This window comes from Ruegeria sp. N11, assembly GCF_056531525.1.
The window spans coordinates 1-56,272 of record NZ_JBQFLX010000013.1 but is presented as its reverse complement, the minus strand read 5'-3'; the positions used below and the strand labels follow the sequence as shown (position 1 = coordinate 56,272).

The following is a 56,272-nucleotide window of genomic DNA, read 5'->3' as shown; positions in this document are numbered from 1 at the left end:
TCGACCCCAAGGCGGACGCCAACTGGTCGTTTGCCCCGCTTGAGGGGACCACCGTCCTGTTCGAAACCGGGCCCAAGGCTCGTGATTATATGAACGATGTCAAAGGTGTAAGCATTGAAGACGCCGGCGACGGTGCCGACGGTTTCGCAGCGTTCCGTATCAAGCTTTGATGCGCAAAAGTTCAATCTCAAGGGCGGCCGATGGGTCGCCCTTTGTTTAATCTCGAAGCCTGCTCCGTCTCCTCGGTAACAGCTGCCTGCGTGAGGTCGTGCCTTGACTTCTCTCTACCTACTGATAGGTAGTTGCTTGTTGATTGATCCGCCCAAAGGGACATGCCTCATGAAATTCTATGACGTTGAAGGTTTCCCAAATCCTGCCTGTGCCTGTATCGCGCTTGCTGATAAACGGGCCAAGGACAGGGTTGAATTCGTCCCCGTGGATATGATGGGCGGCGAGCATTACACGAAGGCGTTCAAGGCCAGGAACCCCGAGGCCGTGGTACCCTGCCCGGAACTGGCGGGTGGCACATACATCTCGCAATGCCATGCGATCACCGAATTTATCGGCGCGGCCTTGGCCGATTTTGCAAAGGTTGACATTTCCGAAAGATTGAAAACCTGCAGTCTTGGCGCGCCAAACTTTCGAACTGCCCACCTGTAGCGGGTTAATCCCCGGGTCGTCGGCATCACACATCGCAGAAGGAATCGGACCAATGGAAATAAACTCGGACTTCTCAGATCGCGTTGTAGTTCACTCCGACCAGCTTGCGTGGCAAGCCTCGCCCATGAAGGGTGTAGAGCGCAGGATGCTGGACCGGATCGGAGACGAGGTGGCACGCGCCACCACAATCGTGCGCTATGCGCCGGGCAGTCATTTTTCCGCCCACACTCATACAGGGGGCGAGGAGTTCATCGTTCTTGATGGCGTGTTTCAGGACGAACACGGCGACTTTCCCGAAGGCACCTACGTTCGCAACCCCCCGACCACGCAACATACGCCGGGGTCGGAGCCCGGGTGCACCATCTTTGTCAAACTCTGGCAATTCGACATGGAGGACCGCAACCAGTTCCGCAAGACAATGGCGGATGAGCTGGCCGCGCCGGAAAACGGCGTCGCCACGGCGGTCCTGCACAAAGACAAGCGCGAGGTTGTCACTTATAGCCATCTGGATTCGGGCGCGACGCTGACCTCGGATGCCACAGGAGGCATCGAGGTTCTGATCATCGACGGCTCGGTCACAGAAAGCGGGGATGAACTGGTCAGGAACGACTGGCTGCGCCTGCCCGAAGGTCAAAGCCTGTCAGCCGTTGCAGGGCCTAGTGGTGCCAAAATCTGGATGAAGACCGGTCATCTGCCGTTTGCCCGGCCACCAGCGGTGTAACCGATGACCCGGCAAAAACCCTTGGCACTTGTCGCCGGAGCGGGAGCTGGCCTTGGCCAATCTCTGGTGTCGCGTTTTCAGGCCGAAGGCATGGAGGCGGTTGGTCTTGGCCGTAGCCGTCCGGAAAACCCCGTCGGCGCGTTTCACGAGGTCGATCTGTCCGACCCGGACCTGACCGCACCAATCATTGCAGACCTGATCGCGGAACACGGGCCGCCAAAGATTGTCGTGCACAACACCGCAGAGCTTGTAGTCGCGCCTTTCACAGAAACGTCTCTGGATGACTTTCAGCGCACATGGACCTCGATGGTACAAACCCTGGTCGTGGTGGCGCAATCGGTGATGCAGCCGATGGTCCGTGGTGGCGGCGGTGCCCTGATCGTATCGGGGGCAACCGCCTCGCGGCGCGGCGGGGCCCGTTTTTCGGCCTTTGCCTCGGCCAAGTTTGCCCTGCGCGGACTGACACAATCGCTGGCGCGCGAATACCAGCCGGCGGGTGTTCACGTCGCGCATGTCCTTCTGGACGGCATCATTGATACAGCCCGGTCGCGCGATCGCCACAGTCTGGATCCTACCAAGATGATGAAGCCTGAAGACATCGCGCAGGCCTATTGGCAACTGGCGCAGCAGCCGCGTTCGACCTGGACCCATGAGCTGGACCTGCGCCCCTTGAGTGAGGCGTTCTGAGGCATGCGCACGGATACGCTTATCATTGGTGCAGGGCTTTCGGGTCTCAGCCTGGCGACGCAACTGATGGATCAGGGGCAGGACGTTCTGGTGGCCGAGGCACGCGCCCGTCTGGGCGGGCGCATCCTGACCGAAGCGCAGGGCGACGGTTATTTCGACCTGGGCCCGTCCTGGTTCTGGCCGGGTCAGCCCCGGATTGCCGCGCTGATCGACCAGCTTGGATTGGATCGGTTCGAACAGTTCAGCACCGGCGCGCTGAGTTTCGAGGATGAGCACGGCCGTGTCGAGCGCGGCCGGGGATTTTCATCGATGGAAGGGTCATTTCGCCTGAAAGGCGGCCTTGCCGCCTTGATCGATGCACTGGCAGCCCGAGTGCCTGCCGGACTGATCCACCTGTCCACCCGGATCACCGCGCTGACGCAAACCGAAAACGGAGTGCTGGCCACCACGCAATCGGGTCAGCAGATCAGCGCACAGCGTGCGGTTCTTGCGTTGCCCCCGCGCGTCGCGGTTGAGCTGACTTATTATCCACCTTTACCCAAGCAAACTCGCTCCGCCATGCGCGAGGTCGCGACCTGGATGGCTGGACAGGCAAAGGCGATTGCCGTGCACGACACACCCTTTTGGCGCGAGGCGGGACTGTCGGGCGACGCCATGAGCAGGCGCGGGCCGATGGTGGAAATCCACGACGCTTCGCCCGCCGGAGGCCGTATTTATGCGCTGTTTGGTTTTATTGGCGTTCCACCACACATGCGCGCGGATGAACAGACGTTGCGCCAGCAGGTTCTTGCACAACTGGTGCGCCTGTTTGGCTCAACGGCGGCAAATCCAAATGCGCTTTACATCAAAGATTGGGCATTCGACCCCTTCACCTCTACCGACCTGGACTTGCAACCTCTGTACACGCATCCGCGATACGGATTGCCGCAAGCCATGCGGGGCGTCTGGAGGGATCGAATCATTTTCAGCGGCACGGAAACAGCCGCGCAATTCGGGGGATATCTTGAAGGCGCGCTGGAAGCGGCAGAAACCGCAGCGGCTTTGGTGCGTAGGGAAAGGGTTTAGACGCCATGGAATCAGATACAAAGACGGCTCTGCTGAATTCTGCCGAGCGTGCCGCCCGCAGCAAAGGGTTTGACGGGTTCAGCTACGCTGACCTTGCCAAAGAGGTGGGCATCCGCAAAGCCTCGGTCCATTACCATTTCCCTACCAAAGACGCGCTGACGATTTCGTTGATGGTCCGCTACCACAGCGACCTGTCCGGCCGCTGTGCCGAGATTGAACGGCTGTATGACACGGCGGGCGAGCGGATAAGCGCGTTGATCGCGCTCTATCGCACAGCATTGAATGGCGGAAAAACCCTGTGCCTGTGTGTCTCGTTGATCAGCAGCCGGGAAAGCCTTTCACATGAAGTCACTGATAAAATTCGTGAATTCCGCATCATGATGGTTTCGTGGATCGAAGGGGTCTTTACGTTGGGCAAGGCAGATGGGTCGATCTCGGGCGTTGGTGAACCAGGGGCGGAAGCGCGTGCCGCATTGGCCTTGCTGGAAGGCGCCCATCTGGCCGCGCGGGCCGAGGAAAGCCTGCAAACCTTTGATGACGCAGTGGCAATACTACAGTCGAGATGCTGACACGGGCCTGGTCCTGATCGCACGGGCGCGGCAACGCTTCAATCAAACCATCCAGATGCGGTCGTCCACTGCCGGTGATCCAAACTAGAAACGACGGATTGTTTGGCCCGCGGGCCAAACTAACGCTTGAAACTCAGTCACCATCCGCGACCCCTTCGGCCCGGGCACGCGCGCGGCGGCGGCGGAAGCTAGGCAGCAACACCAGAAGCACGGCAAGAACCAGAAGACCCAAAGTCATCGGCCGCTGCCAGATAAAACTCATGCCATCATAAAGTTGCATCGCGCGCGAAAAGTTGTTCTCAAGCAAGGGTCCAAGAATGAACCCGATCAACAGAGGTGCCAGAGGATAATCGGCAAAGCGCAGGATCGTCGCGCAAACTCCAAAGCCGACCAGGATCAGCAATTCGGTCGCATTGTTCTGCCCGATATATGCCCCCATGAGCGTGAAGAACAAAATGAACGGGATCAGGAAGTTGCGCGGAACGGCCAGTACCTTGGCGATATAAGGGATCAGCGGCAGGTTCAGGATCAGCAGCACCAGATTTCCAAGATACATCGAAATAATGACGGCCCAGAAAATCTGCGGCTCATCGATCATCAGGCGCGGTCCGGGGCTGACATTCAGCGCGATCAGTGCCCCAAGAAGGATCGCTGTGGTACCCGACCCGGGAATGCCCAGCGTCAGAAGCGGTACAAACGACCCGGTACAGGCGGCGTTGTTTGCGCTTTCCGGCGCGGCGATACCCTTGATCTCGCCTTTGCCAAAACGCTCCTGTTCTTCCTTCGGCGCGATGTTGCGTTCCACCGCATAGCCAAGGAAAGAGGCAATCGTCGCCCCCGCCCCCGGGAGAACGCCGATGAAGAACCCTTGAATGGACTGGCGTCCGATGACCGGGGCTATCTTTCTCGCCTCGCTGCGGTCAATTCTCAGGTTCGTGATTTCACCACTATCGCCATCCCCGGTTTTCGACCGGTTGGGGTCCAGAACAAGGTAGATCGCTTCCGGCAAAGCAAACATTGCCATGGCCAGCGTGATGAAACCAAAGCCCGACTGCAGGTCCATGATGCCCATGGTGAAGCGCGGCGCGTTGAACAACACACCTTCGCCCACTGTCGCCATGATCAGACCCAGGAAGGTCATCAACAGCGCTTTGCTGACCTGCCCCGTTCCGGCAAAGGCGGCAATGGCCGAAAGACCGACGACCATCAGCGCGAAATACTCCGAGGAATGAAACAGCAGTGCCACCGAGGCCAGAGCCGGCGCAAAAACCATCAGCAGCACCGCCCCGATCGTGCCCCCGGCAAAGGACGAGATTGCGGCCACGGTCAGCGCCTTGCCAGCCTGCCCTGAACGGGCCAGCGGGTAGCCGTCGAAACTGGTTGCAACTGTCGAGGCCACCCCTGGCGCGTTGATCAGGATCGATGATGTCGATCCTCCGAAGACAGCACCGTAGTAGACGCCAGCCAGCAGGATCAATGCGGCCGACGGGTCGCCGATGGTAATCGCGATCGGGATCATGATCGCAATGATCGACATCGGCCCCAGACCCGGCAGCATGCCAATGAAGGTACCGATCAGACAACCGCCGATCACCATAAGAATGTTTGTGAACGTAAAGGCCGTCGCGAGGCCCATCATGAGTCCTTCAAGCATGTCAGCCTCCGTTTGCCATCGCGTTCAGAAATCCGGGAAACGGGCTGAGGAAAATGCCAAGTATCACTTCCACCAGATACCAGACCACCCCGGCGGCAATGGCACTGACAATGACCATCAGCACGTACCGGCGCTCGCCGAGACTGAAGCTTCCCACCGTGAGAAAGAGGAAGGTCGAGACCAGAAATCCAAGCGGACGCAGCAGCAGCGCATAACCGACCATCAAGGCCACCAGCAGCAACGCCTGACCCAACTTGTATTCATGCAGCTTCGCCAGATTGATGTCCGCCGCATCTTGTTTCTCAGGTGCTTTTTCCAACCCCAGAATAATGGACACCGACATCAGAATAGCACCTATGGCCAACACCTTGGGAAAGCTCGACGGCCAGATTGGGCTGCGCCGCATGATTGGCGGCAACAGGTCGTCCATGGTGAAATAGGCGGTATAGCCATAGGCCAGACAGATCAGAAGAATGACAAGTGCAATCCAGCGATCCAGTGCCATTTCCATCCCCTCCCCTTTTTTTGTTTGAGGTGTCCGGCACACAGCCGGGCACCCGTTTTTCAGGATATCGCAGACCGCGTCAGAGGAAGCCCAGCTTCTTCATCAGGTCGCCGATTTCCTGTTCCTGCTGCTCCAGGAACGTACGGAAATCATCACCGTTGTTGTGGATATCGACCCAACCGTTACGATCTCGGACTTCCACCCATTCCGGCGTGTCGTACATTTTGGTCAACGCATCCTGATACATCGCCAGCTTGTCTTCCGGCAGTCCGGGTGCGGCAAAGAACCCGCGCCAGTTGACGAACGTGGTGTCATTGCCCTGCTCTTTCATGGTCGGAGCATCGGGATAAGCGTCCACACGCTCGTCAGAGGTCACGCCGATTATGCGCACCTCACCGGCCTTGGCCAACTCCACCGCTTCCGAGAAGCCCGTCGAAACGGCCTGTACCTCACCCGACAGCAAACCGGCCATGGTTGCACCGCCGCCGTCATAGGGGACGTATTTCATGGCCACTGGGTCAGCACCGGCCGCCTGAAAAACCATGGCGGCGACCAGATGATCCATACCGCCAGGTACCGAACCACCACCCACGGCAACGCCGTTCGGGTCGGCGTTGAAGGCCTCGATCAACCCGTTCAGGTCCTGAATCGGGCCATCTGCCGCGACCACAAGCGCCGCGTAATCCCCGATGGTCCCGGCCACAAGGGTCAGATCGCGGAAGTTCTGCGGGAAGATGCCCGTTAACGACCGAATCACGATTGGGGTCGAGTTGACCATAAGCGTGCCGTGGTTGCTGTCGGCGTTTTCGATCAGATAACCGATGGCCTTGCCACCGCCGCCGCCTGACATGTTCTCGTAGCTGGCCGATCCGACCAGCCCAGATTCCGTCAGTGCCTCGCCAGTACCACGCGCGGTGCCATCCCAACCGCCGCCGGCACCGCCGGGGATCAGAAAGTGGATACTTTCAACGACTTGTTCCGCGTGCGCCAGCGTTGGCGCGCCAAGTGAAACCGCCGCCACGGCGGCAGCCGCAAATGTCCTGCGGGTTAGATTGAATTTTGCCATGATTTCCTCCCATTGGCTGGCATTTCCTTGTTTTGTTTAAAGTGGTTCCTTCGCAATCAGGATACCGTCTTCATCGCAGTAGATGTAACTTCCGGGCTCGAAGAGCACGCTGCCAAAGGCAACCGGAACGTCTATTGCGCCGATCCCTGTCTTGGCGGACCGAACCGGAGTTACGCCCAGCGCTTTGATGCCAAGGTCGAGCTGCGCCAGACGCTTGCTGTCTCGGACAGCACCATTGATGACGATCCCGGCCCACCCGTTGGCGATCAACCTCTCCGCCATCATGTCCCCCAACATAGCTGTTCGGAGTGACCCACCGCCATCAACTACGATGACACCGCCATTTCCCTGTAAAGTAAAGAGTTTCTCTTGAATCAGACGGGTATCTTCCGCTGTCACAGCAGTATGAATACGCCCCGAAAAGCTGCGTTTTGCACCGTAATCGTTGAACCGTTGCAGTACAGGGCGCACCTTGTCCGGATGGGCATCACTCAGATCCGTCGTAGGTCGGCTGGTCTGGAAACTGGTCAATGCGCTTCCTCCATCAATTCGGATGGGTAAAGGACGGCCCCTTCCATAATTCGCCTCTGCGTGCGGAAAGTACCGGCCGATATTGCCTCGGGTCCCGACGGGCCTGGCCGGACATCCGCGATGGTTGGCAAGTCACCCGATGGGTTTCCAATGCGTAATTCCTGACCCTCAGGTTGCGCGATCCTTTGCACCAGGCTGCCCGGTATCTGGGCTGCAACGGCGGTGCACATGGCCCCCGTCAGAGTAATCGCGCGATGAAAGTTGCCCATCGACACGAGCCGAACATTGATGTCATGGCTGTCCTTTTTGTGCAGGCTGCCATCCAGCGCCGTGAACTCAGCGGGCGCACCGAGCATCGCCACTTTAGGGCTGGATCGTTTTACGCCCTTGCGCGACGGAGCCATTCCCATTGCAACAGCACCAGCAACGCGAATTTCTTCGACCAGAGCCATAAAGTCCGGATCACCATCCAGATCCTGGGGGCGTTCGGTGGCGGTTTTTTGCAGATCAGCAGCGCGGAAAAACACCACCGGATTGGCCGCGTCGATCAGTGAGACCTCCAGCGCTCCGACCCCACGGATCTGTAGCGTATCCAGCGCATTGCCCGTCGGCAGCAGCTTGCCGGTTCCGGCCCCACCGGGTGCAAGGAAATCTATCGTCACTTTCGCCCCGGTTCCCGCCACACCGGGAATTTCAAGCGTGCCCTGTTCGACGGGCTGACCGTCCCGCACCGGAAAGCGCGCGTGATAAACGCCATTGGTATTGGTGCTGAATATGCGGACCAGCGCCTCACTTTGATCCGCTGCAACCTGCACCATGCCTTCCTCAACCGCGAAAGGGCCGACGCAGGAGGACATGTTTCCGCAGGCCGAGCCGTAATCGGCGACCGGTTCGTCCACGGCGATCTGCACGAAGGTATAATCCACGTCCGCATCGTCACGATCCGAAGGCTGGACGATGACCACCTTGGACAAGGACGACAACCCGCCGCCCATCCCGTTCAGCTGGCGCCCGTTGGGGTCGGGGCTTCCCAGGACATGCAGGAAAATGCGATCGCGCGCGGCCCGGTCCCTGGGCAGATCTGCACCGTTGAACACTACAGCCTTGGATGTACCGCCGCGATAAAACGCGGCCCGTAAACGTTCCGCCATCACGCCGCCCCCGCCAGAAATCCGCGGAACGCACGCGGCAGCAGACCGCCCTCGGCAAAGGTCGCACGCTCACCGTCATTGTACAGACGCAAATCCAGCGGCGTGGTATCCGTGCGACCATCCTTTCTGTGGATGGTCAGCTTGGCCTCGGTCAGATCATCGCTGAAGTCGATGTCAAAAGTCTCGGACCCGTCAAGTTGCAGCGTCCTGCGGTTCACGCCCTCCGGGAAACACAGCGGCGCAATCCCCATGTTTACAAGATTCGAGCGGTGGATCCGCTCAAAGCTCTCACAGATCACGGCGCGTATTCCGGCAAGCCAGGGGGCCTTTGCCGCCGTGTCCCGGGAAGAACCGCAGCCATATTCTTTGCCGCCGATCACCACCAGTTTCTGATCCCGGTCCAGATAGGTCTCAATCGCCTTGAAGACCGATGTAACCTCACCTTCAGGCTCGATCCGGGTCCACGAGCCTTCTTTGTCCGGGGTCATCTCGTTGCGCAGACGGTAATTTGCAAAGGTCGAACGAATAACCACATCCGAACATCCCCGGCGGGTCCCGAACGAGTTGAAGTCGCGTTGGGTGACACCCTTTGCCTGAAGGAACTGCCCGGCCTCAGAATCGGTGGTGATGATACCAGACGGCGATATATGGTCGGTCGTGACACTGTCGCCCAGAATGGCCAGCGGACGCAGGCCGCGCAGCGGTTCGATCCCGGCGTTCTCGGGGCGAATGCCTTTCACAAAGGGTGGAAATGAGACATAGGTCGAAGGCACCCATTCATATGTTCCGGTGCCAACCTCCATCGCGTTCCACTGGTAATTCACATCTCCGATTGCAGCGTAGTTGTCGCGAAACTCGTCAGGTGTGACATAAGTCTCGACAATCCGCGCCACCTCATCCGCCGAGGGCCACAGATCATTCAGCATCACCGGCTTGCCGTCCCGGTCCACCCCCAGGGGCTCGGTCGTAATGTCCTTATGGATCGTACCCATCAGCGCATAGGCCACGACCAGCGGCGGCGAGGCAATCATGTTGCGCGAAGCCAGCGGGTGAATGCGCCCGGCAAAGTTCCGGTTCCCGGAAAGGACCGCGATCCCTTTGACATCATTGTCCTTGATCGCCTTTTCGTGATCTGGATGCAGAGGTCCCGACATGCCGTTGCAGGTCGAACAGGAAAATGCCGCAACTTCGAACCCGAGGGCGTCCAAGGGCGCCTGCAGGCCGCTTTCCGCCAGGTATTTAGCCACGACCCGCGAACCCGGAGCCAGCGAAGTTTTGACATGTGGCTTGACAGTCAGGCCGCGCGCCACGGCGTTTCGGGCCACCAGCCCGGCTAGAACCATGTTGCGCGGGTTGGCGGTGTTGGTGCAGCTGGTGATCGCAGCGATGATCACATCGCCGTCACCGATGTCGTGATCGGCATTCGGGACCGGAACCCGACGGTCCGTTTCGCCCTCAAAAGTCAGACGCTCAGCAGCGGCGGACAGGTCAATCCGCTGTTCCGGCCGGGACGGGCCCGAAACGGACCGGCCAACCTTATCGAGGTTCAATTCAATCACCTGCTCGTATTCAATGGCCGCATCCGTACCATCGACCCACAGGTTTTGCGCCTTGCAGTAGCTCTCGGCCAGTGTGGCACTATCACTGCGGCCGGTCTGGCGCAGATACCCGATGGTGCGCTCGTCAACCGGGCAGAACACCATAGTGGAACCATATTCCGGCGCCATGTTTGCAATGGTGGCGCGGTCGGCGACGCTCAGCGCGGAATAACCGGTGCCAAACAGCTCAACAAAGGTGTCGACCACGCCGATGGCGCGCAGTTTCTCGGCGATGACCAGCGCAATGTCAGTGGCGGTGACATCGTCGGACGGGTTGCCCGTTACCTCAAACCCGATGACGCGGGGCACATTGACCGGGGTGGTCTCACCGAACAGCAGCGCTTCGGCCTCTAGCCCCCCAATGCCCCAGCCCATGATCCCCAACGCGTTGATCATCGGCGTGTGGCTGTCAGTGCCAAGGCTGGAGTCCGGGATCAGAACATCAGGGTTCTCGTTGGACGGCAAAACAGTCTGACCGAGATATTCCAGATTGACCTGATGGCAAATCCCACCCCCCGGCGGAATGACCCGTAGCCGTGGGAACCGTGCTTCACAGGCTTTAAGAAAAGCGAAACGTTCGCGGTTGACCTCAAACTCTCGGTCCATGTTCTTGGCCAGCGCAAACTTGTCCGCCCAATGGTTGATCGACATGGAATGGTCGATCACCAGGTCGACCGGCAGGCTCATATCAACTACGTCCGGATTTCCGCCCACCTCCTCCAGCCGGTTGCGCATGGCCATGATGTCGATCAGCGCCGGAATTCCCAGCATGTCGTGCAACAACAGCCGTGCAGGACGGAACGGCACAGCGTCGCCAGAGCGCCGGAGCACATCCAGCGCCGCCGCGCCTCCTTCGGAATGACGCGCAGCATTTTCCGCCAGAACCCTTAGAGAGTATGGAAGCTTTCGAAATTCGGGGCCCAATAGGGCGCAATAGTCCACGGCCCGCAAAGATGTGTTGGCGATCGGTTTGTAGGTTGCGATTGTCACGGTTGCCTCCTGATTTGCTGACAAGCTAGACACCGGCGCCGGATATCAGCAAGATCGAACCGACTCCATTTCACCTGACAGAATGCTATGCCCGCGAACAGAACCGAAGCCGTCGAACGTGCCATGTCCATCCTCAGTGCCTTTTCGACACAGCGCCCAATCATGTCTCTTGCAGAGTTGGCCGAAGAGACAGGCCTGCACAAAAGCACGATCCTACGGCTGACCAACTCGATGATGATTTATGGCTTCATCCAGCGCGATAGTGACGGTATGTTCAGTGTCGGCCCCAGCGTATGGCGGCTGGGGTTGATATTCCGGCGCGATTTCACCAAGCGCGAACACGTCGCGCCATCGCTAAAAATCCTGGCTGAAGCAACTGGGGAAACCGCCTCGTTCTATGTCCGCTCGGGCAATGAACGTATCTGTTTATACAGGGAAAATTCCCCTAACCTGCTGCGATTCCATGTTGAGGAAGGTATGCGCCTGCAATTGTCCACCGGGGCTTCCGGGCTGGTCTTGAGGCATTTCTCGGGCGAGGATGTCGGTGACCTGGCCAAGTTCAACAAAAACGGCACGGTCAGTTCAGTCGGTCAGACAAATCCCAACATCTCCTCTGTCGCGACCCCTGTTTTTGATGCAAACGGCGATCTCATCGGCGCCCTGACAGTGTCCGGTCTGGCCAACAGGTTCGATGCCGAGGCGCGGGCAAATACGGTCCCGCTGCTGGAGAGTCTTGCGCGCAGTCTGACCACGAGCTGACGGCACTGTTTCGCCTGACAGAACGCAACTCACAGCAACTTGCCTCGTACCGCAGGCTTCGCTAGGCAGGCAGGCAGACCATTGAACCGGAGGGCGCGCCGATGATGAACCATGAGATCAACAAAGCATTCCGTGAACGCCTGAACACGGGCAAAGCCGTTCTGATGCCCGGCGCAGCCAATGCTCTTGCGGCACGCGTGATCGACCAGTTGGGGTTTGAGGCCGTCTATATCTCGGGCGCGGGGCTGACCAACACCTATCTGGGCATGCCCGATCTGGGCTTCATCTCGCTGCCCGAGATCGCCCAGCACACATCGGCCATCCGCAACAGCACCGAACTGCCCATTGTGGTTGATGCGGATACCGGCTTCGGCAATGCCCTGAACGTCCACCATACCGTGCGCACGCTGGAACGCGCCGGCGCCAGCGCCATTCAACTTGAGGATCAGGTTAATCCCAAACGCTGCGGTCACTTCTCCGGCAAGGATGTGGTCGATCTGACAGAGGCGCGCAGCCGTATCAAGGCCGCAGCAGACGCCCGCCACGACCCAAACTTCCTTATTGTCGCGCGCACCGATGCCTGTGCGACCCAAGGGTTCGACGCCGCCATTGAACGCGCGGAAGCCTTCATCGAAGACGGGGCTGACATCACATTTATCGAGGCACCGCGCAGCCTTGACGATATTCGCAGCATTCCCAAGCGGCTTGCAGGCACGCCACAGCTGATCAATCTGGTTGTAGGCGGCAAAACTCCAATCATCGAATTCTCTGATCTGGACGAAATGGGGTTTGGCCTGGTCCTATATGCCAATGTCGCGTTGCAGGGCGCACTGAAGGGCATGAACGACGCGCTGTTGATGCTTCAGGCCAACGGCCGCATGGACGAAAGCGGGCCCGTCGCAAGTTTCGAAATCCGTCAGAACGCAGTTCAGAAAGCACATTACGACGAGATGGAGATGCGCTACTCGGAATAAACCGCAAAAGCGGCGTGCCGTTTCTGATCGGCGTTTTGACCCGGTGCGTTGCCAATCGTGCGAAAGGCTGCATCCGGACAACAATAGTCAAACCAGCACCACCAAGCCCGGCTTTATTCTTCCCAGACGTCTGCGACGAAACCACCATCGGCGCGACCAAAGCGGCTTATCAAATACTCTGACAGTTTTTCCAAACCCTCCCGCAGCACATCGGGGTCATTGGCAAAACCGATACGGACATAACCTTCCATGTCAAAGGCGTCGCCCGGGGTCAGCATCACTCCGGTTGTCTGCACCAAGTCGACACAGAATTCGCGTGAGCTGATCGGTATGTCGAGTTTCAACATCGCGGTTGTCCCGGCGCGGGGTTTGACCCAATCAACGCGCGGCTGCTTGGCAATCCAAGCGTCCAGCACAGCAAGATTCCCCCGCGTGATCCGGTGACTGCGGGCCAGAACCTTATGCTGGTTCTCCAATGCGATGGCAGCAAAATGATCGTTGATCATACCGACCGAGATCGTATCGAAATCACGATGGATCAGGATCTGTTCGGTCACCTCTTTCGGGGCCACCACCCAACCGACGCGCAACCCGGCCAGCGAAAACGCTTTCGATGTACTCGCCGTACTGATCCCCTTTTCGTAGATGTCCACAATTGAAGGCGACATGCCGTCGCCCTCCTGCCCGGTGCCGCGATAGACTTCGTCACACAGGACATATGCGCCGACAGAACGGGCAATCTCGGCGATGCCCTGCAGCATCGGCCGTTCGATCAGCGCACCCGTCGGATTGTTGGGGTTTGTCAGGACAATCAGTCTGGTTTCCGGTGTCACCTGTTCACGTAACCGGTCCAGATCAGGCAGGAACGCGTCTTCCGCGCGCAGTGGCAGAATCTGAACATCGGCTCCGATACTGGCGGGGATCGAATAGTGTTGCTGATAGGTCGGCACAATCGAAACCACCCGGTCCCCGCGCGTAACCACTGCCTTATGCACTAGCATATTGGCCGCAATCGTGCCGTGGGTAATGGTGATATCTTCGACGTTGCGATCGTCATAGAGATTTGAAATAGCCTGACGCAGGCGGATTGACCCTTCGATCGCACCGTAGGTCATTTTCATTGGCAGCAGTTCGGACAAGTCGTTTTGATTAAGTCCGGACAGTTGCAACAGTTGATCGATCGTGATGCTGGCCACGCAGGTTTCGGCAAGATTGTAGGTACAGCGGGTTTCCCACTCATTCATCCAGATTTCGACTTTGAACGGTTCGATGAACATGTGCGCTCTCCTCAGGCTGAAGTCTGGTCAAAAACGGCTTTTGCCACAGCGATGTCCTCCAGCCCCAACCCGACAGAGCGGAAGAAGACCGGAGTTCCTGCAATAGGTCGCTGGCATCTGCCGGTGCAAAGTTCCGCAAGATCGCCAAGGATCGCGGTCTTGCTCCAGTTGTGTCGTTCCACGGCAATCAGCATCTCGCCGGCCGCATCAGGGGTTGTTTCCCGGTAGTCGCAATAGACCTGCGCGGATGCCAAAAAGGCCGGATCAACTTCATGCGCGCGGGCAACATTGGTGCTGATCGATGTCACCAGCGCATCGACCGCTATATCTTCCGTGGAAATGACCGGACTACCCGATGACGTGCACAGCATGACAACATTGGCCTGCGCAATAGCCTGCCTGGAACTCGTGGCCAGCTTAGCGTCAGGGCACAGCGTATTCCATGTCGCCTGAGTATCCGCGTTTTCACCCAAACCCGGCGAGTAGATGCGCACCTCTGCCCAGTCGCGCAGACCGGCCACATGGCGCATGTGCGCCTGTGCGACCTGACCTGTTCCGATGATGGCCAGCGTCAGCGGGCGGCCGGTCGGAGCCAGCTCATCCACCGCCAATGCGGTCGTGGCGGCCGTGCGCTCGGTGGTCAGCACGCCTGCGTCGATCAACGCCAATGGCCGACCATCTTCGATGGACATCAGAACAGTCCAGGCGGTGATGATGGGTCCATTGGCGCGCGGCAGGTAAGGCGACAACTTCGCCCCGAACACACCGGCCCCCTCAAGCGCACCGAGATAGGTTATGAAATCGCCGCCCCCCGGAAACTCGGTCACGGTCTGCGGTGGTTGTACCGCACGGGCTTCACCAAGATCGGTGAACAGCGTGCGCATCGCTTGGACCACATCCAGCTTGCCCAGGTGTTCTGAAACCGTTGTATTATCAAGGACAATCGGCGGGTTCGGCATATTGATACTCCTTTGCGGAGTTCGGTATCAGCAACATTATGGTAAAACCATCGTCCCAAGGGATGAGACAACGGTAGGAAGAAGGCCGGATTTGCAGTTAAAGGAGTTCAGCCAATCCATTTCTGAAGTGATCGACGGGCAGGCAAAAAGCGATGCCCTGATCCGGGCCGTCGAATACCTATTTCCGTGCGAGGCGGCATTTGCAGTGCTCAACCGACCCTCAGGGCCTCCGGTTTATCTGGCGGATAGCTACCCAAATCCAGCGTCCAAGGCCGCGGTTCAGCTGTATGTCTCCAGAACCTACCTGCTCAACCCGGTGCACAATGCGATCCGGGCAGGTATCGCCGCAGGGGTATACCGGATGGCCGATCTCGCACCGGATAACTGGGTCGCGACAACGCCGGATGTCATCTCAGATGAGAGCGAAGAGATCAAATTCAGGACGCCCGGCTGGCCCTTCGGTCTGCAGGAAGTTTCAGTCCTGGTCGACATGCCCCAGAGGATCATGGGTGAGGTAAGCCTGGCCCGCAAAGCCACGCCGGACGGTATCCCTCAACAGGATCTGGAAGTTTTGCGATCCGTCCTGCCATTGATCCGGCTGGCATTTCTACGGCTGTCCAGAGAGCAGACGCAAGCGCCGGGTCGGCCATCACCTTCAACGGAGTCTTTTGGCCGTGACGTTCTGACCGCGCGAGAGGCTGAAGTTGTCCAGATGATCCTGAAAGGCCATTCAAGTCTTTCGATCAGCAAGACACTGAGCATAGCGATGCCGACCGTGAAATCACATCGTCGAAATGCGTATGCAAAGCTTGGGATCAGCACTCAATCTCAACTATTTCACGCCTTCGTCGATGGCTTGAACCTCGGGTTCAACGAATGAAAGCCATTGGCATTCAGGTGCCATCACAGCGTCAGTTATTGCACCGAAAGTTCCGGGTTTGACGCGGACCGCGGTACTGCATGTATTGCGAGACGGATCAAAGGATGATCGACGACTTGAGACACGGTGCAGCCGCTTCCCTTGGCATTCTAAACTTGAACGTGAGGTTCGAATGCTTGCCTTTTGTCACTCAGATTTTGGAACCAGGCCATTTGTGAATAAATTCTCAAAACGAACTTCGACCTGAATGATCTCAGGGTACCCTATTCGGATGGCGCGTCGCGTTTCAGTCACGCCTGACTGGTCAATCAGAGTAATTTAGCCGACACACAAGAAAATACACTGCAGAGTGGTTCAGTTTTCCAACATTCTTTGAAAGGTTGGCTGCATAAGACCACGATCTGTTTTTGCCCGCATTTGGCGAAATACAGGCTTCAGAGAACCGAGTCGAATTGATCTTTAATTAAACAGCCACTCACCCACCGGCGCCTATTCCGTTGACGGCCAACGCATTTCACCAAACCCAATGCGGTGAACTTCTTCGAAGAACGACAAACGCAACCGACCGCTTCATGCCTTATGGTCTGGGCAAGACGGTTTGATTGATAAATCAGTCGCAGGCAGCGGTGACGATCATCTCGACCTTTAGAACATCGCGCGCCAGTTTGGCTTCGCCGCACGCGCGGGCCGGAGCGTGGCCCGCCGGCACCCAGGCATCCCAGACTTCGTTCATCTCGGCAAAGTCTGCCATGTCCGCCAGCCAGATCGTGCATTGTAGAACTCGCGTCTTGTCACTGCCCGCTTTGGCCAGCAGATCCTCGACCTTGGCCAGGATATCGCGGGTCTGATCCGCCACAGTGGCCGCATCCGAAGTCTGCCCACACAGATAGGCAACTCCATTGTGCTTGACGATCTTGCTCATGCGTTGGCCGGTTTCGATACGGGTGATTGTCATGTCGGATCTCTCCATCAAGGGACCTTGCGGTCAAATCGGTCAATGCCGAAGGGCGATAGAATGAAACGACTTGATCCGCCAGTCACCAAATCCGCCAGAACCTGCCCTACGACAGGAGCCATCTGTAATCCATGCGCTGAAATCCCGAAAGCGTGAAAGGCGCGCGGCCGACCCGATGACCGGCAGGTTGTCAAGCATGCAGGTCTCCAGCCCGGCCCATATCCGGTGCATGCCAAATCTCTGTCGACGCTTTCGACAACGGCCACACCTGACATCAGGAGTATCTGTTATTGTCTCCCACGGGCAAGCGCGCTTTTGTTTTCCTTTGATCGCGAAACAGGTCAGGTGATCGCGCCACCGCTGCCCTTCTTTTTCTTCTTGCCACCCCGGCGAGATGTGATGTGAATTTTGACCCCTGCATCCTTCAAAGCCGCAGCAAAAGGTTCGGGCGGTGCAGCATCGGTCACCAGATCGGTGACCTGGTCGAACCGGCAGGCCACATTGGCCGCTCTCTCTCCGAACTTCGTGTGATCCACCGCAACGATCATGCGCCGGGTGTTGTTATGCAACGCGCGCGTCAGTTCAGCCTCCAGCGGGTTTAGCGCAAGAACCCCTCCGGAAAGCGACAGGGCATCCGCGCCACATATTACCGCGTCATAGCTGTACTGGCAGGCAAGCTGCTCGGCGGCACGGCCAAAACTGCCGCGTTCGGATCGAATGACTTCTCCCCCGGCCAGAACCGCGCGCGTTCCGTTGTGATCAGCCAGCGATGCGACAACTGACAGCGAATTGCTGACCACGGTCAAATTTTTCCGGTCGCGCAATTGCTCGGCGACATGCGTCATGGTTGACCCCACAGTAAGGAACAGCACCATGCCGTCCTCAACAATCTGACTGATTTTTTTCGCGATAAGCGTCTTTTCTTCCGCGTTGAGTTCCAGCGCCCCGGAAAACATTGGTGTATCCTGCGCACGCGACAGAAAGGTCCCGCCGTGCACCCTTTCAACCATGTTTTTCTTTGCCAGGCCTTTGACCAGTCGACGAACAGTTTCTTCCGATACGTCCATGACCTGCGCAATCTGTGTATTGCGCGCCGAACCTCCCAGTCGCGCTAGCACATCAAGCAACTCTCGGCCGCGATGGGGGATGTTTTCGCTGTCGTCAGCCATCATCAAATTTCACCATAGTTTCGCCTAAAGTTCCACGTCGCAGGCAATTGTTCTGTGACAGTTTCCGCCTTTTGGGTCGGGCACCCTCATTTACCGACAAATTCGTTCACTGGGCCGGGCTTTGTTCTTTAGCTACAAGTCGAGTGTCAGCATGACCGACCTTTGGTTCGGCTCTGTTTCGCTGTTACGCGCCTATGAATCCGAAACAAAGTGCGGGGTCCGTTTCAGATCACAACGCGGTGTTGAAGAGGTTTGCGAGGTTCTCTTACGTGTGTTCGATGGCGTTTCCGCTGCAGTGGGGGTCGATGAGGGCGCCCTGGCCGAGGTCGGGGATTGCTACTTCGGTGATACCCAGCTCGGAGAGCTTGCGCCGGATGCCGAGGCTGCTGTTGAGATCCTGTAAAAAGGCGCGGAAGCCGCCATCGACCGGTGCCGTCATCCATCGGCCTCTGTGTCCGCATCCTTTTCCATCCGCGGCATTTCTTCGATCAGGCGCGTTTCAAGCAATTGCCCGTTCCGATACAGGATCGGATAAGCCACGGCCGCGATGTGACTGTTGAACTCCCGGAACGCGCGCAATGTCTCCAGATGGATGTCGCTGGTCTCAAAGCTTTCCGTGCTGCCATGCTGCAAACGTCTGAGGTGGCGTTTGCGGCTGTCACGCTCAGCCCGCTTGATCTCGGTTTTTTCAAGGCTCAACAGGCGGGCGCTTTCCAGGTCGTCCGAGATCAACACATTTGAGGCCAATTTCAGATTGGCCAGGATGCCTTCGTGCATTTCGACCAGTTCCGACCATCCCTCTTTCGAGAATGAGGCCCCCTTTTTGCGCATGTCGGCGGCCAGAACAGTCAACCGCTTGGCAACCACATCGCCGGCGGTTTCCAGACGGATTGCGTATTCCATCAGATCCCGGGCCACCTTGGCGTTTTGCCTGCCGAACTCTTCGGCTGAAATGGCGGCCACGTATTTCCGGATACCCGACAGGCAGTCGTTCACGTCTTCATCCACCAGCCGAACAGCACGTATCTGCTCCTTGTCACCGCTGCGGTACAACTCCAGCGACGGCCTGAACATCGACTCGACCAGATCGCTCATCCGCAACAGCTCGCGCTTGAGACTGGAAAGCGCCTGACTGGGGCTGCCGCTATTGCGCATATCCAGCGCGCTGGTCGGACGGCCCGGCTGGACCATTGCCTCGGCTGATTTCGGTTCCGGAAAAAGCCGCTCGAACGGAGCACGCAAACGTCCGCAGAACGGCAAAGCCAACACCAGCAACGAGGCGTTGAACGCCAGATGCGCATTGACCAGCATCTGCCCGCCTTGCAGATCCCCCAAAACACCCGCACGCAAAGCCGCAGTAGCTGCAAACAGGGTGACCACGGCCCAACTGCCACGCAACGCGAGATTGGCGAACGGAATGCGCCTAGCTGGCAATTCCATCCCTCGCGTCAGCCAAACCGGTATGAAGGCCGAGCCGAAATTGGCCCCCAACACCAGCGACAGTCCGGCGGCAAACGGAATTGCGCCAATCTGAACCAGTGTCACACACATCAGGATCGCCGCGACCGATGAATGCATGACAAATGCCAGCGCTCCGCCGACCAAGAATGCGGTTATGTAATCTCGGGCCAGATATTCTGCGACGGCGGGCAGAAAAGCACTGTCCCGGATCGGATCCATCGCCTCGCGCAGAAAGCGCAATGAGATCAGAATGAACGCAACACCCATCAGGATGCGACCCAGTTGCCGGGGCTTTTTGGACTCGGTCTTGACGAAGAGATACCCGCCAATCGCCAGCAGCAGCGGCACCAGCCAGTCCAACTTGAAGGACAGGACCTGGATAATGAGCGCAGACCCAAGATCGGCCCCCAGAACAATCGCGAGACCGGTTGGAAAAACCAGAAAACCACCAGCTGCAAAACCGGATGTCAGCAATGCGACCGCGGCCGAACTTTGCAGGACCACCGCCATTGCGAGACCGACCATTGATGCCTGCACATAACTGCGCTGGCCCGTCATGACCCGCTGGAAAGAGGCTCCGTAGCTGCGCTCGATCCCGGTGCGCACCATTCGCACCGCATAAAGCAGCAACATCGTGGCTCCGGCCAGACTGATGAGGAAGCTTACAATCGCCATGATCCTATCCGTTCACCATTTCCAGCATTTCCGCATGCAGCTCGGGCGTCGCCGCCGAAATCACACAACCATCCGAATTCAGGTCGAGTGGTTTGCCATCCCAGTCCGTCATCACCCCACCTGCGGCCTCGATCACGGCCAGCACCGGCAGAAAATCATAAGGTTGCAGATCATAGTCTATCACTGCGTCCACATGCCCCGCCGCAAGAAGCGCGTGCGGGTAGCAGTCATAGGCAAACCGTCTGGTCTGACCGGACTGCATCAGCTTGGCGAATAACGCCGGATGATCACGATAGATCTTATCCCCTTCATTCACAAACAGGATGGACTGATCCAACCGCGTCTGGTTCGAAGTTGCGATCTCCTTGCCGTTCATTGTCGCGCCCTGACCGGATACACCAATGAAAACCTCATCTATCGCAGGCATGCCGATCACTCCGATATCCGGCTTACCATCGATCAGATGCCCAAGCAGAAAGCCAAAAAGCGGATGCCCCGAAAGGAAAGACCGGGTGCCGTCGATCGGATCGATTATCCAGACTTCGCGGCGGTTCTGCCCTTCAAACCCATGTTCTTCTCCAAAGATGCCGTGATCCGGAAAGTGTTGTTCCAGGTAGGCCCGAACCTGCGCCTCGACACCCTTGTCGGCCTGCGTCACCGGGCTCTCGTCGGACTTGAACTCAACACCAAGTCTGCCGCGAAAGTACCCCCGTGCCGCCTTGTTGGCCAATTCGGCAATCTTCACCGCGTGTGACACCAATTCGGCCGTTTCGAACGTTTGAGAGTTCTTTGGATTCAGCATCCGTTTCTGTCCTGTTTACTTTTGGAGTCTTGGCTCAGTGAAACAACAACTGCGAAAGAACCCGCCGAAGGCCCCATCCCACGCTACTTGGAACGTTTCTCGCTACCGGACCCGCAGTCTTTTCCCGATTGCTGAAAGGGTCCTGTTGTTCGACGCACCATCTTGTGCCACGCACAACGCCAGACCCTTCGAAGAAATCATGGCTTTGCAGTGATCCGGGCAAGCTAACCCTCCGTTCCTGAAGGTTATGACTATAGCCTATTTGCGGCATCAAAATCCCACATTTCGCGATCAATCTCCACAATAAACCCACAAATTCTCTCCAACACAAGAAAAAAGTACTGATTTTGTTTGTTTTCCCGATAACTGTGTGGGTTTTTGGGGATTGCACAGGCCTCTTTCCAACAGGCTGAAACGGCTTGCGTAGAAAATGGGGTGAAAACAACGCCCGCACCGTCGCAAGCTCCACGCGCCTTTGACGCGTAAGATCCGGCGCTCTTTTCACCCGAAGCCGATCCCCATATTAGCCGGGTCGGACAACTCATTACCGAAAGCGAACGGTATGACAACGCTTCACAGGCCGTGACCGCGCAGATTACGTCGAAAGTGCGCCTACGAGCTGGCGCTAGTTTTACTTTTCAGAGCTCGAATTTGCCGATCTTCTGGCGCCCACGCGCCGGCAGCACGATCTGGGAACAGAGTTGGCCGATAGCGGCATGAAACTCGACCACCCGACCTGCATGTCAAACAGACCTTTTGCTGGTCTCTTCATTGATCATTTCGAGGATCTTGTTTCGCTGGATTTTTCCGGATGGCCCCTTTGGCAGGTCCTGCAAAACATGAACTTCATCGGGCGACTTGAAATGGCCCAGTTGAGCATTGCAAAGCCTGGACAATTCCAGTGGCGTCAAAGAGGAGCCTTCGCGAATTTTCACCGCCGCCTCGACAGTCTCACCATAACTGGCACAAGGTCGGGCGAAGGCGGCGGCTTCGACGACATCGGGATGAGAATAAAGCACCTCGTCAATCTCGCGCGGCGCAATGTTTTCGCCCCCTTTGATGATAAGTTCCTTCAGCCTGCCGGTGACATAGACGTAGCCATCCTCATCCATACGGGCGAGGTCTCCGGTCCGCAGCCAGCCATCGGATGTAAATGTGCCTGCGGTTGCGTCAGGGTTCTGGAGATATTCCAGCATGACATTCGGACCGCGTATGACCAGTTCACCCTCCGCTCCGCGTGGAACGGGCCGGAGGTTCTTGTCAAAGATATCCGCCTCATTTCCAAAGGGGATGCCCGGTGATCCGATTTTGCGAATGCCGGGCGGCAACGGATTGGACAGTATCTGCGCGGCGGTTTCCGTAAGCCCCATGGTCTCGACAATCGGGATTTCGAAACGGTTTTCAAACGCACGCTGCACGTCCGGCGCCAAAGCGGAAGATGCAGAACGGCCAAAACGCACACGATGGCGGGTCGGCGCATCCGGTTTTGTATCGGAATGCAGCAGGTGGGAAATGATGGTCGGAACCACCGAAAACCATGTCGCCTCGGCCTTCCCAAGGTTTTCCCAGAACCGGCTGGCGGAAAATCGTTCACACATGGCCAATGATCCGCCAGAGACAAGCGTTCCCATAACCGTCACGCACAGGCCGTTGATGTGGTAGATTGGCAGAACGCAAAACCCGCGATCAGCTTCGGACAGCTCATGTGCAACCACCGTGGTCCAGCCGCCCGCCAACAGGCTGGAATGGGTGTGAACGACGCCTTTTGGGCGCCCTGTTGTTCCGGACGTGTACATCAGAAGCGCGTGATCGCCCGGCGAAAGGTCGTGCAGATCGCCATCGGCATCTTTCGCATCTGAAATTCTCAACGCGGTTATTTTCGCTGGGTCGGCCGTACGTTCAAACAAATCCACCTGTTCGGGGTGCACAAAACCATAGCGCGCACCGCTATGGTCCAGCGCATAGGCCACCGCGCTGTCCCCCGCGACGAGGTTTATCATCGTCGCCCGGAACCCGCCGTAAAGGACGCCGAAAAGGACCTCCAGCGCTTCGCGGCAATTGGGATAAAGGATGGCGACGCTCTCTCCTTTTTCGACACCCAATCCGGTCAACATGACCGCAATTCTTTGCGCTGTTTCGCGCAGCTCGGGCCAGCTCAGGTCGCTCGCGCCATCCGGAAAAACGAAACCGGTTCCGCCCTCGGCTGCCCGTTTGTCCAGCCAGTCACGGACGGTTCCTTTGGGCGGGTCGATCATTGCCCGGCCTCCGACCAGTACTTTCCGAAAATCTCTTCCAGCGCGGGCTCCCGCGGCGGAGTTTCACGCACGACTTTGGTGGTCTGGATGAAATGCCGCCAATGCAGGTTTGTGTCGATGGAGTTTCCCCCCCAGCTGCCACAGCCCATCGACAGGGAAAAAGGCATCCCGTTGGTAAAGCTACCGCCGGTGGCAAAGGTATGCGCCTGGTTTACGATAACACGACAGGTCGGCAGATCCCGGCTCAACCCGATCGCGCGCGCGTCGTCCTTTGTATGAATGCCAACCGAATGCCCTGCCCCCTGATGTGCCAGAATGCGGGCGGTGATTGTCCGGGCCTCTTCGAAATCTGCCGCGCGATAGAGCGCGAGTACCCGGCTAAGCTTTTCTCCGGAAAGGGGATGATCCGGGCCGATCCCGGCAGTCTCAACTGCCAAATATCGGGTTCCCTCGGGCACCTTGCCCGCCATGCCCAGCGCTTCAAGCATCTTGTCCGCGTCCTGCGCGATGACGGAACGGCTGAGATGACCATCGGGCCAGAGCCGGGCGATGATATCACCTGCTTCCGAGGAACGGACCAGGGCACCACCCTCGGCGGCCATCGCCGCAACGAAAGCGTCGTAGACTGCATCCACCACGACCACCGCATTCTCGGAGGAACAGGAGGTCGCGTTGTCGAAACACTTTGAGGCGGTAATTTTTGCCGCTGCGGCCTGCAGATCGGCAGTCTCGTCGACAATCACCGTGACATTGCCAGCCCCAACGGCCACCGCCGGCGTACCGCAGGATTGTGCGCGATGAACGTTGTTTTGGCTTCCGGTGCAGATCACCCGGTCTACAGCCTCCATCAACCGTTGTGTCTTGGCCTTTGACCCGGGCGCAGGCAGCATCTGCACCAGATCGCGATTAAGCCCAAGCTTGTCGAATTCGGCATGTATGTAGCCAAGCAGCAATTCACAGGACGCAACACCTTTGGGGGACGGCGCCACCACGATGGCATTGCCGCCCTTGAGTGCGTTGATGATGTTGTTGGCCGGCGTCGCGGCAGGGTTGGTCGACGGCACAACCGCACCAATCACGCCGATGGCGCGCGCGATCTCGGTGATACCTGTTGCCGGATCATCGCTGATAATCCCGTGCGTATTGGCGTCGGCTATATCGCGCAGCAACCCGAGCGTCTTGCGGTGGTTCTTGGTGATCTTGTCGGGCACGTTACCCAGGCCGGTGGTTTCCACGGCCAGTTCGGCAAGGGCCCGGTTGCGTTCCGGTTCCATGATCGCCCATCCCGCTGCAAGTGCCGCTTTGTCATATAGCGCCTGACTACCACTGGCTTCGAAAGCAGACTGAGCGGCACGCGCCCGTTCGACGATCCGGTCCACTTCGGCAATTTCGGGGGCAATCCCGTCCTGAGCGTTCATCTTGGTCCTCGATAGATTGACCGGGGCGGACCTGTTCCGCCCCATTTTAGAATGTCCGGGTCAGAGACCGGCCAGCAGTTCGTTCAGTGTTTGTTGACGCTGGCCCCACATCTCGATCACCTCGTCACGGGTCATGATGTGCATGGGCGACCCGCCGGCCTCCATCTTCTTGGCGACACGCGAATTGGCAAACATCTCAGGTACTGTCGCGGCCAGCTTTTCAATCACTTCGGGCGGTGTTCCTTTTGGCACCATCACACCCCGGAAATTGACCGACGAGTTGTCCACGTCCAGCCCCTGTTCCATCATCGTTGGAACATCCGACAGAAACGCGTTGCGCTCAAGATCGGCGACACCCAGAATTTTGACATTGCCCGCTTCCTGCGCGCGGAATGCATCGGACAGGTTGTTGATGCCGCCCATGACCTCACCGGCAATCACGGCCTTCATGGCCGCCGCGCCGCCACCCTTGGTCGGGATATAAGCCATCTTGGTTCCGGCTGCCTTGTCGATTTGCAGCGCCGCGATGTGGTGGCCCACAAACAATCCGGCACCGGATACCGTCAGCTTGCCCGGGTTTTCCTTGGCATAGGCAATGACATCCTGCATCGAGTTGAACGGGCTGTCGGCGCCCACGACAAATACCGCCGGATCCGCACCCCAGTTCGCGATAGGTTCGAAACTGTCGGTCGAATACTCCACGCCACCCTTGATCGACTGGGCGATGAAATGCGGAACATTGTAGGCCGCCAGCGTATAGCCGTCTGCATCCGCCTGCGTGGCGAACCAGTTCCAGCCCACGCGGCCACCCGCGCCGGGCTTGTTGATGATGGCGATGGGCATTCCCAGCGCGTCCTCGTTTCCGGCGGTCATGGTCACGATCCGCGCCTGAAAGTCTGTCGCGCCGCCAGCCCCGTAGCTGACCATCATCATGATCGGCCGTTCGGGATAGTCCTCGGCCGCCGCCGCACCCGTCAGGCTCATGAGGGCCAAAGCCGCCCCGGCAATCAATCGTTTCATTTTGCGTTTCCTCCCTGATTTGGTTCTTCCGCTGTTTGCGCGGTCAGAACAGAATTTCCCTTGGCGTGTGGACGTTCAGAAGCATGGAAAAGAGGCCGTACATCACCGCCACGAAGACGCCCGTGATGATCCCGCGCCGGATCCAGCTTTTGACGTCCGAATGCGGCGCCGGGTCATAGATCGACAGCAGGATGAAGAAGGCGATTGTTGTCGCGGTGTAAAAACCCAGCGACTTGGCCGCCCAGAACACATAGATCAGCGTCACGATCAGACCCGGCAGCATGTTGACAAACATCGTGCGCGTGACGCCGTTGCCAACCTTGGACAATCCCATGACTGCCTTGCCAAACGTCCATCCGGCCAGAACCACAAAAACGGTTGCGATCAGACGCGGGAACAGGAACGCCTCGGCCGGTTGCTGGGTGTAGCTGACCCAGGTCACCCAAAGGCCGACCGAAAAGACAAGACCTGATCCGAATACATGCTGCGAACGGTTCATGCCTGTGCCTCCTCTTTGGTGGTGTAGCGACGGTGGCGCAATTCCATCCAAACCGAATAAGCGACCGACGCCAGCACAATGGCGATCAGGAACAGGTTCAAACCGCCACTCAGGAAGTATGCGGCCTTGCCCACGGTGGCGTCAGCAATCATTCCGCCCTGAATGAAGTTGGCTTCGGCGATGGGTCCCAGGATCAGGCCCAAAACCAGTGGCGCCGCCGAAAAACCAAACCGTTCCAGAAAGAACATGCCTATCCCCAGGCAAGCCATGACATAGACGTCACCCATCGAACCCTGAACCGAGTATGCTCCGAAAACGGACAGCGCCAGGACGATTGCAGCCATCACCGATTGCGGCACCTGCGCGACACGGGCTGCAAGACCGGCAACGTAAAGGCCAAAGATGCACATCAGCACCTGCCCGATCAGCATCGAGTTGATGAAGGTCCATGCCACGTCCGGGTGGTTGTCGAACAGGTCCGACCCCGGGAAGATGCCGTGGATCAGCAATCCGCCCAGCAGAACCGCAGCGGTGGGGCTTCCGGGGATCGAAAGGGTCAGCAGCGGCACCAGAGACGGGCCGACCATGGCATTGTTGGCGGATTCCGCGGCAATGACGCCCTCGGAATGACCGGTGCCGAACTTGTCTTTTTCGGATGAGAACTTCTTGGTCTGGTCATAGGCCACAAGGCCCGCGATCTGCCCACCGACACCCGGGATCAGGCCGATGATCGAACCTGTCAGGGTTCCGATGCTTAGGGCCCGCGTGCGGCTGAACAGCTCCCGGAAGGCGGCCATTATCGAGTGGCGCTGCACCTCGATGACCTCGGCTCCGGCATTGTGGCGCCCTTTGGCGAACATCGTCAGAACCTGCGGGATTGCGAAAAGTCCGATCAGGGCGGCAATGATGTTGATGCCGCCACCCAAGGCGGGATGAAAAATGAACCTCTGCGCGCCCATGATGTCGTCGAAGCCGATGGTCGCAAGCCACAGCCCGATGCAACCCGACAGCAACCCTTTGACAACCGACGCGGAATCCAGCGTTCCGATCACCGTGACACCCAGAATGGCCAGCCAGAACAGGTGTGACGGACCAAAGGCCAGCGCCCATTTCGCCAGAACCGGGGTCAGGAAGATCAGAAGCAAAACGCCAAATATCCCGCCCACGGCCGAGGCCAGAAAGGACAATTGCAGCGCCCGCGCACCCTGTCCCTGTTTCGCCATGGTGTGCCCGTCCAGCGTTGTGGCGATATTGGCAGGCGCTCCGGGGATTTTCAGCAAAATGGCGCTGACCGCGCCGCCCGCAACAGTCGAGGTATAGGCAGCGCCCAGCAGGATCAGGCCCTGCGCGGCCTCAAGCTGGAAGGTGAACGGGATCAGCAACGCAACCGCCATCGTGGGTGACAGGCCCGGCGTCGCCCCAAGGATCAACCCGCCTATCGTGCCACCCAAAAGCAACAGGAACGAGAGCGGCGTGAACACATCTCCGAAGTAGTAAATGAATTCCATTCAGGGCCTCCCAACCCGTCGGTTCACACTTTTACTTTTGTTGACAAATCAGGTTAGGCGATGAAAATAGTATTGCAAATGTTTTCATAAAATCGACTGTGAGAGAGGGTTTTATGACTAAATTTAAAAAAGATAAGGTGGATATCGTGGCCGTTGCAAAGGCCGCAAAAGTTTCACCCTCGACCGTTTCCCGCACCTTCAACCACCCCAGTCTGGTCAACCCTGCGACTCGGAAAAAGATCAACCGGGCCGTTCAGCGATTGGGCTACATCCGCAACCGCGCGGCTCAGACGATGCATGGAAAACGGTCGGGCACGATCGGCCTGGTGGTGCCAACAATCAACCACGCCATTTTTGCCGAAGTCATTCAGGCTTTTTCGGATTCAATCGACAAGGCCGGCTTCAGTCTCTTGCTGGCGTCGCACGGGTATGACCTGGATCGGGAATACGCCATGGTTCGCAAGCTGCTGGAACATCGCGTCGACGGCGTGGCACTGGTTGGGTTGGAACATTCCGATGCCACCGCCCGACTGATCGAACAGCAGAAAATCCCGGCGCTTGCGATCTGGAACTATTCCGAGGATTCCGCCCTTCCCTGTGTTGGGGCAGACAATCGACTGGCAGGACGTCTTGCGACCGAGCACCTGCTGGCCTTGGGGCACCGGGACATTGGATTGATCTTCCCCAAAACGACCGGCAATGACCGTGCGCAAAACCGGCTGTCCGCCGTGCATGATGCACTTGAGGAAATGGGCGTATCCATCCCGAGCGAGCATGAGTCGGAAGCTCCGTACAGTGTGTCTCAGGCCAAACAGGCCGCCCTGACGCTTTTGACGGAACATTCTCGTCCCACGGCCCTGCTTTGCGGAAATGACGTCATCGCGCAGGGCGCTTTGTTTGCGGCCCAGAGCCTAGGTTTGAAGGTTCCTGATGACCTCTCGATCATCGGTATCGGGGATTTCAAGGGATCCGCAGATGTCGAACCGGGGCTCACCACCATTCGAATCCCCGCCGAAACCATCGGCAAGCTCGCCGGTGAAAGGTTCACCGACTACATAACCTCGGATGAACCAGAGCCTTTCAGACTCTGCTGTGAACTGGAATGCATTGTCAGGGGAACAACTGCCAGCACTCGTTTTTCCCGAACTGTTTGAATGGTTCTTGCCCAGTAAGACAAGACGACCTCGTGATCCCAGGCGGGCCTTGCTCAATCTGCCTTCGGCATGGGCAAGCAGCCTGTCAATCCCGCAGGCAGCACCATCCAGGCCCCCGACCGATACAATAGTGGCACGAAGCCATCCTGCTCGGACGTGAGTGTAACGCTGACAGCTGAAGCTGAGATCATCGATATTTCGTTCGGAAGGGACTTCAGAAACCCGTCTGTCGGGAACAAGATGACATAGGCCGGGGCCTCGTCCGTCAACAGGGCCGTCACCAGCATGACGACCAGCCAGCCGATCAGCATTGAAGGGATTGCAATCAGGACAGACCTAGTAGTCATGGATATGCTCCAGCTTCTGCTCTCCTAAATCTAATGCACGGATCCGGTCGGCCAATTCGGAAACCTTCACCACCATCAGATGCCGGTAATCGCCAGACCCTTGCCGTGACCGACTGTAGATCGCGCCGTCCATGTCCGGATCACCGGACAGAACTGTGAACAGGATGCCGTCATTCCCTGCGATCTCTACGAAATCCACTCCCTCACGCGCCCAGCGTTGCAGCAGAAGGGTCAACGCGCGGTATCGGGGAGTTTCCACTTCGATCCCCTGCGGATGCTCCGCCAGAACATAAACACCCTCCTCTGCGTCCAGCAGGGAACGGTCCGCATTTTCAACAATCATCCGCAGGGTCGGTTCATCCTGGCCCACCTGCGCCACCGCATCGGCGATCACATCCGCATAGGCGGCCTTGACCCCGTATTCGATCCCCAGGGCGATCCGCCGCTCACGGTCCCGCAAATTGTACGTGGCCTGTTCGTTCAAATCAGCCCGATCCTCGCGAAACCGCCATTTGTACCACGGAACCTGCTGCAAAAACCTGGCATAGCCGGCGGCTTGGCTGGCCGAGAGATCATCCAAAGGCGCCCGTGTCTGTCCGCGCAGCGCCGCGAAAACCCGGCCAAAGGTTTCCTCATAGGCGGCTTTGAGCAGCAATTCGGCGGTAAAACTGACCCCGATCACATAGACCATTTGCTTGGTCGCGCCATCAACCGCGCCATGGGAACTTGCAGCAGCACTCAGCGCGCAAAGCGAAGACCAGAATCCTCCGACAGCGCGAAAATATCCGTACTCATGCGGATCACCGGATTGGATGACCGTGGCGTAATCCTCGTAAGCATGAACGATGTGCCATTCCGGATAGGTCATCAGGGTCCGGGTTTCGGGTCGTTGAAAGGCGGGATCGATCAGCGCCTCATAGGCGGCAGGCTGGCCCGACCCCCGGCACATGATTTCCACATAGGCAATCGGCGACAGCAATCCCGCAACGCAGATCACCACCACCAGCAACAGCCATTTGCAGTATCGCCACAGCCGTCTCACCCGTGCTCGGCTCCGCCGCGAAACCCGGCCCAGACGCCGATTCCGCCCAATGCCAGATGCGGCAGGTTCGCAAGGAACCGCGGCAGCGACCAATCGGTGCCCAGCGATGCGTTGGTGAATATTCCAAGATCAAGGAACCCGTAGCCGGTGAAGATGCCGAATATCCCATCCCCAAGATAGGCCAGCCCGAACAGGATCAGGAATGTCCGCGCCGCCCGATGTGAAAGTAGCCCCGCGATCAGCGCCCACAGGGCCGAAGCCACATGCAGTGCATCGTCGTAGATATCCAGCGCAAAGATGCCAAAAACCAGCCCATCTTCATCCGTCAGGCCCGGGACATAGTTCAACGACGCCGCGATCATGAGCGCCACGAAATACCCCAAACACAGTTTTTGCAGATTGCTCATAGTTGCCCCAGATACTGATCCCAAAGATTGTTGCGCAGCACCAGATCGGGGTCCAGTTCCCGCTTGGCTTTCGCAAATTCCTCTGCCCGTGGGTAGGCACCGGTCAACTGTTCGATTGTGGCGTGCGGGCGGTAAGGCAGGTAATAGGCTCCACCGATCTCGACGATCCGGTCAATCAGCGCGCGGGTCATGCGCGCCATATCCGCTTCACCGCGTTGGGTCAGCTCCTGACTGAAGGACATGACGGCAGCAATCCGCGGTACACGGGCAAAGGACAGCACAGATTGATCGTCCTGCGCCACATACCGAAGGGTCACATTCAGGAACTCCTGATACGAGGCCGGGATCACCTCGCGGCAGGCCTCGACAAAGCTGTCGAAGGCGTCAAACCCGACGAAATGCTCGTGCAAAATGTCCGTCCGGTCGGGGTTGCGATCATCCAGTGTCACCACCGGTTCATTGATCAGCGAGTTGCGCGTCACCGCACCCGACCCCAGAGCCGGGCCAACTCTGGTTTCATTCCACCAGCGGAAGGATTTGAATGTCTCATTGCCAAGCTGGGCGCGATAGATCCGGCTGGCCGCATGTGCCATCCATCCGGAACCGGAGGCCGCCGGCAGATCGTCTTGATCTTCTGTCTCGCGATAGGTGATCAACAGCGCCTTTTGAAAGAACGACTCGCGTTCCACATTCAGCCGCCCATAGGCCATTGTCACTGTCGGATCCATGATTGCCGCCTTGAAACGGTCGGCAAATTCGCCGGTTTCCATCACCTCAAATGCCGGAGACAGCCGGGCATTCCTGACCATCTCGATCTCCATGTCCACAATGACCCCGATAAGGCCGTATCCCCCCATCGCAAGGTTGAACAACTCCGTGTTTTCGGTTGGTGAACAGGTCACCAGATCGCCGGACGGCAACACCATCCGCAGGGACCGCACAGTGGATCCCATCGGTCCGAACGGCACCGGCCAACCATGCGCATTGACCGAATAGGTCGCAGCGAGGCCGAAGTCATTGTTGGATTGCATCACTTTGGGCGACCATCCCTGGGGGTCGAGCGCCGCAATGACATCCGACCACCGCGCGCCCGCATGGGCCTGATAGCTTTGATTGGCCGTGTCCAGTTCGACACGCGCATTGTCAAAAGTCATGGCCGCACCATCACGCGGGATCGCTTGCCCCCCCATGGAATGACGCGCTGCGCCGACGTTCAGGGGCCGTCCTTCCGCACGCGCCTGTGACATTTCTCGCCGGATCACCGCAACCAGTTCCTGATCGCCCTCTGAAATCCGCAGATGCCTGTGGATCGGCGTCGCCGACAGACCGCTTGCATCGTTCAGGTAGTTCTCCCCGGTCGGCGCAACGATGCGGTTTGCACCAGCATAGGTGGGCAACTCCGCCCGAAACAGGCCTGCCAATCCCCATCCCGCCAAACCACCGGCACCGACCAGCGCGGCACGGCGTGTAAAATTCTTCATTATGTCTTCCTCCCACAGTCGGTGCGGAAACCCAAAACAATACTGAAATCAGCTGAGCTAATACCGTTTTTTGGAAGAGTTATCTCACAAAGTCATGGCCGCAGGGAAGGCACCGCAGAGAAATGAAACCAAGTGGCAATTTCCGTGTGCGAAATGCCTGGAAGGAAACACGCCATTCCGCCCGATGACAGGAAACTCTGCATCGGTCTCTCACGTTTTCGAACCCGCCGGTGGCGGCTTTCTGCGCGGATATTCAGACCGCCTTGGAACCAGTGATCAAAGCCGACCGACGAACATCACGACAGCTTCATGCAAGTGACGAACAATATCCGCTCTGCTTGGTTCAGGCGTCGAAGTTCCAGATGTCGCGCTGAACCTCCCAGCCGTCTTTGCCTTTCTGGAAGTAGAGAATGTACTTCCCTGAGAGGTCCTGCCCTCCCATCGAGCCCGTCAACGTTCCCATGGTGACGGCAAAATCTCCGCTGACATGCGCCCCGGTCGGGTTGGCCACGACGTTGCTTAGACCTCCGTCGATTGCGGCCTGCCAGTACTCGCGGATCGCAGTGTGACCTGACATGGTCGGTGCGCCCGGCGGCATGATCGCGCCGTCTTCGGCATAGGGTGCGGTTGCCTTGCCGGCATCCTTTGCGTTGATCCCTTCAATGATTGCCGCATCGAGCGCTTTGACGGTGTCCAGAACTGACATCTTCTCCTCCCGAGTTTTCCCGCAGATGATCACAGACTACCACAGTTGCCCGAGTCGCTTCACATCTGCGATGCCAGGACTAGGTAAGCCCCGGGAAAAGCGGAAGGCGACGAAAGCCAATCGGCTCAGCTTAGGTCGCTTTGCCTCCGGTCCTCCATCGCCCGATTGGCGGCGGCAAACAAGCCCACGCCAATCTCAATCCGTTGCCAGTTCCGTGATCTCGCGGCGGAAGGGCAAGGCGTCCCCAATATCCGGCCCGTCCAGCTCGCGGGCGTATCGATGCCCGGCATAGGTCGCCCATGCAATCGGCCCCGGTGCATTGGCGTCTCCGATCAGCTTGACGGACTTGATGCCTGCGTCGGCCCAATCGGTCTCTTTCGCCTTCAGGGCGTTGTAGACGCCGTTGTTCTCAAGCCGGGATGCGACCATTACGACGGCATCGGCTTCGATCTTCCAGGTGCGGTCCGTATACACACAGTTCGATACCACATGATCGGTGTGGATTTCCGCTACACCCTGATTGAGCACGATTTCGACCCCGGCTTCGACCAGTCGCGGGTGGATTGCGATCTGTTCCAGCGTGTTGTTCGTCCAGTCGCTGACATAGGCTGACGGCGTGACGAGCGTCACCTGCGCCCCGTTTCTCGCCAGCAACTCGGCCAGCACGCCGCCCATGTAGTAGTGGTCGTCGTCATACACCACCACGCGGCCCGAAGGGATCGTACCATCCATCAGGTCGTCAGGCGTATAGACCTTGGCGCCATCTGCAATCGGCATTGGCACGACATGCTGACGGGCAACACCGTCGCGACGCCATGTGGATCCGGTCGCGATACAGACGTTTTCGAATCCGAACTCAAGAATGCTGTCGGCATCCAGTTCACTCTCGCGGTAGATTTCCACGTTCGGCCGCTGTTGCAACTGATATTCCCGGTAGTCCACGACACGCCCCCAGGCGCTGAGCCCCGGCAACGCGCGTTCGCGGGTGACACGTCCTCCGATCACGTCCCGCGCTTCGGCCACGGCCACATCGTAGCCGCGGCGGCACAGCGCCCAGGCCGCTTCAAGTCCCGCAGGACCAGAGCCGACAATCAGCACGTTCGAGCTGTCGCCCTTTTCGTTCATCTTCTCGGGGTGCCAGCCCTTGCGCCATTCCTCCATGAAGGTCGGGTTCTGGGTGCAGCGGCTGATCGACATGGTCATGTCGCCGGTGATGCAGATATTGCAGCCGATGCATTCGCGAATGTCGTCGATCCGGCCTTCCTCGATCTTCTTCGGCAGGAACGGGTCGGCAATGGATGGGCGGGCGCAGCCGATGAAATCCAGCGTTCCGGACTTGATCATCCTGGCCATCACATCCGGTGAAGTGAACCGCCCTACCCCGACAATGGGCTTGTCGGTGAGTTCATGAATGCCGCGCACAAGATGTTCCTGCGCCGCCTCTTCCTTGAACCGCGACGGGCCCGAGCAATCTTCCCAGGTGCCCTGCGCCAGATCCCAGAGATCGGGTAGATCCTTGTTCATCTCGACATAGTCACGCACCTCGGCGTTCGAGAAGCCAAGTTCGCCGATGGTTTCGTCCAGCGACACCCGCAGCGTGATCGCCATCTTGTCGCCCACAGCGTCGCGCATGTCAGCGATGACTTCCTGACTGAACCGGGCCCGGTTTTCCAGAGACCCGCCATATTCATCGCTGCGCTGGTTGGTGGCCCGGCTCAGGAAGTGCTGAAAAATCCCGAACCCGTGTGCGCCATACAGACAGATCAGGTCAAATCCGGCATCCTGCGACCGTTTGGCCGCATTCACGAACCAACGGCGCAGGTCCCGGATGTCCTGCTTGTCCAGTGCGCGCGCCTGAACCGGATCGTTGGTGAACGTACGGATTGGCAATGCGGTCGGTGCCAGCGGTACCTCTTTCGTGTAAAGGTTCGGCCCGTTGATGCCCGAATAGGCCAATTGGATCCCGGCCAGCGCGCCATGTTCTTTCATTTTCTCGGACATCTTGCGCAGTTGCGGAATGTCCTTGTCTTCCCACAAACGCAATTCGATGAACGGCGTGATCTCCGAGGTATGGTGCATCTCGCACTGTTCGGTAAAGATCACGCCCCAGCCGCCCTCGGCTTTGATACCTCGCATCGCAGCAGCAGCCGAAGGATCACGATAGCCGCCGCCATTGCAGTGCGGCACCTGATAGAAGCGGTTCTTGGCGGTTAGCGGGCCAATCTTCATCGGTTCGAACAGAACATCATAGCGTGGATCGCGCATTGCTGGATCTCCCTTAGGCATCTGGCGGTATCGCCCTGTGGCGGGCCGAAATTCTGATGGTCAGAGCGTATTTCGCGCTGGATATACCCCCTTATTTCGACAATCATGGTAGGTCATGGATCATGAGGGGGTATATACCCCCAAAGAGGTATAGCGCCGTGGACCACATGCCCAAGCCAGAGCTTCTGGCAGACACAATCCTGTCCATAGGTACCACCGGGTTTGCCCAGCGATTGCAAAACTGGCTCGGCGCCTGCCTGCGTATCGATAACATGACCATCGTCGCTTTCTTCAAAAGCCAACAACCAGAGGTCTTTCTGACCCAAGCCAGCGAGAAGCGCGTTTTTGAACGTATGAACAGCCACTATGTAACAGGCGCTTACCTGCTGGACCCGTTCTATTCCCTGCACGCGGCAGACGCGGCAGATGGGATGTACCGACTAAGCGACATTGCCCCGGACCAGTTTCATCGCAACGAGTACTACAAATCCTATTATCAACGCACCACGCTCGCCGATGAGATCGCATTCTTCTCGTCTCCGACGCAGGGCGTGTCGATGACCGTCTGTCTGGGGCGGGATGCGACCACCGCATCACGGTTTTCATCCCGTGATCTTGAGCAGGCAAGGCAATTGGCCCCGGTTGTAAATGCGCTGGTCAGGCAGAACTGGTCGGACCTCAGACCGCAGGGCTCAGACACGCCGGAAGATGTCGTCGATCTTTTGCGTCACCGACTGTCCTCGGAACTCGAGATCAGTTTGAGCGCAAGGCAAGCTGAGATCGCACTTTTGATCCTGCAGGGGCATTCGTCGGTTTCCATCGGCCTCACGCTTGGGATCAGCCCGCAAACCGTCAAAGTCATACGCAAGCAGCTATACAGGAAATGCCAGATCTCTTCGCAGGGAGAGCTGTTTTATCTGATCGCACCGTACCTGTCCGATCACAGCCAACTGCAATCAAAACAAGCGTAAATCCTTCCAGATTAGCCAAAACCTAACTAAGGGTAAGCTAGACAGTAATTTCGCCCAATTCCAACTTGTGGGACGTTCCTCACGAAACGCGCAAGGCGTGCTGGATCGGCACGGAAAGCTGTAATCGCGAAGTGACCGTCGCCCGAACAATGGTCACTTTGACGACTGCACGCCGTCCTCCGAAATCGGTGACTACAGGGGCCTCCATAATTGGAACCGTCTGTCAGACCCTATCCAGTTCAGCCAGGAGTTTGCCCGGCCATTTGTGTCGGACCGAGATACAGTCAAAGGGAAACGAAACATGCCCATCGAGAAAACGGACACACTGGTTGTTGGTGGCGGTCAAGCCGGTATCGCGCTCAGCGAGCATCTGGGAAACAACAATGTTCCGCATATCATTCTGGAAAAGAACCGGACTGCCGAGGCGTGGCGTACCGGTCGCTGGGATGCTCTGGTCGCCAACGGCCCGGCCTGGCACGATCGTTTCCCGAGCCTGCTGTTCAAGGGCGACGATCCGGATGCCTTTGTCTCGAAAGACCGGGTGGCCAACTATCTTGTCGAATATGCCGAAATGGTGAACGCGCCCATCCGCGAAGGTGTCGAGGCGCTCAGGGCCGAGCGTATGCCCGGCGAGGGCGGCTTCCGTGTCGAAACTTCGGCCGGTGAAATCCATGCCAAGCGCATTGTTGCCGCTACGGGCGCTTTCCAGCATCCGGTGATCCCGCCGATTGTGCCGAAAACGGAAGGTGTCGACCAGATTCACTCGTTTTTCTACAAGAACCCCGGCCAGTTGGCCGAAGGTGCCGTGATGGTCGTCGGTGCCGGATCATCCGGCGCACAGATCGCGGATGAGCTGAACCGGGCTGGCCGCAAGGTGTTTCTGTCGGTAGGACCGCATGACCGCCCGCCGCGCCGCTATCGAGGCCGGGATTTCGTCTGGTGGTTGGGCGTTCTGGGCCTGTGGGACGTGTCCGCGATGAAGCCGGGAACCGAACACGTGACCATCTCGGTCAGCGGCGCCTATGGCGGGCACACAATGGATTTCCGTCGTCTTGGCAACGAAGGCGTCACCCTGGTTGGCATGACAAAAAGCTTCGAGAACGGCATTCTGAGCTTCGCCGACGATTTGCGGCGCAATGTGGCCGCTGGCGATGCCAATTATCACGAAATGCTGGATTTGGCGGACGCCTATGTGGACCGTACCGGCCTTGATCTTCCGGAAGAACCCGAGGCGCGAGAAGCCTTCGCCGATCCCGACAGCCTGACCAATCCGCTCGGTTCGGTCGATTTCACCAAGGAAGGCATTACCACGATCATCTGGGCCACGGGCTTCCGTCAGGATTTCAGCTGGATCAAGGCCAATGCCTTCGACAACAAAGGCGCGCCGATCCATCAGCGCGGGGTTTCGGTTGAACCGGACGTGTATTTCCTTGGCCTGCCCTGGCAGTCGCGCCGCGGCTCGACCTTCCTGTGGGGCGTCTGGCACGATGCGAAATACATTGCCGATCAGATCGCGATCCAGCGGGCCTATGCCGATTATGACGGCGAAGCAGCGATCATTGCCCCCGCAGCAGAGTAAGAAGACAGGATCCCGACATGGCGCATACACGTATCCGCAAATTCAATACCTCTGACACCTACCCTGAACAAAACCTCGACAACGACCTGTGTCAGGCCGTTGTGACTCAGGGTGGCAAAACCGTCTACCTGCGTGGCCAGTGCCCGCAGAACCTGGACGATGCGGTCAACATCGACAGTCACGACCCGGTCGAGCAGACCCACAAGGTGATGCAGAACATCAAGCAGCTGATCGAGGAATGCGGCGGCTCGATGGAGCATCTGGTCAAGGTCGTCGTCTACATCACCGATGTCCGCCACCGCGAGGCCGTCTATCGCACCATGGGCGAATACATCAAAGGCGTTCATCCGGTCTCGACCGGTCTGGTGGTTCAGGCGCTGGCACGTCCGGAATGGCTGGTCGAAATCGACGGCACCGCCGTTATCCCTGACTGATCGTTTCGATCAGTCGACAGACCGGACCGCGTCCCTTTCTTGCTCTCACGCGCGGTCCGGTTCCTGTGTTTCAAGGAGACCTGAATGACTTTTTCATTGGTTGCCCGCTGCGCTGAAACTGGAATGTTCGGCTTAGCGATTTCCTCCTCGTCGCCCGCCGTGGCGGCCCGCTGTTCCTTTGCCCGCGCCGGAGTCGGGGCGGTCGCAACGCAGAACGTGACCGACCCCAGCCTTGGTCCGCTGACGCTGGACCTGATGGAACAGGGCAAGACCGCACCCGAGGCTATCGAGGCCATGAAGACCGACGCAAAATTCATCGAATACCGTCAGGTTCTGGCTGTGGACACGGCCGGGCGCACCGCAATCCATTCTGGGCCAAACAGCCTTGGAATCTGGACACAGGCGCAGGCCGAGAACGTCGCATCGGGCGGGAACCTGCTGGACAATGACGGCATTCCGCAGGCCATCGTCGACGGATTCCTTTCCGCCTCGGGCCATATCGGCGACCGCCTGATTGCCGCGATGCGCGCGGGTCTTGCTGCGGGTGGCGAGGCCGGTCCGGTGCATTCCGCAGGCCTGAAGATTGTCGACAAAGTTAGCTGGCCGGTGGCCGATCTGCGTTGCGACTGGACCGAAGATTGTCCCATCGAGGCTGTTGCAACCGCTTGGGACATCTACAAGCCACAACTGGACGCCTACATCCAGCGCGCACTCGACCCGCGCGAGGCGCCCTCCTACGGCGTGCCCGGCGACCAGTAATCAGGGAGAGACAAAATGTTGGACTATTCACACGAAGACTGGAAAGCCCGTGCCGCCGGTTTGTCGTTTCGGGGGCAGGCCTTCATCAATGGCTCGTTCGTCGATGCCGCCTCTGGCAAGACCTTTGACAGCGTCAATCCGGCCACCGGCGCGGTTCTGACCAAAGTTGCGGAATGTGACGAAGAGGACGTCAACCGGGCCGTGGCCGCGGGACGCGCTGCGTTCGAAGATGGCCGCTGGTCACGCATGGCACCGGGGGACCGCAAGGCGGTGATGCTGAAACTGGCCGATCTGATCCGGGACAATCTGGAAGAGATGGCGCTGCTGGACAGCCTCGACATGGGCAAGCTGGTCACTGATGCCGCCACCATCGACGCGCCGGGGTCCGCGCATTTCTTCCAGTGGTATGCCGAGGCCATCGACAAGGTCTATGACGAGGTTGCCCCCACCAGTCCCGGCGATCTGGCACTGGTCCGCCGCATCCCCCTTGGTGTCGTTGGCGCCGTTACCCCATGGAACTTCCCACTGGACATGGCCACGTGGAAAGCCGCCGCCGCGCTGGCCGCAGGAAACTCGGTTGTGTTGAAACCGGCCGAGCAATCGCCACTTTCGGCATTGCGCCTGGCCGAACTGGCCGCCGAGGCCGGCGTCCCGGACGGGGTCTTCAACGTCGTGCCGGGCTTTGGCGCGACGGCCGGTCGCGCGCTGGGTCTGCATATGGATGTGGATTGCCTGGCCTTTACCGGCTCGACCGCCATCGGAAAGATGTTCATGCAGTATTCGGGGCAGTCGAACCTGAAACAGGTCTGGCCGGAAACCGGCGGCAAAAGCCCCAATCTTGTCTTTGCCGATTGCGAGGATCTGGACACCGCCGCCGACATGGCCGCCTTTGGAATATTCTTCAATCAGGGCGAGGTCTGCTCGGCCAACTCGCGGCTTTATGTCGAACGCTCGATCAAGGATGCCTTCGTCGAAAAGCTGATTGCGCGGGCGCGGGCAACCCAACCGGGCGATCCGCTGGACCCGGCCTCGAAAATGGGCGCCATCGTCGACGAAAAGCAGACGCAAGGCATTATCCGTTTCGTCGAAGAAGGCAAGAAATCGGCCAATCTGGTGACAGGTGGCGAGCGTGTCACTGTCGACGGCAAGGGCTGCTTTGTTCAGCCCACCATCTTTGACGACGTGAACCACGACAACCCTCTGGCCCGCGATGAAATCTTCGGTCCCGTCCTGTCGGTCATTCCTTTTGACAGCGAGGATGAGGTCGTCGCCATGGCGAATGACTCGATCTACGGTCTGGCGGCCTCGGTCTGGACCGACAACCTCAGCCGTGCCTGCCGGGTATCGGACAAGTTGATGGTCGGCACCGTTTCGGTCAACACCGTTGACGCCCTGTCTGCCCAAACGCCGTTTGGCGGCATGAAACAATCGGGCTTCGGACGGGATTTGTCATTGCACTCGCTTGAAAAGTATACTGCTTTGAAGACCACGTGGATCAAGTACACGGCTTGATCCGCAACCACGCGGGGATGCGCCATTGCCTTTCAGATACACGCTGCGGCAGCTGGAATACTTTGTGGCCGTTGGAAAGGCAGGCAGCATCGCTGCTGCCAGCGATAAACTGAATGTTTCGTCGCCGTCGATCTCGGCGGCGATCACCCAGCTTGAGCTTGAGTTCGGTGTCAATCTGTTCGTGCGCGAACACGCGCGGGGCCTGTCACTGACCAAGGCCGGGCACAAGTTCATGGAACGCACCGAATTCGTTCTGCGCGAGGCCGAACTTCTGGCGACGCTGGCAGGTGAAATCACCGGCAAGGTTCAGGGCATCCTTTCTGTGGGTTGTCTAATGACCTTTGCGCAGATCGTCCTGCCCGGATTGCGGCGGGAATTCGAGATCACATACCCCGACGTTCGCATCGAGCAGCGCGAACTCAATCAGGCGGAAATCTTCAGCCAGTTGCGCCGGGCAGAACTGGATATCGCGCTGACATATGATCTGGATATCCCTGCCGATCTGGAATTCCGGCCCCTTCACAAGCTGCCGCCCTATGTTGTCCTGGGTGAAGGCCACCCGCTGGCCGACCGGACAGAACTGACGATCCCCGATCTTCAGGACAGCCCGATGGTGCTATTGGACCTGCCGTTCAGTGGTGAGTATTTCCTGTCTTTCTTCCGGGATGCCAATATCAAACCGAATATCGGGGAACGCACTGCCGACATGTCCGTGATGCGGTCCCTGGTGGCCAATGGCTTCGGATTTTCGATCGCAAATATCCGCCCCCTGAATGTGCTGTCGCCCGATGGCAAAAAGCTGATCTTCGTTCCTTTGGCAGGGGATCTCAGACCGATGCATCTTGGGTTGCTCACAGCGCGCGCCGAGAATGAGACCAATACGGTGAAGGCCTTTGTCGAGCATTGTGAACAAGCCGAGAAGTCCGGCACGCTCCCGGGTCTCTGCAATCAGAAAGCGGGCTGATATCAGCTTCGTTTTATCCTAACCTCTGGTTCGCCAATCCCGGATTTATGTTTTTTGCAGGTCGTATAGGCTGTGCACAACACGGGTATTTTCATCCAAATCACAGGCACAAAGAGTATGACGTCCTCGCTGGAAATTCTGGAAAAGCTGGTCAGCTTCGATACGGTCAGCAAGAACTCGAACCTTGAGCTGGCCAGCTATGTCGAAGCGTTTCTTGAGGCGCGCGGTTTTGCTGTTCACCGCATCACCGACCCCGGCGGAGAAAAAACCGGGCTTTATGCCGAAAAGGGACCGGACGGAGATGGCGTTTTGCTGTCCGCGCACACTGATGTCGTTCCGGTCGAAGGGCAAAGCTGGACCAGGGATCCCTTCCGGCTGACCCGCGAAGGTGACCGGCTTTACGGGCGCGGAACAACTGACATGAAGGGTTATGTGGCCTCGGTCATGGCTTTGGCCGACCGCACGGGCACTTCGAACCTGCGCGAGCCGCTCAGGATTGCATTGTCTTATGACGAAGAAGTCGGCTGCGTTGGCATTCAGCACATGCTGGATCGGCTGGCGCCGATGCTGGGTCAGCCCCGCGCCTGCTTTGTGGGCGAGCCCACCGAGATGCAGGTCGCTGTCGGTCACAAGGGAAAAGCCGCATTGCGGGCTGTATGCCACGGGCAAAGTGGTCATTCGGCGTTGGCGCCGAAATTCGTCAACGCGCTGCACCTGGCGACTGATTTCGTGAATGAGTTGCGCGCCCTGCAAAAAACCTATGCCGCAAGTGGAAACATCGACCCGGAATACTCCGTTCCCTACACAACCTTTCACGTCGGCATGATGTCCGGCGGCAAGGCTTTGAACATCGTGGCGGACCGCGCCGAGCTGACCTTTGAATACCGGCATCTGGCATCGGACCGCGGCAAAGATATCCTCGACCAGATACAGGATGCGGCCCACAGAGTTGGTGCGGCGTATCAAAACCTATGCCCCGAGGCGCGCGTCGAGGTCGAACAATATAACGCCTATCCCGGTCTGGACGTGCCCGACACGGATGCCGTCATCGGCTATGCCCTGAAGCTGTCGCAAAGCAACGCGACCACGAAGGTCGCGTTTGGCACCGAGGCCGGGTTTTTCAGCGAGCTGGGCATTCCCACCGTCGTTTGCGGGCCGGGATCAATGGAAAGGCAAGGACACAAGCCGGACGAATATCTGGACCTCGGGCAACTCAGCGCCTGTGACGCGATGATGGACCGTATCCTGGCCGATATCAGCCACTGAGACCGGATATGGAATTGCTGCAGGACCTCACTCTTGTTGACGGAATCGGCCTGTTGGGGTCGGCAATTATCGTGTGCGTCTACTATCTGGCGACATGCAATGTCCTTCCCGCAAACAAGATACCCTTCAATGCCTGGAACATTCTGGGCGGATCACTGGTCATGATTTCCCTTATCCATCGGCCAAATCCGGGCGCAATCGTGATCGAGGTCATGTTCATTTTCATCGCCGTTCTGGCGGTCTTGCGAAACTTGCGCGGCGCACGGTAACCCGCGCCGCGCGCCTGTCATTCCGCAATCATGTAAAACTTGCGCAATGTCTTCGTGATTTCCCACGTACAGGGCGTGCCTTTGGGTACAAAAAAGGTGTCTCCGGCCCCAAAAACCTGCGCCACCCCGTCCGATCCGGTCAGCGTGACCGAACCCGAGATCACGGTCATCATCTCATCCACCGGATAAGCCTCGATATCCTCGCGACAGGGCGCGCATTCCCATACCCCTACCGAAATCTTTTCATCCCGGCTTTCGAAAAAGCTGCTTATGGTCTCGGTCTTGTCCGAGGTGGTGAAATCACCGTCAGCCACTAGGGAAGACGGGACAAAGCCGGTTTCGGGGTGGCCATCGGCCAGCAAGCGGATAGGTTTGGTCATGTTTTCCTCCTTTTTTAACTCAGTGGCATCGGCAGAAATTTCGGCACCGGCCTCTCGCTGCTATCCAGGTCCCGCGCCCAGCGGTGCCCGGCATGGACGGCTGCCGCAAAGACCGACGGGGCCTCGCAATCGCCGATCCGGCTGACGGATTTGACGCCTGCGTCCTCCCACTCGTCCCCGCACACAATCAGGTTCTGATAGACGTGATCTTCGGTTTTTTTTGACGTCAGCACAACAGCCGCACCAACTGCAGCGCCAAACCTGCACCACGATGGATGCAGCGTCGCGCACGGTCAAAAAGCGCCTATCGCAAGCTGGACATCACCATCGAGCGTGCGCTTTTCCTGCTGCTGCTCAAACTCGTCGCAGTACCGATGGAATAAAAGACCGGGCGGCCTGGCCGCCCGGTAAATTGGTGCTTATTGCACGGGGAGAGTTTACTTCTTCAGATTTGTCCAGATCTGGTCATAGACGGCCTGAACTTCCTGCGAACAAACCTCGATAAAGACACCGGGGCCGACCTTGTCGTGCGGGTTCTTTTCCGGTTGCGTCGCAAGCGCGGGGTCCAGGAACTCTTCGACGCCTGCGACCCCCGCGTTATAGCGGGCAAAGTTGGTGACAGCGGCGATGTTTTCCGGCTCCAGCAGGAAGTCCATGAATTTCAGCGCGTTGTCACGGTTCGGCGCGTCTTTCAGCAGAACGACATTGTCCATCCACGCGATATAGCCCTGCGTCGGGTACGCATATTCGACATTTGCGCCTTCCTCGCGCGCTTTGGCCGAGAACCCGTCATAGATCTGGCCGACCGCCGCGTCGCCCGAGACCAAAACCTCTTTGGCGGTGTCCGAGTTGAAGGACGACCAGTGCTGCTTGGCCTCTTGCAACATGGCGTTCAGCGCCTTGAGCTGTTCGCGGTCGGTGGAACACTGCGGGATGCCCATGTGCAGCGCCGCCATGGCCATGACCTCACCCTGGCTGTCCAGCATGTTGATCCGCCCCTGCAACTCGGCCGGCGGGTTGAACAGGATGTCGGTGGTCTGGATGTCGCCGGAATAGACGTCGCGGTTCACGGCAAAGCTGGTCGAGCCCCATTGATACGGGATCGAATGTTTGCGACCCGGGTCAAAGCTGGGATCGGCCCATTCGGGTTCGATATTGCCTTTGTTCTTCAGTTCGCCGTCTTCGATCGTGTCCAGCATGCCCTCGCCTGCCATGATCGACACCATGTAATCGCCCGGTACCGAAACGTCATAGGTTCCGATCCCGCCAGCCTTGAGCGAGGCGAGCATCGCCTCGTTTGAATCGTAGGTGTCCATGGTCACCTCGATGCCGGTTTCCTCGGAGAATTTGTCGATCAGCTCCTGCGGGATGTATTCGAACCAGTGATAGACAACCAGTTCGCCTTCGGCTGCCGCTGCATTTGCGCCCAAAGTCAGGGCCAGCGCGGCGACGCCGCTTTTCATCATATGTTTCATTGTGTTTTCCCTCTGTTGGTTATTTCGTGTTGTCAGTTTTGCTGACGAAGTAGCTGATCGTGACCATGATGACGGACACGGCCAGCAGCATGGTCGAAATCGCCATGATATTGGGTTTGAGACCCTGTTTGACCGAACCGAAGATCGCCGTCGGCAGGGTTTCAACACCCGCGCCTTTGACAAAGTTGGTGATGATGAAGTCATCCAGGCTGACGATGAAGGCCAACAGGAAGCCCGAGATGATACCGGGCATCATCAGCGGCAGCAGAATCTTGGTAAATGCCTGCCGCTTGGTGGCATAAAGGTCCTGCGCGGCCTGTTCATAGCTGTCCTCGATCCCCTGCATCCGGGCCGAGATCGGCAAATAGGCAAAGGGAATGCAAAACGCGATATGAGCCAGCAGGATGGTCATGATGCCGCGTTCAAATCCGATCGAATTGAAGAAGATCAGGGTTGCAACGGCCGTCACGATCTCGGGCACCATCAGTGGCAGGCTGATCAGGCCGAATGACAGGGTGCGCAGTTTGAACCTGCCGCCCCGGACCATTCCGGTCGCCGCCAGTGTCGCAATTGACGTCGACACCGTGGCTGCAACAATGGCGATGATAAAACTGTTCTTGGCGGCCTGCTTGAACTTATCGCTTTCCGGTCCGGTGAACACGTCCGCATACCAGCGCAGCGACAGACCTTCCCAGTTTGTCAGTGATTGCGAGGCATTGAAGCTGTAGATCGTCACGACCAGCAGCGGCGCATACAAAACGATCAGACACAACAGGGTGATACCTTTGAAGCCGCGATAGGACTTGATGTCGAATTGCTTGCTTGCCATCGGTCAGCCCTCCGCTTTCTCGGCTTTGGCCTGTTGCCGTGCAAACAGCATCAGCAGGATCAGAACCATGGTCAGCAGGATCATCGACGCAGCCGCGCCAAACGGCCAGTTGCCGGCATTGCCCTTGAACTGTTCCTCGATCAGCGAGCCGATCATAAAGTTCTTGGCGCCGCCCAGCAGGTCGGGGGCAAGGAAGGAACCCATCGAGGGAACGAAAACAAGGATGCATCCGGCGATCACACCGGGTTTCACCGCCGGAAGGAGAATGCGCCGCAAAGTCGTCCACTTGGTTGCATACAGATCCGCTGCCGCTTCGCTCAGCGCGAAGTTGTAGCGTTCCACCGCCGCGTAGATCGGCAGCACCATGAAGGGCAGATAGGAATAGAACAGGCCCAGTTGCACCGCGAAGTTGGTATTGACGATATGCAGGGGGCTGTCGATCAGGCCGATGCTGATCAGAAAGTCATTCAGCGGACCCTGGTCGCGCAGCAGGAATTTCATCGACACGGTCCGGATCAGCAGGTTCACCCAGTACGGGATCGTGATCAGGAACACCCAGACGGGCCGCATGTTTTCGGGCCGGGTGGCAATGAAATAGGCCGTCGGAAAGCCGATCACCAGGCTAAGCACCGTCGCCGCGCCCGCCTGCCAGATCGAACGCCAGAAGATGGTGAGGTAGGTCCATTCGATCTTGGGCGGTTCATCCCCGAACAGACCACGGTCAAAGAAGAACTGATCATAAGCGGCCAGCGAAAACTCCCAGATCACGCCGCCGCGGAACTCTTTCGTCAGGAACGAGTAGACCAGCATCATGAACACCGGTGCCAGGACCAAAATGCTCAGCGTCACCCATGCAGGCAACAGCAGCCAAGTGCGGGCCTCCTTATAGGTGTCGGTCGTTGCGCTGCCGCCGCTTGCTGCACCGGCGGCCATCAGTCCACCAGGAGGCGCGCGGCCCCCAGCTCCATGTTGACGAACATCTCGGTGCCCGGCTCGAAGATGCGCTTGTTGCCGCGATCAGAGTTCGACGTGCGCACCACGAAATCGGGTCCGTCCTGCAGATCCACGATCGTGGTGATGTCGGTGCCGACAAATATGTTGTCCTTCACGCGCCCCTTGAGGCTTTCGCTTTCGACCGGTTTGTCGGACATGTACAGACGCTCGGGTCGGATCGACATGTGAACCTTTGACCCCACCCCGACACCTTCGACCTGATCACAGGTCAGTTCGTGCCCGCCGCCCAGATGACAGATCGCGCGACCGTCCCGGAGCCCGTCGACGGATACTTCCAGCAGGTTCGTCTCGCCGATGAAATCGGCAACAAACATGTTGCGCGGTCGCTCATAGATATCCGTCGGCGCGCCCAGTTGCTGCATTTCACCTGCTGACATCACCGCAATGCGATCGGACATGGTCAGCGCCTCTTCCTGATCGTGCGTCACGAAGATAAAGGTAATCCCGGTTTCCCGCTGCAGGTGCTTCAGTTCAAGCTGCATGGCCTTGCGCAGTTTAAGGTCCAGGGCGGATAGCGGCTCGTCCAGCAACAGCACTTTGGGCTGTGGCGCCAATGCACGCGCCAACGCGACCCGCTGTTGCTGGCCGCCCGAAAGCTGGCTTGGTTTGCGCGCCGAAAACTGGCTGAGCTGCACCAGTTCCAGCATTTCACCGGCTTTCGTGCGCGCCTGAGACTTCGACGCACCGCGCATCTCAAGCCCAAAAGCCACGTTGTCCAGAATGGTCATATGCGGAAACAGCGCATAGTTCTGGAACACCGTATTCACCGGGCGCTTGTTCGGTGGCAGGTTTTCAATCTCATCGCCATACAGGAAAATGGCGCCTTCGGTCACGTCCTCGAACCCGGCAATCATCCGCAGCAAAGTGGTCTTGCCGCAGCCCGACGGCCCCAGAAGCGTAAAGAACTCATTGTCCATGATCGACAGTGAGATCCTTTTCAGCGCCGTAAAGTCGCCGTAGCGCTTGACCGCATCCCGCACGTCAATCGCGACATTTCCACTGTCAGACACATCCGCCTCCCTAAGCACCGCGAAATTTGGCACAGGTATATACGGAGCGGCGAAACCTCTGAAGAATTGAGTTCCTCACCAAACATTAGGCTAAACCTAATCATTTATTGTTTCCTGATGCGACGCAGGCATTTACCAATGGAATGCCTGGTCGTTGCCCCGTGGTTCGCGTGGCCCCTCACCTGCCAGAAATGCACCTTGGATTGCCGCTTGGTTTGGTACAGCCCAGGGCGGAAGACCCTGATCGCGTGTGGGGAAGATGAATTGCGACACAGCGTTGCACAAGACACCAACTAAATGGCCAAGACCGTTTTTCTCACGAGTACAAGGAACCGTTGACCACCGGGCACACGGCCATCGCCTTGAAGACAACGCCCGACATTTTCTTCGCGTAGTATCGTGACGGAAGCCGGCCATTTGGATCAACTGTAAAAAGTAGAAAAGTCCGGCGTGATTTGGCCATCTTGGACCATGTTGGCTGAGACGGGCCACGTACTACGGAACTTCCAGGTCTTTCCGGAAACATGCGTTACAGCTTCAGTCAGATACTGATACGCAAAAATCAGGCATTTTGCGCACCACCCATATTTGATTACATCTCCTCAAATGCTCAGCATCGCAACCGCGATGTTCAGAAAACCTTCGTTTGGCGCAATCAGAGGCGACGCCGGTGACCCGTATGGTTATCAGCTGGTCTTGCCTGCCCTCGCCGCCTTATTCCGCAGCGTCGATCCGCAGGGTTCGGACAGAAGGGTCCACACGCGCATACGCGGCCAAAACGCGGGTTGTCCATTTTTGCGAAATGTAATCCGCCATGAAACGGCTGGGCGCAATCAGGGTGGCCACCCCCCCTGCCCTGCCAGCCTCGACCAGATGCTGGAACCAACTGGACCAAAGCTCTGGGTCGCGTTCATACAGAAACGCCTGGACCGACCGCCAGACGTCATCGTCGCCTGTTTCCGGAGCCGGAGGTTTGGATTTGAACGGTATGATGTTGGTTTCTTCGGCCGGGGCCTGCCCCATCCTGTCCTGAAAATCCCTGCCAATAGTGGGCCAGATCTCTTCGGTGTCGATCATGATCCGCTTCAGATCCAGTTCATAGACCGCAACCCGCCCCCGTGCTGCCGGTCGTTTGACTGAAATCCACCCTCTGCCGCGCAGCTTGGCCATCTCGCGTTTGACGGTTCGTTCATCCACGGACCACAGGCGCGCAATTTCCTCGCGCCCGATTGACAGTTCGTTGTTGCGCCAGTTGTAGCGGGTGGTGATCAGAACCATTATGCGAAGAATACTGCGCTGGCGATGCTTGTCGCCAGACAGCGCGTGGACAGACAGCGCCGACAGAATGTCGTATTTCAGGGCCGAGGCATTGCGCCCGACCGGTTTTGCAACCTGCATTTGTCCCTCACCGCTCTATCTGCCTCACGCGGTTGCTTACCGCCTCGCGCTTTTCCAACGCTTTTCGTGATGATGTCCCAATTAGCGTCCAGCTCATCGATTCTGTCAAGAGCTGTCTTGTTTTGGGCGGCTGCGGATCCAAATCCAGCATTCAAAAAGAAAAGAAATTGGTGAAATATTGGTGATGGGGGACACCCTGTATGTCCCCTTATTTGGGCACTTTGTCCCCCTAAATGCTGTATACCCGAACGTAGTGACCCCCTAATTCTGGAGCGTTCCCCCTAGCGAGTGCCTTCCCTCGTCAGCGTCGCGAATCGAATCGGCCCACGTGCCGATGGCCCTTGTTTTCTTACCCGTGGGTAAGATTGTCATCCCATCATAATTTCTTTTGCCAAAGCTGCAAATCAAGCGTAAATATGAAAACCACAAAATTTAACGTCCTAAGAAACGAGACCCGAGGCATGTACACGCACGAAGACCTGAATGCATTGCGTAATCAGTCGCTCAAATTGCAGGGCTGGATTCGCCAGCAGACCTTTAGCCCTGAGATGGAGAAGACCCTCCGCCGGTTCTCAAGCTGGGAAGTGTCGGAGCTGATCTTTAAGGTCAACCAATCCACTTTTCGGGGCAAGTTGGCCTCGGACCCGACCCTGCCCAGTGGTGAGGTGGAGCCGGATGGCCGGCAGAGATGGTTCAGCCTGGAAGAAGTCAATGAACTGCGTCGTCGATTGAAGGTGAACCGCAAGACCCTGATGCCGCCCCGCCCGGCCGGCAAGCGTGCCATCCGTGCCGCTGTAGCCAACTTCAAGGGTGGCGCGGGCAAGTCAACGGTGGCGTTGCATCTGGCCCATGCCGCGGCACTGGATGGCTACCGGGTGCTGGTGGTGGATTTCGACCCTCAGGCGACACTGAGCCATTCGATGGGCCTGACGGATGTTGCCGAAGACTTTACGGTCTGGGGCATTATGGCGCGTGATCTTATCCGCGAGACCCAACGGATGAACAACCGCCCCGCCGCCGCCGAATCCGGGACCGCCCTGCCCCGCCGCGAGTTGCCGCCATCGATCACGGACATGGGGCTCGGTGATCTGCGGATCGGTGACTTTATCAAGCAGACGTCCTGGTCCAGCATCGACGCCATCCCGTCCTGCGCCAACGCCGCTTTTGTCGAGTTTGCCTCGGCTCAGTACCGGCACTTGAATCCTGAATGGTCGTTCTTTGCGGCAGTATCGCGTTATCTGGACCAGATCCCCGATGACTCTTACGACCTGATCCTGTTCGACTGCCCGCCTGCCATTGGCTACCAGTCGATGAACGCAGTGTTTGCGGCGGACATGCTGTATGTCCCATCCGGCCCGGGTTACTGGGAATACGACTCCACGACCTCGTTCATTGGCCAGCTTGCTGAAGCTCTGGAAGACCTCGCTTATGGGTTCGACAAAACATTACCCACGGGTAAGATCGGGCTTCCCAAGACCTTCTGTGAGTTGCGCTTTCTGCTGACGCGATATGAGCCCGGCAACGCCCTGCACCACGCCATGTTCGACGCATTTCGAAAAGTGTTCGGGGAACACGTGGCCGAGCACCCGGTCGAGATGACCCGCGCGGTCGAACAATCCGGTCGTTTCCTCAGTTCGGTCTACGAGATGGATTACCGAGAGATGACCCGGGAAACCTGGCGCCGCGCACGATCGACCTTTGACAACGTATATGAAGAGTTTCGGGGCGTCATGCTGTCGGCCTGGGATAAGCTGGAGGATGACGCATGACCCGCAAACGCAGAATGTTCGACATTGATATGCCCGCCATGGAAGACATACCCGTGGGTAAGGTTCCGGACCAAGTTCTGGAGAAGCGGCGGGGTCCGATGGCCGCAGCAATCTCGGAGAATGCTGGTGCTCTGCGCGATCAGCAATCGACCGAGGATGCCATTCGCGCAGAAAACGACAGGCTTGCGCATGAGCTGGTGAGCCTGCGGGCCGAAGGGCTGGTGACGGAACGTGTAGACCTGTCAGACGTCGTTACAGAAAAACTGACGCGCGATCGCAAACCCGGTCCGGATCCGGAATTGGAGGAGTTGAAAGCGTCGATCAGGGAAATCGGTCTTTCCAACCCGATCCGGCTGGAGCGTCGCGCGGACGGGCGATTTGACCTGATTCAGGGGATGCGCCGCCTTTCTGCTTATCGTTTGTTGCTGGAAGAAACCGGCGATTCCATCTACGCAAAAATTCCGGCAGGCATTTCGGACGCCGCTGATCTGGACAGCAGCTATCGGCGTATGGTGGATGAAAACCTGATCCGAAAGGACATCTCCTTTGCGGAAATGGGTGCGTTGGCCCGGGCCTACGCAGAGGATCCGGCCAATGACTGTGCGGATGTGGACAAGGCGGTTTCGATTCTTTTCAAATCAGCAAGCTACACAAAGCGAAGTTATATTCGGGCATTCGCGAGCCTGCTGACCAGGCTGGACAAGGTTCTGAACCACCCAAATGAAATCCCGCGAAATGTGGGGGTCGAACTGAAGCGCAAGCTTGATTCCGATCCGGGTTTGATCCGCGCAGTCAGCACTGCGTTGATGAGCGAACCCGACAGGGACAACGCACGAGAGGTGGCGATTCTCCGGTCTTTTTTGGGACAGGCCTCGGAAGCTGTTGCCAGGCCGAAACCGGACAGTCCCGGAAAGCCGCGCCGGGCGAAGACGACGTTTCAGGTGTCTGGCCGCGCGGGGATTGCAAAGTGTTCGGCCTCGAGTGGACGGTTGGAGATCAGGCACGATCTGGATTTTACGCGTGTTGATCGTGCGAGGCTGGAGGCCGCCATTGCAACGATGATTGAATACCTGCGAGAGGAGGATGATCTTACCCACGGGTAAGAACCTACAGAAAACATGTGAAGCTTCCGTGGGGTGCTGGATTTGAAGCCAGCACCCTTTTTCGTGTTAACCCAAAAGGTCCGTAGCGGGATTTTCTGCGATATCGACGTCGTCGTAATACTTCTGCGCCTGCGCGACTGAGCGGTGCAGGGACAGTCGCATGGCTGCCTGAATCGGGGCGCCGTCCAATGCGGCCTGGGTCAGGAAGCCCGAACGAAGACCGTGGGCAGAGGCAAAGTCTTCGGGCAGACCGGCCAGCTTCAATCGATGTTTGACGATCTGCGCTACCGCGTCGGGGGAAAGGCGGCGGTTCAGCACCCGATCAGCTTTCGAGATCGGGCGGAAGAGGGGGCCGTCCTTGATCTGCCCAACTTCGATCCAATGCACTAAAGCCTGCGCTGCTCGGCCTTTCAGCACCAGTCTGGGGGTTTCTCCCTTCTGGGTGGTCTTGGTTTCCAGCAGGGACAGCCAGATGACACCGCTCTTGCCGAATTCCTTAATGGATACATCCTCGCGCATCAACGCCGTGATTTCCGAGCGGCGGCGCCCGCCGCTGGCCCAGCCCAGCATCAGGATCGCCCGGTCGCGGCAATCGCGACGACTGCCACGGCAGGTCGCCAACAGTTGCTCGAGCACATCGCGGGTGATGGGGTGGGCGGATTTTGGGGCAGGGGGACGGGCTGCGGCGCGGCGTGCTTTGGCCCGTGCTTGCTTCACCTGCGGCGCCTCAAACGGGCTGGGAAGGTTCTTCATCCGGTGGAAGGCCAGCCAGGAGGCGATACGCCGGTCCAGCGTTGAGGGGGCCGGGCAGGCCAGTGACTTGCGCAACCCTTGTGCAATCAGCGCTTCTGCCGTCTGGCGGGCGACATCCGTTTTCGGCGCGTCGTTCAGATCCCGGGCATGATCGAGGATGAAGGCGAGGGCGGTTTCTTCATTCTCGGGCCAGTTTAGGATCGAGCCAATCCGAGCGGCCTTCCAGGCCGTGATGTAGACCAGGTCACGCTCGTACGCTCGTAACGTGTTCTCCGGCGTGCCGCGGACATAGAGATCGGTCAGCGCGTCCTGATCTGCTGAGGACAGTGCAGGAGAAGAGGCTGGGAGATATGGGGCAGGGGTACTCATAGCGCGTATTCTGCGTCAATTCAGTTCGCTTTTCAATTGACTCGATAAGCGATACTTATCGGTTGTAATCAAAGATTTGAGAAGATCGAAAAGTAACGATCAAAAAGGAAAGATTTTGCGCGTAAAGCGGGTAGGGGCTTGCAACACAACCCCTTCGGACATCATCTTTCCTGCCGCCAGAAACAACGGACGGCCCGGTCCGCGACGGGAGTGGAAAGAATGTGGGGATACCTGCAGATTCTGATCTAATGTCTCGTTGTTTTTGCAGGAAGCATAGCGATGAAATTCAAGATCAGTTTAGAGACTGAGTTTGGTTGGGGCGAGAAGCGATCACACGAGATTTGCACCCTGGAACGCCGGTCGGTTGATGCGTCCGAGGAAGACCTTGGACTGTGTCTGGTCGAGGCGAAATCAATACGGTTTTGTCAGAAGAGCTTGGGTTGAGGCGGGTAGGGTGCTCTCGTAGCCTTCGTGCATGATTAAACAGTCACCATTCAAGTACTTCAAGACCAGTCCAGACGTCATTCGTTTGGCTGTAATGCTGTACGTTCGGTTCCCATTGTCGCTTCGAAACGTGGAAGATCTATTGAATGAACGGGGAATTGAAGTGAGCCACGAAGCCGTCCGATATTGGTGGAACAGGTTCGGTCCGATGTTTGCTGCTGAGATCAGACGGAGGCGAGTTCAGCAGCTGCGCGCGTTCTCCAAATGGAAGTGGCACGTGGACGAGGTTTTCGTGAAGGTGAATGGCAAGCGGCATTATCTTTGGCGGGCTGTTGATCACGAAGGCGAGGTGCTGGAAGCCGTTGTCACCAAACGTCGAAACAAGCAGGCAGCATTGAAATTCCTCAAGAAATTGATGAAACGACACGGTACAGCGGATAAAGTTGTAACGGATCGCTTCGCGTCATACAGGGCCGCTCTCAGAGAGCTTGGTGCAACCGAAAAACAGCAGACGGGCAGGTGGCTCAACAACCGCGTCGAGAATTCACACCTTCCTTTCCGACGACGCGAACGCGCCATGCAACGTTTCAGGCGCATGCGAAGTTTACAGAAATTCGCCTCCATCCATTTCTCCATCTACAACCACTTCAACCAGGAAAGATCGCTAACCAGCAGAGATACCTTCAAGCTGGCACGCACCGCCGCTCTCGCTGAGTGGCGCGAACTTGGTGCGGCATAAATGGCAGCTATACTGGCCTAGCTGAGACTTGTTCGAATTTGTCTGACAGCACCGGTAAGCTTGCAAGTTGGAAATGGTTGCGTAGGTGTCGGTCAGAAACGCGATGCGCTCCTGATCGCGAATCATGGCTTCGGTCCTGACATTAGCGTGATGCAGAGAATACAGTCCAAAAAGCGTCAATCCGACAAGCAGGCAGGTAATACCTAAAAACGCGACAAGCAATTTGACTCGCACCGAAAGGGCGATCCCGGCGACGCTTCGCGCAATGAAGTTTGGCCCGTCCGGGCCGATGTTGGGGCCTTGTTCCATATTCTCTGACCAGCAGAAAAATGCGTTGGTTCAGTTTGTCTTTTGTTATTGTGCAGTAAGCAGTCAAAACGCAAATGTCTGGTTTGAGCCCAGTCAGGACAAATATTCGATGTGATGATATGATCTGATGAGAGGCATTTTTGCAGGCGCCTATTTTTCTTGGGAGGACACTGCATGATTATGCGTATATTTCAGGTGCGAGTCAGAGACGGCAAGGAAGAAGAATTTGCAGAATTCTTCTACAAAACCGCGATTCCAATGATGAAAGGAATCGAATGGATCGTTCAGGTTTTGCCTGGTGCACCACACAGTGACAACCGAAGAGATTTTAGTTTTGTAATGGTCTGGAAAGACTTGGCGTCACTCAAAGCGTTCGTTGGCGAGGACTATAATTCTCCCCATATCGACCCTGCTGAAGCTGAGTTGGTCGAGAGCAGATTGATCAAACACTACGAGCTGGTGGATTGATCCATGGTTTCGGAAAAAGCAACCGAATTCACCGGTTCTTGCGAGTGCGGACAATTGACCTATCAAATGTCTTCACCACCAATGTTTGTTCATTGTTGTCATTGCAAGGAGTGTCAGAAGCAAACTGGGTCCGCCTACGTACTAAATGCCATCATTGAAACGGAGCGCGTTACATGGAGTGGAAAGACTACTAGCCACACGTTGGCAACTCCGAGTGGTAAGGGCCAGAAAATCACAAGATGCGCGATATGTGGTACGGCTGTATTCAGCGAATACTTAGTAAGGCTGGGTAAACTTAGGTACATTCGTGTTGGCACACTGGATAACCCTGACCTTTGTCCACCGGACGCTCAGATATTCACTTCTAGCAAACAGTCTTGGGTTCCACTTAACCCTGATATCCTGAGCTTTGAGAACTTCTACGAATTCAAAGAGGTTTGGCCCGAAGACGCCTGGACAAGGTTGAACGCGGTGTTTGGCGACTGACCAAATAAATCAATGTTCACCTCACGTTACGACCCGCCGCTAGAGTGAAGAAGACGCGAAAGGCCCTCGTGGGCCCAAGTCGAACACACCTGAAGTCGATTTCCACCACATCCTAAGCTGTCGCCACGAAACGTTGTGCTCATTCAGGTAAACCGGCCAAACGTAAGGATGCACAGGTTTTTTCCAGCCTCTCTCTGTCAGAGAAAAGTTGGGTTTTCGCCCAATCCGATATGGAAAACCGAGGGCGGTATCTAATCACATTCCGTGCTTCATCGCGAGCGGCCTCAAGGTTCTCCGTCTCTACATAGATGATTACGAGGTCGAGGTGCCCAAAGCCTTCAACCCTTTGACCATATTCGATGAATGCTTTCGTAGCTTCCTCGTATTGACCGTCAAGTCGAAGGGCTAAACCCAGAACGCCTGCATACCAACCTGGATAGTGAGGGTTCAGGGTGATGGCTTGCTGTGCGACTTGGATCGCTTCATTAGCCTGGCCATTGAAAGCTAGGGTGATTGACAGTCTGGCAGCCACGTCAGCGTGGTTTGGATTTAGCGCTAGTGCCTTGTTGAACTTCTCGATAGCCGAAACCAGCTTGCCATCGATTGCATCCGCAAAACCCGCAATGGCGTGAGCCTCTGGGTTGTAGCTGTCTATTTCCAGAGCCCTCTGTGCGCAGTCACGAGCCTCCGCTAGCGCGGCACGCCGGTCAGCAACAAATCCATGTCGTGCTTCGACAGTGCAAATGAATCCCAAAGTACAAT

Annotated in this window: 56 protein-coding genes and 1 pseudogene (1 of these 57 cut by a window edge); 25 read left to right on the top strand and 32 right to left on the bottom strand. The window is 57.8% G+C overall.

Going from position 1 to position 56,272, the window contains the following annotated elements:
- The 6 genes from ACR0J8_RS14745 to ACR0J8_RS14720 all read left to right on the top strand — a co-directional run.
- A protein-coding gene (locus ACR0J8_RS14745) for a bifunctional 2',3'-cyclic-nucleotide 2'-phosphodiesterase/3'-nucleotidase (protein WP_480525813.1) crosses the window boundary here: on the top strand, window positions 1-170 show its 3' portion. It extends 1,810 nt beyond the left edge of the window; the window shows 170 of its 1,980 coding nt (coding positions 1,811-1,980); its start codon lies beyond the left edge, outside the window; the stop codon is at window positions 168-170.
- A 169-nt stretch (window positions 171-339) separates the two neighbouring features.
- Window positions 340-660, top strand: coding sequence for a thioredoxin domain-containing protein (locus tag ACR0J8_RS14740; RefSeq protein ID WP_480525811.1), 321 nt, complete (start codon window positions 340-342; stop codon window positions 658-660).
- 52 nt (window positions 661-712) lie between these two features.
- Window positions 713-1,381: a cupin domain-containing protein gene (locus ACR0J8_RS14735; protein WP_480890884.1), complete on the top strand. Its 669-nt coding sequence runs from the start codon at window positions 713-715 to the stop codon at window positions 1,379-1,381.
- Between the two features lie 3 nt (window positions 1,382-1,384).
- Window positions 1,385-2,068: an SDR family NAD(P)-dependent oxidoreductase gene (locus tag ACR0J8_RS14730; protein ID WP_480525809.1), complete on the top strand. Its 684-nt coding sequence runs from the start codon at window positions 1,385-1,387 to the stop codon at window positions 2,066-2,068.
- Between the two features lie 3 nt (window positions 2,069-2,071).
- Window positions 2,072-3,133 (top strand): flavin monoamine oxidase family protein, encoded by a 1,062-nt coding sequence (locus ACR0J8_RS14725; RefSeq protein ID WP_480890881.1) that lies wholly within the window; start codon window positions 2,072-2,074, stop codon window positions 3,131-3,133.
- Window positions 3,134-3,138: 5 nt separating this feature from the next.
- A complete protein-coding gene (locus ACR0J8_RS14720; protein WP_480525806.1) occupies window positions 3,139-3,702 on the top strand; it encodes a TetR/AcrR family transcriptional regulator in 564 nt (187 codons plus the stop codon).
- 133 nt (window positions 3,703-3,835) lie between these two features.
- Here the strand turns inward: ACR0J8_RS14720 and ACR0J8_RS14715 are convergent, their stop codons facing one another.
- The 6 genes from ACR0J8_RS14715 to acnA form a co-directional block, all read right to left on the bottom strand.
- On the bottom strand, window positions 3,836-5,356 hold the full coding sequence (locus tag ACR0J8_RS14715) for a tripartite tricarboxylate transporter permease (RefSeq protein WP_170679147.1): 1,521 nt from the start codon (window positions 5,354-5,356) through the stop codon (window positions 3,836-3,838).
- A gap of 1 nt (window position 5,357) precedes the next feature.
- Window positions 5,358-5,861 (bottom strand): tripartite tricarboxylate transporter TctB family protein, encoded by a 504-nt coding sequence (locus tag ACR0J8_RS14710; protein ID WP_480525804.1) that lies wholly within the window; start codon window positions 5,859-5,861, stop codon window positions 5,358-5,360.
- Window positions 5,862-5,940: 79 nt separating this feature from the next.
- Window positions 5,941-6,927: a tripartite tricarboxylate transporter substrate binding protein gene (locus ACR0J8_RS14705; RefSeq protein ID WP_480525802.1), complete on the bottom strand. Its 987-nt coding sequence runs from the start codon at window positions 6,925-6,927 to the stop codon at window positions 5,941-5,943.
- Window positions 6,928-6,963: 36 nt separating this feature from the next.
- Complete coding sequence (gene rraA / locus ACR0J8_RS14700; protein ID WP_170679153.1) at window positions 6,964-7,458, bottom strand: ribonuclease E activity regulator RraA; 495 nt, start codon at window positions 7,456-7,458, stop codon at window positions 6,964-6,966.
- A complete protein-coding gene (locus tag ACR0J8_RS14695) occupies window positions 7,455-8,609 on the bottom strand; it encodes a PrpF domain-containing protein (RefSeq protein WP_480890875.1) in 1,155 nt (384 codons plus the stop codon). Before ACR0J8_RS14695 ends, rraA begins: the two co-directional genes overlap by 4 nt.
- Window positions 8,609-11,197, bottom strand: a complete 2,589-nt coding sequence (gene acnA / locus ACR0J8_RS14690) for an aconitate hydratase AcnA (protein ID WP_480525798.1) — start codon at window positions 11,195-11,197, stop codon at window positions 8,609-8,611. The genes ACR0J8_RS14695 and acnA overlap by 1 nt, the downstream gene beginning before the upstream one ends.
- A gap of 87 nt (window positions 11,198-11,284) precedes the next feature.
- Between acnA and ACR0J8_RS14685 the strand changes: the two genes are divergently transcribed.
- A complete protein-coding gene (locus ACR0J8_RS14685) occupies window positions 11,285-11,956 on the top strand; it encodes an IclR family transcriptional regulator (RefSeq protein ID WP_480525796.1) in 672 nt (223 codons plus the stop codon).
- Between the two features lie 101 nt (window positions 11,957-12,057).
- Window positions 12,058-12,930 carry an isocitrate lyase/PEP mutase family protein gene (locus tag ACR0J8_RS14680; protein ID WP_480525794.1) on the top strand — a complete coding sequence of 291 codons (873 nt, stop codon included), beginning with the start codon at window positions 12,058-12,060 and terminating at the stop codon, window positions 12,928-12,930.
- A gap of 113 nt (window positions 12,931-13,043) precedes the next feature.
- On the opposite strand, the gene ACR0J8_RS14675 is transcribed toward ACR0J8_RS14680, so the two are convergent.
- Both ACR0J8_RS14675 and ACR0J8_RS14670 read right to left on the bottom strand, forming a co-directional pair.
- Complete coding sequence (locus tag ACR0J8_RS14675; protein WP_480525792.1) at window positions 13,044-14,207, bottom strand: aminotransferase; 1,164 nt, start codon at window positions 14,205-14,207, stop codon at window positions 13,044-13,046.
- 11 nt (window positions 14,208-14,218) lie between these two features.
- Complete coding sequence (locus ACR0J8_RS14670) at window positions 14,219-15,166, bottom strand: ornithine cyclodeaminase family protein (RefSeq protein WP_480525791.1); 948 nt, start codon at window positions 15,164-15,166, stop codon at window positions 14,219-14,221.
- A 91-nt stretch (window positions 15,167-15,257) separates the two neighbouring features.
- Between ACR0J8_RS14670 and ACR0J8_RS14665 the strand changes: the two genes are divergently transcribed.
- Window positions 15,258-16,046, top strand: a complete 789-nt coding sequence (locus ACR0J8_RS14665; protein WP_480525789.1) for a helix-turn-helix transcriptional regulator — start codon at window positions 15,258-15,260, stop codon at window positions 16,044-16,046.
- Window positions 16,047-16,656: 610 nt separating this feature from the next.
- On the opposite strand, the gene ACR0J8_RS14660 is transcribed toward ACR0J8_RS14665, so the two are convergent.
- Together ACR0J8_RS14660 and ACR0J8_RS14655 are read right to left on the bottom strand one after the other, a co-directional pair.
- Window positions 16,657-17,001, bottom strand: coding sequence for a RidA family protein (locus ACR0J8_RS14660; RefSeq protein ID WP_480525787.1), 345 nt, complete (start codon window positions 16,999-17,001; stop codon window positions 16,657-16,659).
- Window positions 17,002-17,342: 341 nt separating this feature from the next.
- Complete coding sequence (locus ACR0J8_RS14655) at window positions 17,343-18,173, bottom strand: DeoR/GlpR family DNA-binding transcription regulator (RefSeq protein ID WP_480525785.1); 831 nt, start codon at window positions 18,171-18,173, stop codon at window positions 17,343-17,345.
- A gap of 148 nt (window positions 18,174-18,321) precedes the next feature.
- Here ACR0J8_RS14655 and ACR0J8_RS14650 point away from each other — a divergent pair, with 148 nt between their 5' ends.
- Window positions 18,322-18,573, top strand: a complete 252-nt coding sequence (locus ACR0J8_RS14650) for a hypothetical protein (protein ID WP_480525783.1) — start codon at window positions 18,322-18,324, stop codon at window positions 18,571-18,573.
- Between the two features lie 32 nt (window positions 18,574-18,605).
- Here ACR0J8_RS14650 and ACR0J8_RS14645 read toward each other — a convergent pair whose 3' ends face one another.
- The 7 genes from ACR0J8_RS14645 to ACR0J8_RS14615 all read right to left on the bottom strand — a co-directional run bounded on the left by ACR0J8_RS14645 (window position 18,606) and on the right by ACR0J8_RS14615 (window position 27,808).
- Window positions 18,606-20,306, bottom strand: coding sequence for a Na/Pi cotransporter family protein (locus ACR0J8_RS14645; RefSeq protein ID WP_170806787.1), 1,701 nt, complete (start codon window positions 20,304-20,306; stop codon window positions 18,606-18,608).
- Window positions 20,307-20,310: 4 nt separating this feature from the next.
- Window positions 20,311-21,108, bottom strand: a complete 798-nt coding sequence (locus ACR0J8_RS14640; protein ID WP_170611596.1) for an inositol monophosphatase family protein — start codon at window positions 21,106-21,108, stop codon at window positions 20,311-20,313.
- A gap of 743 nt (window positions 21,109-21,851) precedes the next feature.
- Window positions 21,852-23,363 (bottom strand): class I adenylate-forming enzyme family protein, encoded by a 1,512-nt coding sequence (locus tag ACR0J8_RS14635; protein WP_480890867.1) that lies wholly within the window; start codon window positions 23,361-23,363, stop codon window positions 21,852-21,854.
- Window positions 23,360-24,781, bottom strand: coding sequence for an acylating sulfoacetaldehyde dehydrogenase (gene sauS / locus ACR0J8_RS14630; RefSeq protein ID WP_480525778.1), 1,422 nt, complete (start codon window positions 24,779-24,781; stop codon window positions 23,360-23,362). Before sauS ends, ACR0J8_RS14635 begins: the two co-directional genes overlap by 4 nt.
- A 60-nt stretch (window positions 24,782-24,841) precedes the next feature.
- Window positions 24,842-25,801 carry a Bug family tripartite tricarboxylate transporter substrate binding protein gene (locus tag ACR0J8_RS14625; protein WP_480525776.1) on the bottom strand — a complete coding sequence of 320 codons (960 nt, stop codon included), beginning with the start codon at window positions 25,799-25,801 and terminating at the stop codon, window positions 24,842-24,844.
- 43 nt (window positions 25,802-25,844) lie between these two features.
- Window positions 25,845-26,300 (bottom strand): tripartite tricarboxylate transporter TctB family protein, encoded by a 456-nt coding sequence (locus ACR0J8_RS14620; RefSeq protein ID WP_170611589.1) that lies wholly within the window; start codon window positions 26,298-26,300, stop codon window positions 25,845-25,847.
- The gene (locus ACR0J8_RS14615) at window positions 26,297-27,808 is read right to left on the bottom strand and encodes a tripartite tricarboxylate transporter permease (RefSeq protein WP_152459976.1); all 1,512 of its coding nucleotides are present in this window, start codon (window positions 27,806-27,808) and stop codon (window positions 26,297-26,299) included. Before ACR0J8_RS14615 ends, ACR0J8_RS14620 begins: the two co-directional genes overlap by 4 nt.
- A gap of 113 nt (window positions 27,809-27,921) precedes the next feature.
- Here ACR0J8_RS14615 and ACR0J8_RS14610 point away from each other — a divergent pair, with 113 nt between their 5' ends.
- Window positions 27,922-28,962 (top strand): LacI family DNA-binding transcriptional regulator, encoded by a 1,041-nt coding sequence (locus ACR0J8_RS14610; protein ID WP_480525773.1) that lies wholly within the window; start codon window positions 27,922-27,924, stop codon window positions 28,960-28,962.
- Between the two features lie 53 nt (window positions 28,963-29,015).
- Here the strand turns inward: ACR0J8_RS14610 and ACR0J8_RS14605 are convergent, their stop codons facing one another.
- The 6 genes from ACR0J8_RS14605 to ACR0J8_RS14580 all read right to left on the bottom strand — a co-directional run bounded on the left by ACR0J8_RS14605 (window position 29,016) and on the right by ACR0J8_RS14580 (window position 35,210).
- The gene (locus tag ACR0J8_RS14605; RefSeq protein ID WP_480525771.1) at window positions 29,016-29,309 is read right to left on the bottom strand and encodes a hypothetical protein; all 294 of its coding nucleotides are present in this window, start codon (window positions 29,307-29,309) and stop codon (window positions 29,016-29,018) included.
- Window positions 29,299-30,351, bottom strand: coding sequence for a hypothetical protein (locus ACR0J8_RS14600; RefSeq protein ID WP_480525769.1), 1,053 nt, complete (start codon window positions 30,349-30,351; stop codon window positions 29,299-29,301). The genes ACR0J8_RS14605 and ACR0J8_RS14600 overlap by 11 nt, the downstream gene beginning before the upstream one ends.
- A complete protein-coding gene (locus ACR0J8_RS14595; protein ID WP_480812782.1) occupies window positions 30,348-30,758 on the bottom strand; it encodes a DUF4383 domain-containing protein in 411 nt (136 codons plus the stop codon). The genes ACR0J8_RS14600 and ACR0J8_RS14595 overlap by 4 nt, the downstream gene beginning before the upstream one ends.
- Window positions 30,755-32,239: an FAD-binding oxidoreductase gene (locus tag ACR0J8_RS14590; protein ID WP_480890861.1), complete on the bottom strand. Its 1,485-nt coding sequence runs from the start codon at window positions 32,237-32,239 to the stop codon at window positions 30,755-30,757. Before ACR0J8_RS14590 ends, ACR0J8_RS14595 begins: the two co-directional genes overlap by 4 nt.
- A 343-nt stretch (window positions 32,240-32,582) precedes the next feature.
- Window positions 32,583-32,945, bottom strand: coding sequence for a YybH family protein (locus tag ACR0J8_RS14585; RefSeq protein ID WP_480525765.1), 363 nt, complete (start codon window positions 32,943-32,945; stop codon window positions 32,583-32,585).
- A gap of 195 nt (window positions 32,946-33,140) precedes the next feature.
- A complete protein-coding gene (locus tag ACR0J8_RS14580; RefSeq protein ID WP_480525763.1) occupies window positions 33,141-35,210 on the bottom strand; it encodes an oxidoreductase in 2,070 nt (689 codons plus the stop codon).
- A 167-nt stretch (window positions 35,211-35,377) separates the two neighbouring features.
- Between ACR0J8_RS14580 and ACR0J8_RS14575 the strand changes: the two genes are divergently transcribed.
- From ACR0J8_RS14575 to ACR0J8_RS14540, 8 genes are all read left to right on the top strand, one after another.
- Window positions 35,378-36,181 (top strand): helix-turn-helix transcriptional regulator, encoded by an 804-nt coding sequence (locus ACR0J8_RS14575; RefSeq protein WP_480525761.1) that lies wholly within the window; start codon window positions 35,378-35,380, stop codon window positions 36,179-36,181.
- A 301-nt stretch (window positions 36,182-36,482) separates the two neighbouring features.
- Window positions 36,483-37,760 carry a flavin-containing monooxygenase gene (locus ACR0J8_RS14570; RefSeq protein ID WP_480525759.1) on the top strand — a complete coding sequence of 426 codons (1,278 nt, stop codon included), beginning with the start codon at window positions 36,483-36,485 and terminating at the stop codon, window positions 37,758-37,760.
- Between the two features lie 17 nt (window positions 37,761-37,777).
- Entirely contained in the window at window positions 37,778-38,194 is a 417-nt protein-coding gene (locus tag ACR0J8_RS14565; RefSeq protein WP_480525758.1) for a RidA family protein, read from the top strand.
- An 84-nt stretch (window positions 38,195-38,278) separates the two neighbouring features.
- Window positions 38,279-38,953: a DUF1028 domain-containing protein gene (locus ACR0J8_RS14560; RefSeq protein ID WP_480525757.1), complete on the top strand. Its 675-nt coding sequence runs from the start codon at window positions 38,279-38,281 to the stop codon at window positions 38,951-38,953.
- A gap of 15 nt (window positions 38,954-38,968) precedes the next feature.
- The gene (locus tag ACR0J8_RS14555; RefSeq protein ID WP_480890856.1) at window positions 38,969-40,465 is read left to right on the top strand and encodes an aldehyde dehydrogenase; all 1,497 of its coding nucleotides are present in this window, start codon (window positions 38,969-38,971) and stop codon (window positions 40,463-40,465) included.
- A gap of 25 nt (window positions 40,466-40,490) precedes the next feature.
- Window positions 40,491-41,429: a LysR substrate-binding domain-containing protein gene (locus tag ACR0J8_RS14550; RefSeq protein WP_170611565.1), complete on the top strand. Its 939-nt coding sequence runs from the start codon at window positions 40,491-40,493 to the stop codon at window positions 41,427-41,429.
- A gap of 117 nt (window positions 41,430-41,546) precedes the next feature.
- Window positions 41,547-42,695: an acetylornithine deacetylase gene (gene argE / locus ACR0J8_RS14545; RefSeq protein ID WP_480525753.1), complete on the top strand. Its 1,149-nt coding sequence runs from the start codon at window positions 41,547-41,549 to the stop codon at window positions 42,693-42,695.
- Window positions 42,696-42,703: 8 nt separating this feature from the next.
- Complete coding sequence (locus ACR0J8_RS14540; RefSeq protein ID WP_170611560.1) at window positions 42,704-42,964, top strand: CBU_0592 family membrane protein; 261 nt, start codon at window positions 42,704-42,706, stop codon at window positions 42,962-42,964.
- A gap of 17 nt (window positions 42,965-42,981) precedes the next feature.
- Here the strand turns inward: ACR0J8_RS14540 and ACR0J8_RS14535 are convergent, their stop codons facing one another.
- The 7 genes from ACR0J8_RS14535 to ACR0J8_RS14505 all read right to left on the bottom strand — a co-directional run bounded on the left by ACR0J8_RS14535 (window position 42,982) and on the right by ACR0J8_RS14505 (window position 49,070).
- Window positions 42,982-43,344, bottom strand: coding sequence for a cupin domain-containing protein (locus ACR0J8_RS14535; RefSeq protein WP_480525751.1), 363 nt, complete (start codon window positions 43,342-43,344; stop codon window positions 42,982-42,984).
- A gap of 14 nt (window positions 43,345-43,358) precedes the next feature.
- Window positions 43,359-43,577, bottom strand: coding sequence for a hypothetical protein (locus ACR0J8_RS14530; protein ID WP_480525750.1), 219 nt, complete (start codon window positions 43,575-43,577; stop codon window positions 43,359-43,361).
- A 204-nt stretch (window positions 43,578-43,781) separates the two neighbouring features.
- Window positions 43,782-44,819, bottom strand: coding sequence for an extracellular solute-binding protein (locus ACR0J8_RS14525; protein WP_170679207.1), 1,038 nt, complete (start codon window positions 44,817-44,819; stop codon window positions 43,782-43,784).
- Window positions 44,820-44,838: 19 nt separating this feature from the next.
- Window positions 44,839-45,648 carry an ABC transporter permease gene (locus ACR0J8_RS14520; RefSeq protein ID WP_170611552.1) on the bottom strand — a complete coding sequence of 270 codons (810 nt, stop codon included), beginning with the start codon at window positions 45,646-45,648 and terminating at the stop codon, window positions 44,839-44,841.
- A gap of 3 nt (window positions 45,649-45,651) precedes the next feature.
- Window positions 45,652-46,581, bottom strand: coding sequence for an ABC transporter permease (locus tag ACR0J8_RS14515; RefSeq protein ID WP_170611550.1), 930 nt, complete (start codon window positions 46,579-46,581; stop codon window positions 45,652-45,654).
- On the bottom strand, window positions 46,581-47,672 hold the full coding sequence (locus tag ACR0J8_RS14510) for an ABC transporter ATP-binding protein (protein WP_170611548.1): 1,092 nt from the start codon (window positions 47,670-47,672) through the stop codon (window positions 46,581-46,583). The genes ACR0J8_RS14515 and ACR0J8_RS14510 overlap by 1 nt, the downstream gene beginning before the upstream one ends.
- Before the next feature lie 714 nt (window positions 47,673-48,386).
- Entirely contained in the window at window positions 48,387-49,070 is a 684-nt protein-coding gene (locus ACR0J8_RS14505; protein WP_480525746.1) for a DnaA N-terminal domain-containing protein, read from the bottom strand.
- A 461-nt stretch (window positions 49,071-49,531) separates the two neighbouring features.
- On the opposite strand from ACR0J8_RS14505, the gene ACR0J8_RS14500 reads away from it, so the two are divergent.
- Window positions 49,532-50,839 (top strand): AAA family ATPase, encoded by a 1,308-nt coding sequence (locus ACR0J8_RS14500; protein WP_170611545.1) that lies wholly within the window; start codon window positions 49,532-49,534, stop codon window positions 50,837-50,839.
- Window positions 50,836-51,942, top strand: a complete 1,107-nt coding sequence (locus tag ACR0J8_RS14495) for a ParB/RepB/Spo0J family partition protein (protein WP_480525744.1) — start codon at window positions 50,836-50,838, stop codon at window positions 51,940-51,942. Before ACR0J8_RS14500 ends, ACR0J8_RS14495 begins: the two co-directional genes overlap by 4 nt.
- A gap of 66 nt (window positions 51,943-52,008) precedes the next feature.
- Here ACR0J8_RS14495 and ACR0J8_RS14490 read toward each other — a convergent pair whose 3' ends face one another.
- Window positions 52,009-53,064: a tyrosine-type recombinase/integrase gene (locus ACR0J8_RS14490; RefSeq protein ID WP_480890847.1), complete on the bottom strand. Its 1,056-nt coding sequence runs from the start codon at window positions 53,062-53,064 to the stop codon at window positions 52,009-52,011.
- A 279-nt stretch (window positions 53,065-53,343) separates the two neighbouring features.
- Between ACR0J8_RS14490 and ACR0J8_RS14485 the strand changes: the two are divergent.
- From ACR0J8_RS14485 to ACR0J8_RS14470, 4 genes and pseudogenes are all read left to right on the top strand, one after another.
- Window positions 53,344-53,481 (top strand): annotated as a pseudogene (locus ACR0J8_RS14485) (ISKra4 family transposase); the annotation flags it as partial.
- A gap of 58 nt (window positions 53,482-53,539) precedes the next feature.
- Window positions 53,540-54,247 carry an IS6 family transposase gene (locus tag ACR0J8_RS14480; RefSeq protein ID WP_260027307.1) on the top strand — a complete coding sequence of 236 codons (708 nt, stop codon included), beginning with the start codon at window positions 53,540-53,542 and terminating at the stop codon, window positions 54,245-54,247.
- 483 nt (window positions 54,248-54,730) lie between these two features.
- On the top strand, window positions 54,731-55,024 hold the full coding sequence (locus tag ACR0J8_RS14475) for a hypothetical protein (protein ID WP_010442309.1): 294 nt from the start codon (window positions 54,731-54,733) through the stop codon (window positions 55,022-55,024).
- A 3-nt stretch (window positions 55,025-55,027) separates the two neighbouring features.
- Window positions 55,028-55,510, top strand: coding sequence for a GFA family protein (locus ACR0J8_RS14470; protein WP_480890844.1), 483 nt, complete (start codon window positions 55,028-55,030; stop codon window positions 55,508-55,510).
- 139 nt (window positions 55,511-55,649) lie between these two features.
- Here ACR0J8_RS14470 and ACR0J8_RS14465 read toward each other — a convergent pair.
- Window positions 55,650-56,272, bottom strand: a 623-nt coding sequence (locus ACR0J8_RS14465) for a tetratricopeptide repeat protein (protein WP_480890841.1), incomplete at its 5' end; no start/stop codon positions are given.

Excerpts from the sequence above, each read along its gene's own strand:
- ACR0J8_RS14575 (WP_480525761.1), top strand. The coding sequence starts at position 35,378 with ATGCCCAAGCCAGAGCTTCTGGCAGACACAATCCTGTCCATAGGTACC.
- ACR0J8_RS14625 (WP_480525776.1), bottom strand. The coding sequence starts at position 25,801 with ATGAAACGATTGATTGCCGGGGCGGCTTTGGCCCTCATGAGCCTGACG.
- ACR0J8_RS14735 (WP_480890884.1), top strand. The coding sequence starts at position 713 with ATGGAAATAAACTCGGACTTCTCAGATCGCGTTGTAGTTCACTCCGAC.
- ACR0J8_RS14475 (WP_010442309.1), top strand. The coding sequence starts at position 54,731 with ATGATTATGCGTATATTTCAGGTGCGAGTCAGAGACGGCAAGGAAGAA.
- ACR0J8_RS14720 (WP_480525806.1), top strand. The coding sequence starts at position 3,139 with ATGGAATCAGATACAAAGACGGCTCTGCTGAATTCTGCCGAGCGTGCC.
- ACR0J8_RS14505 (WP_480525746.1), bottom strand. The coding sequence starts at position 49,070 with ATGCAGGTTGCAAAACCGGTCGGGCGCAATGCCTCGGCCCTGAAATAC.
- ACR0J8_RS14595 (WP_480812782.1), bottom strand. The coding sequence starts at position 30,758 with ATGAGCAATCTGCAAAAACTGTGTTTGGGGTATTTCGTGGCGCTCATG.
- ACR0J8_RS14580 (WP_480525763.1), bottom strand. The coding sequence starts at position 35,210 with ATGCGCGATCCACGCTATGATGTTCTGTTCGAACCGATGAAGATTGGC.
- ACR0J8_RS14705 (WP_480525802.1), bottom strand. The coding sequence starts at position 6,927 with ATGGCAAAATTCAATCTAACCCGCAGGACATTTGCGGCTGCCGCCGTG.
- ACR0J8_RS14645 (WP_170806787.1), bottom strand. The coding sequence starts at position 20,306 with ATGGCGATTGTAAGCTTCCTCATCAGTCTGGCCGGAGCCACGATGTTG.
- ACR0J8_RS14715 (WP_170679147.1), bottom strand. The coding sequence starts at position 5,356 with ATGCTTGAAGGACTCATGATGGGCCTCGCGACGGCCTTTACGTTCACA.
- ACR0J8_RS14675 (WP_480525792.1), bottom strand. The coding sequence starts at position 14,207 with ATGTTCATCGAACCGTTCAAAGTCGAAATCTGGATGAATGAGTGGGAA.
- ACR0J8_RS14650 (WP_480525783.1), top strand. The coding sequence starts at position 18,322 with ATGACCGACCTTTGGTTCGGCTCTGTTTCGCTGTTACGCGCCTATGAA.
- ACR0J8_RS14495 (WP_480525744.1), top strand. The coding sequence starts at position 50,836 with ATGACCCGCAAACGCAGAATGTTCGACATTGATATGCCCGCCATGGAA.
- ACR0J8_RS14685 (WP_480525796.1), top strand. The coding sequence starts at position 11,285 with ATGCCCGCGAACAGAACCGAAGCCGTCGAACGTGCCATGTCCATCCTC.
- argE (WP_480525753.1), top strand. The coding sequence starts at position 41,547 with ATGACGTCCTCGCTGGAAATTCTGGAAAAGCTGGTCAGCTTCGATACG.
- ACR0J8_RS14560 (WP_480525757.1), top strand. The coding sequence starts at position 38,279 with ATGACTTTTTCATTGGTTGCCCGCTGCGCTGAAACTGGAATGTTCGGC.
- ACR0J8_RS14605 (WP_480525771.1), bottom strand. The coding sequence starts at position 29,309 with ATGACTACTAGGTCTGTCCTGATTGCAATCCCTTCAATGCTGATCGGC.
- ACR0J8_RS14620 (WP_170611589.1), bottom strand. The coding sequence starts at position 26,300 with ATGAACCGTTCGCAGCATGTATTCGGATCAGGTCTTGTCTTTTCGGTC.
- ACR0J8_RS14570 (WP_480525759.1), top strand. The coding sequence starts at position 36,483 with ATGCCCATCGAGAAAACGGACACACTGGTTGTTGGTGGCGGTCAAGCC.
- sauS (WP_480525778.1), bottom strand. The coding sequence starts at position 24,781 with ATGAACGCTCAGGACGGGATTGCCCCCGAAATTGCCGAAGTGGACCGG.
- ACR0J8_RS14710 (WP_480525804.1), bottom strand. The coding sequence starts at position 5,861 with ATGGCACTGGATCGCTGGATTGCACTTGTCATTCTTCTGATCTGTCTG.
- ACR0J8_RS14610 (WP_480525773.1), top strand. The coding sequence starts at position 27,922 with ATGACTAAATTTAAAAAAGATAAGGTGGATATCGTGGCCGTTGCAAAG.
- ACR0J8_RS14565 (WP_480525758.1), top strand. The coding sequence starts at position 37,778 with ATGGCGCATACACGTATCCGCAAATTCAATACCTCTGACACCTACCCT.
- ACR0J8_RS14695 (WP_480890875.1), bottom strand. The coding sequence starts at position 8,609 with ATGGCGGAACGTTTACGGGCCGCGTTTTATCGCGGCGGTACATCCAAG.
- ACR0J8_RS14725 (WP_480890881.1), top strand. The coding sequence starts at position 2,072 with ATGCGCACGGATACGCTTATCATTGGTGCAGGGCTTTCGGGTCTCAGC.
- ACR0J8_RS14590 (WP_480890861.1), bottom strand. The coding sequence starts at position 32,239 with ATGAAGAATTTTACACGCCGTGCCGCGCTGGTCGGTGCCGGTGGTTTG.
- ACR0J8_RS14640 (WP_170611596.1), bottom strand. The coding sequence starts at position 21,108 with ATGCTGAATCCAAAGAACTCTCAAACGTTCGAAACGGCCGAATTGGTG.
- ACR0J8_RS14730 (WP_480525809.1), top strand. The coding sequence starts at position 1,385 with ATGACCCGGCAAAAACCCTTGGCACTTGTCGCCGGAGCGGGAGCTGGC.
- ACR0J8_RS14515 (WP_170611550.1), bottom strand. The coding sequence starts at position 46,581 with ATGGCCGCCGGTGCAGCAAGCGGCGGCAGCGCAACGACCGACACCTAT.
- ACR0J8_RS14540 (WP_170611560.1), top strand. The coding sequence starts at position 42,704 with ATGGAATTGCTGCAGGACCTCACTCTTGTTGACGGAATCGGCCTGTTG.
- ACR0J8_RS14740 (WP_480525811.1), top strand. The coding sequence starts at position 340 with ATGAAATTCTATGACGTTGAAGGTTTCCCAAATCCTGCCTGTGCCTGT.
- ACR0J8_RS14615 (WP_152459976.1), bottom strand. The coding sequence starts at position 27,808 with ATGGAATTCATTTACTACTTCGGAGATGTGTTCACGCCGCTCTCGTTC.
- ACR0J8_RS14680 (WP_480525794.1), top strand. The coding sequence starts at position 12,058 with ATGATGAACCATGAGATCAACAAAGCATTCCGTGAACGCCTGAACACG.
- ACR0J8_RS14525 (WP_170679207.1), bottom strand. The coding sequence starts at position 44,819 with ATGAAACATATGATGAAAAGCGGCGTCGCCGCGCTGGCCCTGACTTTG.
- ACR0J8_RS14635 (WP_480890867.1), bottom strand. The coding sequence starts at position 23,363 with ATGATCGACCCGCCCAAAGGAACCGTCCGTGACTGGCTGGACAAACGG.
- ACR0J8_RS14500 (WP_170611545.1), top strand. The coding sequence starts at position 49,532 with ATGTACACGCACGAAGACCTGAATGCATTGCGTAATCAGTCGCTCAAA.
- ACR0J8_RS14470 (WP_480890844.1), top strand. The coding sequence starts at position 55,028 with ATGGTTTCGGAAAAAGCAACCGAATTCACCGGTTCTTGCGAGTGCGGA.
- ACR0J8_RS14555 (WP_480890856.1), top strand. The coding sequence starts at position 38,969 with ATGTTGGACTATTCACACGAAGACTGGAAAGCCCGTGCCGCCGGTTTG.
- ACR0J8_RS14480 (WP_260027307.1), top strand. The coding sequence starts at position 53,540 with ATGATTAAACAGTCACCATTCAAGTACTTCAAGACCAGTCCAGACGTC.
- ACR0J8_RS14585 (WP_480525765.1), bottom strand. The coding sequence starts at position 32,945 with ATGTCAGTTCTGGACACCGTCAAAGCGCTCGATGCGGCAATCATTGAA.
- ACR0J8_RS14655 (WP_480525785.1), bottom strand. The coding sequence starts at position 18,173 with ATGATGGCTGACGACAGCGAAAACATCCCCCATCGCGGCCGAGAGTTG.
- ACR0J8_RS14520 (WP_170611552.1), bottom strand. The coding sequence starts at position 45,648 with ATGGCAAGCAAGCAATTCGACATCAAGTCCTATCGCGGCTTCAAAGGT.
- ACR0J8_RS14490 (WP_480890847.1), bottom strand. The coding sequence starts at position 53,064 with ATGAGTACCCCTGCCCCATATCTCCCAGCCTCTTCTCCTGCACTGTCC.
- ACR0J8_RS14535 (WP_480525751.1), bottom strand. The coding sequence starts at position 43,344 with ATGACCAAACCTATCCGCTTGCTGGCCGATGGCCACCCCGAAACCGGC.
- ACR0J8_RS14670 (WP_480525791.1), bottom strand. The coding sequence starts at position 15,166 with ATGCCGAACCCGCCGATTGTCCTTGATAATACAACGGTTTCAGAACAC.
- ACR0J8_RS14660 (WP_480525787.1), bottom strand. The coding sequence starts at position 17,001 with ATGACAATCACCCGTATCGAAACCGGCCAACGCATGAGCAAGATCGTC.